Origin of the sequence: Bradyrhizobium sp. 138, from assembly GCF_023074075.1 — a bacterium.
In the GTDB taxonomy this organism is placed as follows: domain Bacteria; phylum Pseudomonadota; class Alphaproteobacteria; order Rhizobiales; family Xanthobacteraceae; genus Bradyrhizobium.
This window is the reverse complement of the sequence record NZ_JADPKT010000055.1, coordinates 1-56,341: the sequence shown is the minus strand read 5'-3', so window position 1 is coordinate 56,341 and position 56,341 is coordinate 1. Positions and strand designations below refer to the sequence as shown.

The window sequence follows — 56,341 nt, the reverse complement described above, 5'->3', positions numbered from 1 at the left end:
TCGAGCGCGCCGGGCTGGGCGCTGTAGTGGGTCTGCCGTCCTTTATGGCGGTCGCGCACAAGGCCGGCCTGCTTCAGCGCGCCGAGATGCTTCGAGACCGCCGGTTGTGAAACGCCGGATAGCGCCGTCAGTGCCCCGACCGTTTGCTCGCCCTCGCGGCACAGCCGCTCGAAGATCGCCCGCCTTGTCGGGTCGGCGAGCGTCCTGAACAGAAGGTCGGGGGCAGGGGACATGGAGATCCATAACCGAGAAGTTATGGATTAACTCATAACCGTGGGGTTATGGGTGAGTCAAGTGCGATTGGAAGGCGTGGCAGTCCTACGGCCGCAAATACAAATACCCCTGCGATTGCAGCTCGGCCAAACGCACCACGCCGCCTTTCTCCGCGCTGACAAAACCCGGCAGCAGATCCGTCAGCGTGATGTTCTGCGCCTTCATCGTGTTGCCGCAGGCGGCGAGCTCCACGCCGTCCTTGGAGAACTCGCCGACGCGCTTGCTGACGTCGGGATTGGCCTGCGCCCCGTGAAACGCCTTCAGCGCGGGACCATGGATCACCAGCGCGATCGTGACATGCTCGGGGCCGCCGACGCCGTCGATGTGGTTCTGGATGTTGCCGAGCACGAAATTGACCTTCTCGGCGTCGCTGAGGTGATAGACGACCTTCAGCCTGTTGCCCGTGCCCGCTTCGGTGGCGGCTTGTGCACGCGAGGCGCCAAACGCTGCGCCCAAAGCCGAAACGGCGCTCCACAAGATGTTCCGGCGATTCATGGCGACCTCCTCGGCTGATCTCCGTTCGCCGGACACATATCATTTGTGACGGAGCGCCGCGAGTTCCTTGCGGTCGGTCACCAGCGAAGCGCAATCGCTATTGTCGGTACGGTCGAGGCGGAAAATCCTGTCGTCGGCGCCGGCCACCAGCGATTGCTCGGCATCGTCGTCCGGCTTGTTGTTCTGCCAGACCCTGACACGTTCGAGCCGTACGATCGCCGATCTGTCGTCCTTGGAGAGCGCGATGCCGATGCCCCCGCCCTCGCAGTCGACGCCGCAGCCGAGGCGTACCTCGTTGCCACTCTTGGTGAATACGGCGTGGTTGCACGAGCCGCTGGAGTCGAAATCGCCGGAGCGATGGCGGTAGCGGAAGCCGAGACGGAAGGAGTTGTGCAGTTCCTTGTCCTCCTTGTCGACTTCCGCGGAGATCAGCAGCTTCATCGCAGCGACCTTCTGCTTCGGGTGCCGAGCCAGATGATCGGCATCGTAGCGGCGGACGAAGCAGGCATAGGCCTTGCTGCCGGGCGGGCCCGCATACATGCGCGCATTGAAGGTCTCGGCTTCGGCCTTGCCGGCCTCGCGAATGTCGTCGCCTTCCTCGGCCAGGGCGACGCTGGTCAGCGCCGTCAAGGTGAGAGCAGCAAAGGTGGAGCGCTTCATGATGGCCTCGAGGGCGCGTGACAACTCATTGCAGCAGGACAGAGCCGCTGTCTGTTAGACGCAAGCGAGGTGTTCCGCGTTCAACCTTCGCCGGAGCGGGCCATCGCGCGGCGGCCGCGGTGCTTTTACGGCGGGACTTTAGTCGTGAATGGGATCAAGAAGGTTCAATTGGCGTGGCGCCTCGATCCTTTTGGAACTCGACGACTTCGATTGCCGCGACATTGTCTCGGTTCGTCAATGTGGTAGCCTTCACAGACGACCGCCTTTGGCAGTCGTAAGCTGGGGTTGCCTTGCAAGTTTGTGGAGTCCCCCCGCATGGGCGAAATTCGCAACTTCAGATCCGGAAATCACGATGAGCCGCCGCCGCACGGCGGAATGCCTCGGCGTCTCGCAGCGATCATCGTCGGTGACATCGTCTCCTACAGTCGGTTGATGCAGGCCGACGAGGAAGGCACGCATGCTCGCGTCAAGCGGATCGAGCGGGATCTCATCCAGCCCAGCATCGTCGAGCACCATGGAAGCCTGGTTAAGACCACCGGTGATGGTTTCATTGCCATCTTCGACAGTCCCGTCGAGGCCGTTCGATGCAGTATCGTCATCCAGCAGAACCTCATCGGCCGCAACGCTTCGCTTCCGAAGCATTCGCGGCTCGAATACCGGATCGGCGTCAATCTCGGCGACGTGATCGTGGAGCCGGACGATGTGTATGGCGACGGCGTCAACATCGCCACACGCATTGAGGGCATTGCCGAGCCCGGTCAGGTCTATATCTCGGGTGCGATCTACGAGCAGATCAAGCACAAGGTGGTGTGCGGGTATGAGTCGCTTGGGGACCGCAAAGTCAAGAACATCACCGATCCCGTGCGCGTCTATCGCGTGCTGCCGGACGCGGATGCCGTGGGCAAGACCAGAAGCCGGCGCGAGACCGCGCTGATCTTTCTGCTGGCCATCACAGTGATGATGCTGGCCGCAGGCGTGCTCTGGTATCTGCTGGCGCAGCCCGGCAGGATTGGAGAGCAGGCAGCCGTGCCAACCGCTTCTCCGGTAGCTTCTCCTGCAGTTTCTCCTGCCGCTTCACCGAGTCCGCAGCCGCTGCCAAGCGAGGCGGCGACGCAGACGCCGCAACCGTCTCCGTCATTGGCTTCGGCGCCTACGTCGCCGTCGCCGTCGCCCAGCCCATCGGCGGCGCCGCCTCGCGAACCCGAGATGATCGCCATTCGCGGCGGCAGTTTCGCGATGGGAAGCAATGATGATCCGACCGAGCGACCTGTTCACCAGGTCACGATCAAGCCGTTCTCGATCGGCAAATATCCGGTCACCGTGCGGGAATGGAACGAATGCGCCGCGGCAAAGGCGTGCGGATTCACGGCCACCGGCAAGGACGATGCCCCGGTCAGCAATGTGAGCTGGGCCGACGCGCAGCAATATGCCGTCTGGCTCGCGCAGGCGACGAAGAAGCCCTACCGGCTTCCGAGCGAAGCCGAATGGGAATATGCGGCGCGCGGCGGCACGCAGAGCAAATACTGGTGGGGCGACAAGCTCCAACCGGGCATGGCCGGCTGCAAGGATTGCGGTGAACTCGCGGCCGAGCAGCCGGCCAAGGTCGGCAGCTTCAAGCCTAATCCATTCGGGCTCTATGACATGGGCGGCGGCATCGACCAGTGGGTCGAGGACTGCTGGCACAGGACCTATCAGGGCGCGCCGAGCGACGGCTCGGCGTGGAGCGGCAGCGACTGCTCCTCGCACGTCCTCCGCTCGGGCTCCTGGAAAAACGATTCAAGATATGTGCGGCCGTCCAATCGCGATGGCTACGACACCAATGTCCGCTATCCCACGCATGGCTTCCGTGTCGCGCTCAGTCCGTAAGTGCTGGAGTCAATTTGATGAAGATCATTTCCTGTGTCGCGGTGGCGACCGCGATTGCTTTGCTCCCGGGCACGGCCTGCTCGCAAGGCAAGACCGCGCCCAAGGACGCCAAGCTCTATTTCATCACGCCGTATGACGGCCAGAAAGTTCGCGGTGGATTCTGGGTCCGGTTCGGCCTGCGCAACATGGGCGTGACCCATGCCGGCGACGACTATCAGAACGCCGGTCATCACCATCTCTTGGTCGACGTCAACGAGCCGATCGATTCCAAGGAGCCGATCCCGCAGGACAAGTCGCACCTGCATTTCGGGGCGGGGCAGACCGAAACCATGCTCGAGCTTGCGCCGGGAACGCACACGCTCCAGTTGGTCCTGGGCGATGCGAAGCATTATCCGTTCGAGCCGCCTGTCGTGTCGGAGAAGATCACGATACGCGTCAGGCCGCCGGCTTCGGCGCGGAGCAGATGATCACCGCAGGCTGGCGTTGATCTTGTCCAGCACCGCCGAGCCCGGGCACAGCGTGTCCGCCTCCAGAGAGTTGAGCGGCGTCTCGACCGTGTTGAGATGCTCGTGCAGATCTTCCGCGTCGGGATCGACGTACAGAAGACCGGTCACGATCTGCCCCTTGGCGGCGTGCCGCGCGAGGAAGGTTTGGGCCCCCAACCGGTCGTGCGGATCGTAGTCGGCGTCGATCTTGCGCAGCGCGATCTTGCTGCCGTCGTGCTGCTCGACCATTTGCACCGTGCCGGGCGCGTAATCGACCGCGATCGGGTCGCGGCCGACCAGCACGTCGAGCCGGTTCACGGCGTCGTTGTGCTCGCGGACATAATCGAAGCTCTTGGTCGAGCCGGCGTGGTTGTTGAAGGCGATGCAAGGACTGATGACGTCGATGAAGGACGCGCCCTTGTGCCGGATCGCGGCCGCGATCAGCGGCACGAGCTGGGTCTTGTCGCCGGAGAACGAGCGCGCGACGAAGGTGGCGCCGAGTTGCAGCGCGATCGCGACGAGGTCGATGGCGTTGTCGGTGTTGGTGACGCCCTTCTTGCTCTTCGAGCCGCGGTCGGCGGTCGCGGAGAACTGGCCCTTGGTCAGGCCGTAGACGCCGTTGTTCTCGACGATATAGGTCATATTGACGCCGCGCCGGATCGAATGCGCGAACTGGCCGAAGCCGATCGAGGCGGAATCGCCGTCGCCGGAAACGCCGAGATAGATCAAATCGCGGTTGGCGAGGTTGGCGCCCGTGAGCACGCTGGGCATGCGGCCGTGCACGGAATTGAAGCCGTGCGAATTGCCGAGGAAATAGTCCGGCGTCTTCGAGGAGCAGCCGATGCCGGAGATCTTTGCCACCCGGTGCGGCTCGATCGACAGCTCGTAGCAGGCTTCGATGATCGAGGCCGTGATCGAATCGTGACCGCAACCGGCGCACAGCGTCGAGATCTTGCCCTCGTAGTCGCGATGGGTGTAGCCGAGCTCGTTCTTCTTCAGGCTCGGATGATGGAATTTCGGTTTTGCGATGTAAGTCATGACACGGCCTTGCGGAGCGGGGTCACCTTGAGATGATCCTGGTGGTCGCCAATGGCTTTCGCGATGAAACGGGCGGTGATCGGCGAGCCGTCATAGTGCACGATCGGCACGAGCCGCACCGGGTCGATGCCGTTCTCATTGACGATGAGCTGGCGGAGCTGGCTGTCGCGGTTCTGCTCGACCACGTAGACGAAGTCGTGCTCGGCGAGGAAGCTCGCCACGCTGGAATGGAACGGGAAGGCGCGGATGCGCAGGCGGTCGAGCTGATGCCCGCGCGCTTCCAACAGGCCGATCGCCTCGTCCATCGCTGGCGAGGTCGAGCCAAAATAGATCACGCCGTATTTGGTCGGCCGTTCCGCATTGGCCTGCAGCGGCCGCGGCACCAGATCCTGTGCGGTCTCGAACTTGCGCATCAGGCGCTGCATGTTGTCGGCGTAGACGGAGCCTTCCTCGGAGTAGCGGGCATAGCGATCGCGCGAGGTGCCACGGGTAAAATAGGAGCCCTTGGTCGGGTGCGTGCCGGGATAGGTGCGGTAGGGAATGCCGTCGCCGTCGACGTCGAGATAGCGGCCGAAGTCGCGTCCCTCTTCCAGCATCTCCGCGGTCATCACCTTGCCGCGGTCATATTGCTTGGCATCGTCCCACTTCAGCGGACGGCAGAGCCGGTGGTTCATGCCGATGTCGAGATCGAGCATCAGGAAGATCGTGGTCTGCAGCCGCTCGGCGAGATCGAAGGCGGCGGCCGCGAACTCGAAGGCCTCGGCGGGATCTTCGGGGAACAGCAGCACATGCTTGGTGTCGCCGTGCGAGGCATAGGCGCAGGCGATGATGTCGCATTGCTGGGTGCGGGTCGGCATGCCCGTCGAGGGACCGGCGCGCTGGATGTTCATGATCACGGCCGGGATCTCGGCAAAGTAGGAGAGGCCGATGAACTCGGTCATCAAGGAAATGCCGGGGCCGGAGGTCGCGGTGAAGGCGCGGGCACCGTTCCAGGACGCGCCGATCACGATGCCGATCGAGGCAAGCTCGTCCTCGCCTTGCACGATGGCGTATTTGGCTTTGCCCGTCTCCGGATCGTGCCGGTATTTCTTGCAATGGGCTGTAAAGGCCTCCGCCACCGACGAGGACGGCGTGATCGGATACCAGGCGCAGACGGTGGCGCCGCCGTAGACGGCGCCGAGCGCGGCGGCGCTGTTGCCTTCGATGAAGATGCGGTCGCCGACCTTGTCAGACTTCTTCACCCGCAGCCCGATCGGGCACTTCAGGTTTTGCAGCGCCCAATCGCGGCCGAGATGCAGCGCATGGACGTTGGAGGACAAGAGCTTCTCCTTGCCCTTGTACTGCTCGCCGATCAGCTGCTCGATCAGTTTCGGGTCCATGTCGAGCAGCGCCGAGAGCGCGCCGAGATAGATGATGTTCTTGAACAGCTGGCGCTGGCGCGGATCGGTGTAGGTCGAATTGGTGATGGCGGTGAGCGGCACCCCGATCACGGTGATGTCGTCGCGGAATTTGGTCGACGGCATCGGCTTGGTCGAATCGTAGAACAGATAGCCGCCCGGCTCGATGCCGGCGACGTCCTTGTCCCAGGTCTGCGGGTTCATGGCGACCATCATGTCGACGCCGCCGCGGGCGCCGAGATGACCGTCTTCGGTGACCCGCACCTCGTACCAGGTCGGCAGGCCCTGGATGTTGGAGGGGAAGATGTTGCGCGGCGACACCGGAACGCCGTGGCGCAGGATCGCGCGGGCGAACATCTCGTTGGCGCTGGCCGAGCCCGAGCCGTTGACGTTGGCGAAGCGGACGACGAAGTCGTTTACGCTGCTGATCGGCTTTTTGTCGGGCATGTCGAACCTGCGTGGGTCATCTCGATGAAATATTTCTGCATGTCCCAGGCGCCGGTGGGACAGCGCTCGGCGCAGAGCCCGCAATGCAGGCAGACGTCCTCGTCCTTCACCATGACGCGACCGGTCTTGAGATCGGCGGAGACGTAGAGATCCTGGTCCGGATGCGCCGAGGGCGCCTTCAGGCGCTGGCGCAAATCGCTTTCCTCACCGTTGCCGGTGAAGGTGATGCAATCCATCGGGCAGATGTCGGCGCAGGCATCGCATTCGATGCAGAGCGAGGTCGAGAACACCGTCTGTACGTCGCAGTTCAGGCAGCGCTCGGCTTCGCCGAGGGCCAGCTTGACGTCGTAGCCGAGCTCGACCTCGGCGCGGATGTCCTTCAGCGCAATCACCTTGTCGCGATGCGGCACCTTGTAACGCTTGTCGATGGAGATGTCGTTGTCATAGCTCCATTCGTGGATGCCCATCTTTTGCGATGAGACCTGCACCTCCGGCAGCGGGCGCTCGGTGATGTCCTCGCCCGACAGCATCTTGTGAATCGACAGCGCGGCGTCATGGCCGTGCGCGACCGCCCAGATGATGTTCTTCGGGCCGAACGCGGCGTCGCCGCCGAAAAACACCTTCGGATTGGTCGAGACGAATGTCTTGGGATCGACCTTGGGCATGTGCCATTTGTCGAACTCGATGCCGCAATCCTGCTCGATCCAGGGGAAGGCGTTCTCCTGGCCGACCGCGACCAGCACGTCGTCGCAGGGAATGGTCTGATCGGGATCGCCCGAAGGCACCAGATTGCGGCGGCCTTTGGCGTCGTATTCGGCTTTGACGTGCTGGAAGGTGACGCCGATCAGCTTGCCGGCGACATGCTTGAATGCCACCGGGACCATGTAGTTGAGGATCGGGATGTCCTCGTGGATCGCGTCTTCCTTCTCCCAGGGCGAGGCCTTCATCTCGTCGAAGCCGGAACGTACGATCACGGTGACTTTCTCGCCGCCGAGCCGGCGCGCGGTGCGGCAGCAATCCATCGCGGTGTTGCCGCCGCCGAGCACGATGACGCGCTTGCCGATTTTGTCGATATGGCCGAACGAGACCGAGGCCAGCCACTCGATGCCGATATGGATATTGGCGGCGGCTTCCTTGCGGCCGGGAATGTCGAGCTCGCGGCCGCGCGGGGCGCCGGAGCCGACGAAGATCGCGTCGTATTTCTCCGCGAGCAGCGCCTTCATGCTCTCGATGCGGTGACCGCCTTTGAAGTCGACGCCGAGGCCCAGGATGTAACCGGTCTCCTCGTCGATCACGGAATTGGGCAGGCGGAATTTCGGGATCTGCGTGCGCATCATCCCGCCGGCTTCAGGATCGGCGTCGAACACGGTGCAGTGATAGCCGAGTGGCGCGAGATCGCGCGCCACCGTCAGCGAGGCCGGGCCGCCGCCGACGAAGGCGACGCGCTTGCCGTTCTTCGCCGCGGGGCGCGGCAGGCGTTGCTTGATGTCGTCCTTGAAATCGGCGGCAACGCGCTTGAGGCGGCAGATCGCGACCGGTGTTTCCTCGACGCGTCCGCGGCGGCACGCCGGCTCGCATGGACGATCGCAGGTGCGTCCCAGGATGCCGGGAAACACGTTCGATTTCCAATTGATCATGTAGGCGTCGCTATAGCGGCCTTGGGCGATCAGTCGGATGTATTCGGGAACCGGGGTGTGCGCAGGACAGGCCCATTGGCAATCGACCACTTTGTGAAAGTAGTCGGGGGCCGCAATATCGGTCGGTTTCATTCCTACCCTGTCCGCGCAGGCTCAAAGACCCGGCGGCCTCTTTTGAGCTTGGCGAACGCTTAACGCGCGGCGATCTGGTTTCTGAATGACGTCATTGGGTTAGCTTATTAGAACCGTTCCGAAGTACAACGGCAAATTTGCGCGCTTCCCCTCTTTCATAGGAGCTGCGCGCGCACAGCATTAACGCCGACGCGTGCGGTGCAGCATGTTGCGGTGCATGTGAGCGTGTCAGCCGTGCGCGATATCGCTCTTCGCGAGATCCCACATCAGGCAGTAGGTGCCGACGGAGACGGGAAGCGGAAAGGGCGCCGCCGCGGGACCCGTGAAGCGCTCGGCGATGACGCCCGAGACCGCGCCGACCTGGGTGCCATCGATCAGCACGAACCAGTCGCGCGCGCCTTCATTGCGCACCGCCGGAATGCCGGCCGTTGCGCCCGACAATTCCGGTTCGCTTTCGAGCAGATGCATCGAGATGATGCCGTCGCGCTTGTCCGGCGTTAGTCTGTCTTGCAGCGCATCACGCCAGGACGCCGCATTGTCGGGCGTCGGCCGCAGCCGCACCACGCCGAGCGCAGCGCCCCGACCGGTGCCGTTGCTGATGGTGATGCGCGCGACGACGCGCAGCATGTCCTTGAAGCGCGCCATGCTCTGTCGTGACCAGTCGGTTTGATTGGCCAGCCGCGCCCGGTAGGCAGGACTGTCGAGCACCTCTAACGTCGCGGTCGAGTACAGCGAGAGGTATTTGGGATTGGCGGCGTGCGCGACGTAGCGCCGCGCCTCCAGGAATCCGTCGATCGCAACCCGCTCTTCCAGATGCTCGCGATCGTACCAGCGGTTGAAATCGGCCTCGTCGGCTGCGTCGATATTCATCGACGTCAGCAGCATGCCTTTCCCGGCGAGCGGCATTGTTCTTGTCCTCTCATCGCGCGGTCTTCGATGCGAGGTCCGCGATCGACTTCATCACCGCGTCCCTCACGCCGGCATCATAGAGCGAATGTCCGGCGCCTTCCACGATGCGAAGCTCGGAACCCGGCCATACTTTGGTTAGGGCTTGCGATGTCTCGGGAGGACACAACAGATCGTAGCGGCCCTGCACGATGATGCCGGAAATGCCGGCGAGCCGGGCTGCGTTCCGCAACAACTGGTCTTGGATCATGAAGGAGTTGTTGATGAAATAATGCGCCTCCATGAACGGCGTCGCCGGCAGCGTGCGCCAGACGTTCAGTGACGCGAGGTCCAGCCGCGTCTTGGCCGCCTTGTGCTCGGACAAGACGCGCTCGGTGTCGTGCCAGGCGCGTACTGCAGGTCCGTGCACGGCAGGATCGGCATCGAGGATGCGGCGCCAATAGGCCTCCACCGGTCGCGCGCGCTCGTCCAGCGGCAGCACGCTGAGGAAATCCTCGTACAGCGCGGGATAGAATTGCGACAGGCGCGCCGTGAACGCCGTCTCGACCTCCGTCCGCGTGCCGAGAAACGTCGCGCGCAATGCAATGCCGGACACCCGCTCGGGATGCGCCTCTGCATACGCCAGCGCCAGCGTCGCGCCCCAGGAGCCGCCGACCACCATCCAGCGGCCAAAGCCGAACTTCTCGCGAATTGTCTCCATGTCCGCGATCAGATGCGCCGTGGTGTTGTGCTCGCGCGATCCCTTGGGACGGCTGCGGCCGCAGCCGCGCTGGTCGAACAGCACCGCGTGCATCCGCTCGGGATCGAAAAGCCGGCGATGATCGGGCTGGCAGCCGCTGCCGGGGCCGCCGTGCAGATAGATCGCGGGGATGCCGTCGCTGCGGCCGACGCTCTCGACATAGAGCTCATGGCCGTCGCCGACGTCGAGCATGTCGGAGGTCAGCGGCGCAAAGGGATCGGCACGCCTCGTCGCTTCTTTGGCGGCTGTGCCTGCGTCGGCGTCAGGTCCCATTCTCGGATTCCAGGGTGCCGCCGGCGAAATTGCGATAGAGGAAGCGGCTGGTTTCGCCCTCGGCCTCGGCTTCCGCCTGCTTGAAGATGGTCTCGTGCACCGGCGACAGCGCGCAGGCCGGGTCGGTGTTGGCGGCGTCCCCGGTCAGCGCGAAGGCCTGGCAACGGCAGCCGCCGAAATCGATCTCGCGGAATTCGCAAGACTTGCACGGCTCCTTCATCCAGCCGGTGCCGCGATAGCGGTTGAAGGCCTCGGAGTTCTGCCAGATCCAGGCGATCGAATGGTTGGAGCGCACCGACTCGAACTCGAGCCCGGTGATGCTCTCGGCGGCGTGGCAGGGCAGCACCTTGCCCGCGGGCGAGATGTTGAAGAACTGGCGGCCCCAGCCGCCCATGCATTTCTTCGGCCGCAACGCGTAGTAGTCGGGAACGACGTAATCGATCGCAAGCGTGCCCTTGAGCCGCTCGCGAGCCTCCTCGACAATTTCAGTGCACTCATCGAGCTGCGCCACCGTCGGCATCAGCGCGGCGCGGTTCTTCAGTGCCCAGCCGTAATATTGGACATTGGCGACCTCGAGCCGGTCGGCATCGAGATCGACTGACATCTGGATGATATCACGAAGCTGGTGCAGGTTCTGCCGATGCATCACCGCATTCACGGTGAGCGGCAGGTCGAGCTCGCGCGTCCATTTCGCCACTTCAAGCTTTTTGCGATGGCCGTTCCTGTAGCCGGCGACGCGATCGGCGAGGCCTTCCTCGACGCCCTGGAAGCTGATCTGCACATGGCAGAGCCCGGCATCCGCCAGCTCGCCGAGCTTCTCGCGCGTCAGCAGCACCGCCGAGGTGATCAGGTTGGTATAGAGCCCGACGTCGCTGGCATGCTTGACCAGCTCGACGAGGTCCTTGCGCGCCGTCGGCTCGCCGCCGGAGAAATGCACCTGCAGCACGCCGATCTCGGCAAGCTCGCTCAGCACCTTCTTCCATTCATCCGTCGTCAGCTCCTTGCCCGAGCGGTCGAGCTCGACCGGGTTGGAGCAATAGGGGCATTGCAGCGGGCAGCGATGGGTGATCTCGAGCAGCACCGCGAGCGGAATGCCGAACGTCTCCGCCGTCGAGCGCTGCTTCTCCAGCACCGCGAGGCTGTCGCTGGGTGGGATGGTCACGTCGCTCATGACGTCTTCTCCCTGCTCTCGGTGAGAAAGCCCTTGTCGGCGAGATCCTGCAGCATGACGATGACGTCGGCCAGGATCGCCTCGCGGGGAGCTGCGTATTTCGCAGCTAACAGATCGGACACGTCGCCGACACTGCGCTTGCCGTCGCAGAGTTGCAAGACCTCGACCGCGATCTCATCCGGCGCCAGCACCCGTTCCGGCGCCAGGATCACCCAGACCTGTCGCGTCTCGTCATATTTCAGCTTGGCATGCCGCGGCAGCACCGGGCGGCTTGCCTCGCTGACGCTGATATTGCGCGGCCCGGCCATCCCGTGACTCCCTAGGCCGCTTTGGGCACGAACGCGCCCGGCGGAATGTGGCCCTCGACATAGGCGTGCTGGAGCGCATCGAGCTGCACCCACAACACGTTGGTCTTGAAGATCAGCGCGTTGCAGACCTGCGCGCGCTGCTCCGGCGTCGTGGCGTGCGCCTTGACATAGTCGAGCGCAAAGCCGGCATCGCGCGGCGCCTGGGCCAGGCGACGCTTGAAGTAGCTCATGATGTCGGGGTTGACGAAATCGTAATGCTCCAGCATGCCGGAGATGCGCTCTTCGTGCAGGTTCGGCGCGAACAATTCGGTGAGTGAGGAGGCGATCGCCTCCAGCGGGCTCTTTTCGCGGCAATAGTGCACATAAGCCTCCACCGCGAAGCGCGTCGCCGGCAAAATGCCTTCGGTCGATTCCACATAGGTCGTGTCGAGGCCGAGGCCTTCGGTCAGCTTCAGCCAGCGCTCGATGCCGCCTTCGCTTCCGACATCGCCGTCGTGGTCTTCGATGCGGTGGCGCCATTCCAGCCGCGTGGCGCGGTCGCGGAAGCGCGAGATCACGACCGCGTCCTTGATCGGGATCGTGCTCTGGTAATAGTAGCGGTTCAGCGCCCAGGCTTGGACCTGGCCCTTGTTGAGTTTGCCGCCGTGCAGCAGCTTATGGAAAGGATGCAGGCTGTGATAGCGCGTCGCCCCGATATGGCGCAGCGTCGCCTCGAGCTCCTCGGCGGAATTGAGTCTGAGGTCCTTGCCGATCGAGAGCGCAGTCATTCCCGTCATTGACGCCGCATTCACAGCACGATCTCCGTTCCGTCAGCCGGTATCTGCCAGCCTGCCGCCTCCGCGGCCTTGCGCTCGCTTGAGCCGGGCAGCAACGCCGGATTCGAGTTATTGATATGCAGAAATACCTTCCTGTCGAGTGTGAGGTCGGCCAGCCTTGCGATGGCGCCATCCTCGCCGGACATCGCGATATGGCCCATGCTCTTGCCGGTCTTGTGGCCGAGCCCGGCCCGGATCATCTCATCGTCCTGCCAGACCGTGCCGTCGAAGAACACGAGCGAAGCGCCGTCGATCTCGGTCTTGAGCGCGTCGGTGATTTCGGCGCAGGCGGCGATGAAGTAAAAGCACTTACCGGTCGCCTTGTCGGTGATCTTCAGCCCCAGCGTATCGCCGTCGCCGCTCTCGCCGCCGGGATGCGCCTTGCCTTCCAGATACCAGGCCGATTTGCCTGAGACCGCGAAGGGCAGCACCTCCAGGCCCGAGCGCGCGCCGTCGGTGAGGCGCGGCTCGAATGGCTCGCCGATAGCCATCGGCTGGCGCCGGACGTGCTTCTCGTTCAGCACGTTGAAGATGCTGTTGCTGGCAAGGATCGCCAGCACTTTCTCATGCGCATAGATCGCGAACGGCGAGCTCTCGCGCATCGACAGCAGGCCCGCCACCGCATCCACTTCGCTGTTGGTCAAGATCACGCCCGCAATCGGCGTATGGCGCAGCGCCCCGGCCTTGGGGTGCAGTTGCGGCGTGGCATTCAATTGCTGGCGCAGATCGGGGGAGGCGTTGATCAGGAACCAATGCTCGCCGTCGCCGCTGAAGGCGACCGAGGCCTGGGTTCTCTGAAGCTCTGGGCCGTTTTCACGGGCCGCCCGGCAGCCCTCGCAGCCGCAATTCCATTGCGGCACTCCGCCGCCGGCTGCGGCGCCCAGGACGACGACGCGAAGCATGATCCGTCTCCTGGAGGCAACGTCGCCAGGTGGATCTCAGGTCGACACAGTTCTTGTCTTCCGGAAACCGATCGTGACCGAAAGAACGTGCGCCGAAAGATCCACCTGCGCAGAACGCAAACGTACCAACCGCTTACTTGCGGGTGGCGCTCACATACATGTTGATCTCCATGCCGCAGGGCACTTCGACGATCTTCGGGGCTTTCCAAGCCATTTTGGCACTCCATTTTCGCGAATTCGGACGTGTTCGCCCAGCCGCTAAGTTAGTGCGCGCCGAAAACTTCGCCAGTGAAATTTTCCCGAGAAAGACCATGTTGCGCCGCGAAAAATACCTTTTGGAACGTCACTTTTGGTGCGCTGCCTTGCGTCCGGCGCATTCGGTCGCGAACCCTGTCCTGATAAAGCAGTTGTGAGTGCGGTGCAGCTTTCAATTCGGTACAGGCGACCCAAACTGGATCCTTCGTGATGCCCAAATATTTCTTCAACACCCGTATCGGCGACGAACTGATCGTGGATCCCGAAGGCGAGGACCTGCGCAACCCCGACCGCGCCTGGGAGGTCGCCCGCCAGATGATCCTCGAGGTGGTGAAGTCCGAGGGCACCCAGCGGGCCCTGCTGGACGCCGTGATCGAGGTCACCGACGTCGAAGGCGAGATCGTGCTGGAGTTTCCCTTCACCGAGGCGCTGCTGGATATTCCCGTCCCGTCGGCGACGAGGCATTAGGGGCAAGCCAAACCCCGCGCCCGGTGCCCGCCTCTCCCTACGGGAGAGGTGAACGACCCCCTTCGCCCCTGCGAAATCCGCATGGCTTTGCCGCCTTCCCGGCGCTAAAAGACGCCGGTTACACGGAGCAAGCCATGCAAGATCTCTGGCGCCTGTCGGCCGCCGACCTCGCCACCCTCGTCAAGTCCAGAAAGGTCTCCGCCCGGGAGGCCGCCAAGGCCGGTCTCGCCCGGCTCGATGCCGTCAATCCCCAGCTCAACGCGGTGATCGACCACCGCCCGGAGGATGTCCTCAGGCAGGCCGATGCCGTCGATGCCGCCATCGCGCGAGGCGAGGATCCCGGGGTCCTCGCCGGCGTGCCCGTCACCATCAAGGCCAATGTCGACCAGGAGGGCTTTGCCACCACCAATGGCCTGAAGCTCCAGCGCGACGTCATCGCGCGCGAGGACAATCCGGTCGTCGCCAATTTCCGCAAAGCCGGCGCAATTCTGCTCGGCCGCACCAATTGTCCGGCCTTCTCCTATCGCTGGTTCACCACCAATCTGATCCATGGCGACACCAAGAACCCGCGCGACGCCTCACTGACGCCGGGTGGTTCCTCTGGCGGCGCCGGCTCGGCAGTCGCGGCTGGCATCGGCCACATCGCCCACGGCACCGACATCGCCGGCTCGATCCGCTATCCCGCCTATGCCTGCGGCGTGCACGGCCTGCGTCCGACCCTCGGCCGCATTCCCGCCTTCAACCCCGCGCTGCCGGAGCGCCCGATCGGACCGCAGATCATGGCGGTGTCGGGCCCGCTGGCGCGCACGGTCAACGACATCAGGATCTCGCTCGAAGCGATGTCGGCCCGCGACATCCGAGACCCCTGGTTCGTGCCGGTGCCGCTGCAAGGCCCCGCGCGGGACAAGCGCGCCGCGCTCTGCCTCAATCCGGGCGGCCTTGCCACCACGCCGGACGTGAAAGCGGCGGTGAGCGATGCCGGCAAGCGGCTGGAGCGGGCCGGTTGGACCGTCGATATCATCGAAGACACGCCGCCGATGCGCGAAGCGGTGGAGTGGCAGATCAAGCTCTGGCTTGGCGACGGCTATGAGGCGCAGCTGGAGATGGCCGAGCGCGAGGGCGATCCCGGCGCGCTGGCGTGCCTGCGCGGCAACCGCGCCAGGGTCACGCCCATGGACCAGGCGAACTACGCGAAGGCGCTGACCCGACGCGCCACGTTGACGCGCGAGTGGATGGAGTTCTTCGAAAAATATGCCGTGCTGCTGACGCCGGTCTCCGGCGAACTGCCGTTTCCCGATCATCTCGACCGCAAGGACGACGACTCCTTCAAGCGGGTCTGGGAAGCGCAGCTTCCGCAGATCGCGATTCCCTTCATGGGTTTGCCCGGCCTCGTGGTGTCCACCGGTCTGGTCGGCAAGGCCCCGGTCGGCGTGCACGTCGTCTCCGGCCGCTATCGCGAGGATCTCTGTCTCCTCGCCGGCGAAGCGATCGAGGCCGGCGGCGTGCCGCCGTCGCCAATCGATCCCGTGGGTTAGCGATGTCCGTGATCTACGACTTCAAGGCCAACTCGCTTGCCGGCGAGGAGGTCGCTCTGAAACGTTTCGAAGGGCAGGTGCTGCTGATCGTCAACACCGCGAGCAAATGCGGCTTCACGCCGCAATATCGCGGCCTTGAGGATCTCTATCGCGATCTGTCGCCGCGCGGCTTCTCGGTGCTCGGCTTTCCCTGCAACCAGTTCGGCGCGCAGGAGCCGGGGCAGGCGAGCGAGATCCGGGAGTTCTGCTCGGCCAACTACGACGTCACCTTCCCCCTGTTCGAGAAGATCGACGTCAACGGCGCCAATGCGCATCCTCTGTATGAGTACCTGAAACGCCAGCAATCCGGACTCCTGGGCGCCTCCATCAAATGGAATTTCACCAAATTCCTGGTGGACCGTGAGGGCCGCGTGGTCGCGCGCTACGCGCCGACTGCGCGGCCCGAAGGATTGCGCAATCAAATCGAAACACTGTTGTGAGCGAGACAATCATGAGCGACGAATTTCCCGACCGCCTGTCGGTCGATCCGAACAGCCCCTATTACAACGCGGACATCCTGTCGCGCGACGTCGGCATCCGCTTCAAGGGCGTCGAGAAAACCAATGTCGAGGAATACTGCATCAGCGAAGGCTGGGTCCGCGTCACCGCCGGGAACGCCAAGGACCGCCACGGCAATCCGCTGACCATCAAGGTGCACGGCCCGGTCGAACCGTATTTCAGGGATAAGAAGTAGACGCGGCTCGCGTACGCTCTCTCCACGTCATTGCGAGGAGCCCTTGCGACGAAGCAATCCAGACTGTCTCCGCGGATGCATTCCTGGATTTCTTCGCTTCGCTCGCAATGACGAGCATAACCATCAGAGGCCTAGCCATGTCCGTCCGCATCGTCGACGTCCGCGAGATCACAAAACCGATCTCCTCGCCGATCCGCAACGCCTATATCGACTTCACCAAGATGACGACTAGCCTCGTCGCCGTCGTCACCGATGTGGTGCGCGACGGCAGGCGCGTCGTCGGCTACGGCTTCAATTCCAACGGCCGCTACGGGCAGGGCGGCCTGATCCGCGAGCGCTTTGCCGCGCGCATCACGGAAGCCGATCCGAAGTCGTTGCTGAACGCTTCCGGCGACAATCTCGATCCCGACAAGGTCTGGGCCGCGATGATGACCAACGAGAAGCCGGGCGGCCATGGCGAGCGCTCGGTCGCGGTCGGCACCATCGACATGGCGGTGTGGGATGCGGTGGCCAAGATCGCGGGCAAGCCGCTGTTCCGCCTGCTGGCCGAACGCCACGGCGTCACCGCCAATCCGCGCGTCTTCGTCTACGCCGCCGGCGGCTATTACTATCCCGGCAAGGATCTCTCGATGCTGCGTGGTGAGATGCGCGGCTATCTCGATCGCGGCTACAACGTCGTGAAGATGAAGATCGGCGGCGCTGATATCGAGGAGGATCGCACCCGCATCGAGGCGGTGCTGAAGGAGATCGGCAAGGACGCGCAGCTCGCGGTCGATGCCAATGGCCGCTTCAATCTGGAGACCGGCATCGCCTACGCAAAAATGCTGCGTGACTATCCCTTGTTCTGGTACGAGGAAGCCGGCGATCCCCTCGACTACGCGCTGCAGGCCGCGCTCGCCGAATTCTATCCAGGCCCGATGGCGACGGGCGAAAACCTCTTCAGCCACCAGGACGCCCGCAATCTGATCCGCTACGGCGGCATGCGCCCCGATCGCGATTGGTTGCAGTTCGACTGCGCGCTGTCCTACGGTCTGTGCGAATACCAGCGCACGCTGGAGGTTTTGAAGACCCACGGCTGGTCCCCCAGCCGCTGCATCCCCCATGGGGGCCACCAGATGTCGCTCAACATCGCGGCCGGCTTAGGGCTGGGCGGCAACGAGAGCTATCCCGACCTGTTCCAGCCCTATGGCGGCTTCCCGGACGGCGTGCGCGTCGAGGGCGGCCACATCACCATGCCGGATCTCCCGGGCATCGGATTCGAGGGCAAGTCGGATCTCTACAAGGAGATGAAGGCGCTGGCGGAGTAGGCCGGTCTGTCGCCACATATTCCGTCATTGCGAGCGCAGCGAAGCATCCAGAATCTTTCCGCGGAGTCTGGATTGCTTCGTCGCAAGGGCTCCTCGCGATGACGACGTTGCGCAGCAACTGCCCTCTACGACAACCGCATATCCAATAACCGTCGCCCTTCGCCCTTCAGCAGCTTCTTCACCGCGCTGGACGCCACGACCTCGCCGTCATTGGCGTAGGCCTCGTGGTTCTTCTCGATGTCGTCGAGGCGGTAGAGGTAATTGACCATCACGCCGGCCGATTCCCGCAACCCCTTCGGCGAGAGATCGCCGAGCCAGTTGATGCGCTCCAGCCTTGCGCCGTTGCCGAGATGGAAGCGGGCGACGGAATCGATCAGCTTGCCCTTCGGCGTGCGCGCCTTGAGGAAATAGTGCGCAGCGAGCGGCTCCAGCACGCTGCGGAGCAGGGCCGTCGCCTCGGGGCTCTCGAACCATTTGGCATCGTCGAGGCGCTTCAGCGTCTCGCGGTCCTCGTCGGGCAGCGGCAAATCCTTGTCCTGCTTCACCCAGGCCATGAAGCCCGGCACCGGCGACAGCGTCACGAAGGTGTCGAGCTTCGGCGTCTCGCGGCGCAGCTCTTCGACCACCTGCTTGATCAGGAAGCTGCCGAAGGAGATGCCCCCTAAGCCGCGCTGGGTGTTGGAGATCGAATAGAACACGGCGGTGCGCGCGCGCTCGATCGACAGATGCTGGCGGTCGACCGCCAGCAGCGGCGCAATCGCGCCGGGGATGGTCTCGGTCAGCGCCACCTCGACGAAGATCAAGGGCTCGTCGACCATCGCGGGATGGAAGAAGGCGTAGCAGCGGCGGTCGACCGGATCGATGCGGCGGCGCAGATCGTCCCAGTCGCTGATCTCGTGCACGGCCTCGTAACGGATGATCTTTTCGAGGATGTTGGCCGGGGTCGACCAGTCGATCCTGCGCAGCACGAGAAACCCCCTGTTGAACCACGAAGAGAGAAGATGCGAGACGTCGCGATCGAGCGCGGCGAGATCGGTGTGTCCGTTCATCATGCCGAGCAGGTCGGCGCGCATGTTGACGAGATCCCCGGTGCCGCCCGGCGCGCGGTTGAGCCGACGGATCAACTCCTGCCGCCGCGGCTCCGAAGCGAAGTGCAGCGAGCTTGCGTCCTCGTCGCTCGGCGCGGCGCGCCATGTCTCGATCGCCTTGGACAAGCGCTCCCGATCGGGGCCGAAATCGCGCACCAGTCCGTCGAAGAAGGCGCGGCGGCCCGCCGCATCCAGCTCCCGGTAGATGTCGAGCACCTCACGTGCCATGGCGGTGCCGGAGGCTTCGCCCCGGCCCGACAGCAGCGCGTCGCAGAGCTCGAGCAACCCATCGGCATCCCGTCTGGTGTCAGCAGAGTCTCCCCGACGAAGCAGCGTGCGGCCGCGCTCGGAGATGGTGGCGAGCAGGTCGGAGAAGAAGGCGTTGGCCATCAGGGCTTTCGTATCAGGTTTGTGGGTTGCGGGAAGCTTACACGGGATTTGGGCGGAAGCCGATCACAATCAAGCAGGCGAATGCGGCAACTTTAGCTGGGGCGTGCGTTTGGAGAATGGCGGCATGCCGTTGAATGCGAACGATGTCACGGTCACCGGTGCCGTAGGGTGGGCAAAGCGAAGCGTGCCCACGTCTGTCGCTATTGCCGAGAGAGATGGTGGGCACGGCGCAAGGGCGCCTTTGCCCACCCTACGAGTTCTCGTGGTGTGCTGGCAGCCTACTTCCCCACAAACTCCGTCGGCGTCCGCCCGGTCACCTGCCGGAACGCCGCCGAGAACGCCGGCACGCTGGCATAGCCGAGCTGGGTTGCGAGCTGCTTCACCGAGACGCTGGCATCCGTCGACAGCCGCTGGATCGCAGCGGCAATGCGGGCGCGCTGGCACCAGCTCTTGAAGCTCAGCTGCGTCTCCGTGGAGAACAGCCGTGACAGCGTGCGCGCGGAGGTTCCGACCTCGCGCGCCAGCGTGTCGATGTCGTGCAGCCCGGTGGGGTCGTCGAGCACGATCATCGCGGCGCGCCGGCAGCGCGGCTCGCGCGGCAACGGCACGAAGGTCGCGGAATCCTCGGTCTGGTGCAATTCGAGCATGACGAGCCGAACCAAGAGCTCGGTGCGTTCCTCCGTATTGCGCGCGTCGAACAGCGCGAGGATCGCCTGATTGAGCAGCGGCGAGACCCGCACCACGAATTCCTTGGTCAGTCCCTCATGGCGTTGCTCGCGTTTCAGCCAAGCCACGTCGAAATACAGCGTCCGCATCTCGATGTCGGCGAGCAAGTCGATGGCGTGCTCGAGCCCGGCCGGGACCCACACGGCCCGGTCCGGCGGCACCAGCCAGCGTCCTCCCGGCGTCGTCACCTGCATCGTGCCCTTCGCGGCATAGATCAGCTGCGCCTCGCGGTGCAAATGCGGATCGATTCGCAAACCCTTGGGATAGTCGCGCGCGACCAGGTGCACGCCGGCGGGCGAGCGGTGGTTGCTCCGGACCTCCCGGAGGATTGGCGTTTCCAAGACAGTCATTGGCAGCATCCCGTCATGGGGAGGACATATAACTCATTTCGAAGCAGGAGAGGATTCGGGAAATGAACAGCCCCAGCCGGGTGATCAGTTTCGTCAACGCAGGCCATTTCATCGACCATTATTCGATGCTGATCTTCGCGGCGGCCGTGATCATCATGGGGCCGGCGCTCGGCATGGCCTATTCGGAACTTTTACCTTACGCGACACCGGGTTTCGTTGCCTTCGGCGCCGGCTCGCTGCTCACCGGCTGGCTGGGGGACCGCTGGAGCCGCCGCCATATGATGCTGATCTTCTTCGTCGGCATCGGCCTGTCCATGGTCGCGGTCGGCCTCGTGCAGACCCCGGCGCAGCTCGGTGCCGCGCTGCTGGCGATCGGCATCTTCGCCTCGATCTACCATCCCGTCGGCACCGCCATGATCGTGTCCTATGCCGACAGGCTCGGCCGCGAGATGGGGATCAACGGCGTGTGGGGCAATCTCGGCGTCGCCTCCTCGGCGCTGGTCACCGGCGTGATCGGCCAATATCTCGGCTGGCGCCTTGCCTTCATCGTTCCCGGCGTGGTCACGATCCTGATCGGCATCGCCTTTGCGATGATGGTCGTGCACGAGGACCGCAAAGGCTCGAAGCAGGCTGTGGCGCAGGCGCGAGTGGCAAAACAGGACATGTGGCGCGTGGTGCTGTCGTTGCTGATCGTGGTGATCGCGATCTCGACCACGTTCAACGCCGTCACCGTGGCGTTGCCAAAGCTGTTCGCGGAGCGGCTGGCGGATCTCACCAAGAGCCCGGCGCTGCTTGGCGTCATCGCCGCCGGCGTCTACGTGTTCGGTGCGATGACGCAATACACGATCGGCCGGCTGCTCGACCGCTATTCGCTGAAGACGGTGGCGCTGCCGTTGTCCTTCATGCTGGCGCCGTTCCTGTATCTGGCCGCGACCCTGAACAATCTGCCGCTGATCCTGGTCTCGATCGGCATCGTCATGGGCGCGTTCGGGCAGGTCACGGTCAACGACGCCATGGTCGGCAAATACACCAGCGAGGAATGGCGCTCGCGCGCCTACGCCGTGCGCTATTTCATTGGCTTTACCGCGGCCGGCGCCTCGGTCGGCCTGGTCGCCTGGCTCTACGAGCAGGGTGGCTTCGTCACCATGCTGCACGCCTTCGCCGCGCTCTGCCTGCTAGCCATCGCCGCCGCACTCATCCTGCCGCGCGAGATCCGGACGCCGCAGGCGGTGTGAGCCCGCGTGTCCCGGACAAGCGCAGCGAAGCGGAGCGCAGAGCCGGGACCTAGAAGCTGCGAGTCCCCGTGCCGCGTGGGCCCGGCTCTGCAGCGCACCGCCGACCGGACGATGCTTCGCACCGCCGGATAGCGCTGCGCTGCGTCCGGGCACGAGCGGCGCGGCAGCCGGCCTCACATGTCTGGAACCCGCTCCACCTCCCGCGGGTTCTATCCCCATGGCCCCGACACCGGGACGAAGGGGGAAAGTCTTCTGCATGCCATGGAGCCTGCTCCGATCGGTCGGCCTTGTCCCCGCGGCGCTTGTCCTCACCACCATTGCGGCGAGTGCCGAAGCGGGCAAAGCGGCCGGCCCGTCCGAATTCCTGCTGGTGGCGCAGCTTGTCTTGTTGATCGCGGTCGGCCGCGGTCTCGGCGAGATCATGCAGCGGATCGGCCAGCCCTCGGTGATGGGCGAATTGCTCGCCGGCATCATTCTCGGCCCGTCGCTGTTCGGCTGGATCTGGCCGGAAGCGCAAGCCGCGATCTTCCCGCGGACACCCGAGCAGAAGGCGATGATCGACGGCATCGCGCAAGTGGGCATCCTGCTGTTGCTGCTGCTCACCGGCATGGAGACTGACCTCAAGCTGGTCAGGAAGGTCGGCAGGGCCGCGATCGCGATCTCGATCGCCGGCATCCTCGTGCCTTTCGCCTGCGGCTTCGCGCTCGGCGAGTTCCTGCCGGATGCGCTGCTGCCCAATCCGCAACAGCGCCTGGTGGCGTCGCTGTTCATGGGCACGGCGCTGTCGATCTCCTCGGTGAAGATCGTCGCGGTGGTCGTGCGCGAGATGAATTTCATGCGGCGCAACGTCGGGCAGATCATCGTCGCGACCGCCGTCATCGACGACACCATCGGCTGGATCATCATCGCCGTCATCTTCAGCCTGGCCTCGCACGGCACGCTGGATGTCGCTTCGGTGGCGAAGGCCGTGCTGGGGACGCTCGCCTTCCTCGCAGTCAGCTTCACCATCGGCCGCCGCCTTGTGTTCCTGCTGATCCGCTGGGCCAACGACAATCTCGTCAGCGCGGCGGCGGTCATCACCGTGATCCTGCTGTTGATGAGCGTCATGGCGATGATCACGCACATGATCGGCGTACACACCGTGCTCGGGGCCTTCGTCGCCGGCATCCTGGTCGGGGAATCCCCGATCCTGACGCGGCAGATCGACGAGCGTCTGCGCGGGTTGATCTCCAGCTTCTTCATGCCGGTATTCTTCGGCCTGGCAGGCCTTGCCGCCGATCTCTCGGTGCTGCGCGATCCCAACCTCCTGATGCTCACCGGCCTCCTGGTCGCGATCGCAAGCGTCGGCAAGTTCGGCGGCGCCTTCGTCGGCGGCACATTGGGCGGCCTGAACACTCGGGAGTCGCTGGCGCTCGCGAGCGGCATGAATGCCCGCGGCTCGACCGAGGTGATCATCGCAACCATCGGACTTTCGATCGGCGTGCTAAGCCAGAACCTGTTCACGATGATCGTGACCATGGCGATCGTGACCACGATGGCGATGCCGCCGATGCTGCGCGCGGCGCTGGCCAGGCTGCCGATGAACGAGGAGGAGAAGGAACGCCTGGAGCAGGAGGAATTCGACAAGCGCGGCTTCCTCGCCAATCTCGAGCGCCCGTTGTTGGCTGTGGATGAGAGCGTCAACGCCACCTTTGCCGCTCACATCGCTGGCCTCCTCGTCGGCATGCGCGGCCTGCCGATCACCGTGCTCCATATCGGCGAGCAGCCTGAGGAGCAGGAGAAGGGCCGCGACGTGGCGGAGAGCCACGAAGCCGTGGTGAAGAAGGCGGCCGAGGCGGTGGCCGCGAGCAGCGAGGCAGCCGCCGGCGGCGTCGATGTCGTCACCCGCGCGCGCCGTGCGGAACTCGGCGAGACCATCACTGAGGAGGCGCGCAAGGGTTTTGACCTTCTCGTCGTCGGCCTCGGCAAGGTCGCTGCGACCAAGGATCGCTTCGACCGCAAGATCGAGGACATCGCAGCGACGTTCGAAGGACCGCTCGCGATCGTCGCGGCCAAGGGCAAGCACCTGAAGCAACCGATGCCCGAAGGGCTCAACATCCTCGTTCCCGTTTCCGGCAGCGCCGTCTCCAAGCGCGGCGCCGAGGTTGCGGTCGCGTTGGCGCAAGGAGGATCAGGCTCGCTCCGGGTGATCTATGTCGCGACGACGCGCGACAAGGGCGCGCAGCGCGGGGCCTCCCGTGGCCTCAGCCAGGAGGCGGGCATTCTCAAGGACGTCAGCGATCTCGCCGCCCGCTACGATGTCGACATCACCACCACGCTGCGGGTGAACCGGGCGCCGGAGGCCGCGATCCTGCGCGAGATCGACACCACCGATGTCGATCTCGTCGTCATGGGCGTCGACCGTATCCAGGCCGATCATCTGTCCTTCGGCGGCGTCGCCGACGCCGTGCTCAGGCAGTCGAAGGTCTCGGTGCTGCTGGTGTCGAGCGGCGAGGCGCAGCGGGCGCCGGCCGAGAAGGCCTAGAGCTTCGCCTCCGCCACCTTCTCCACCTTGGGCGCCTTCTTGCTCGCCCGCCAGTTCTCGAACCGCTGCACCACCACGAAGAAGGCCGGCACGAACAGCACCGCGAGACAGGTCGAGGCCAGCATGCCCGAGAAGACCGTGATGCCGATCGACTTGCGGGCGCTGGCGCCGGCGCCGGTGGCGAGCACCAGGGGCACCACGCCGAGGATAAAGGCGAACGAGGTCATCAGGATCGGCCGGAAACGGGCGCGCGCGGCCTCGATCGCGGATTCCAGCACCGGCTTGCCGTCGCGGCCGTGCAGCTCGAGCCCGACCTCGACGATCAGGATCGCGTTCTTGGCCGACAGCGCGATCAGGAGGATCAGGCCGATCTGGCAATAGAGATTGTTGTCGATCTTGAGGGCAGAGAGGATCAGCATCGGCCCGAGCAGCGACAGCGGCACCGCGAGGATCACCGAGATCGGCGCGTACCAGCTCTCATACTGGCCGGCGAGCACGAGATAGACCAGCAGCATGGCGAGGCCGAACACCCAGTAGATCTGGTTCGAGACCGCCTTCTCCTGATACGACATCGCGGTCCATTCGTAGCCGGTGCCCGGCGGCAGCGTCTTGTCGGCGATCTCCTCCATCAGCTTCAGCGACTGGCCGGATGAGTAGCCCTGCGCCGGCAGGCCGATCACGGTCGAGGAGGGATAGAGATTGTAGAGGCTGATCAGCGACGGGCCGGTGGCGGGCGTGATCTTGGCGATGGTGCCGATGGGGATCATGTCGCCGTTGGAGTTGCGCACCTGCATGTTGGCGATGTCGCGCTCGGTGACGCGGAAGGCGGGATCCGCTTGCGTATAGACCTGGAACACGCGGCCGAACTTGTTGAACTGATTGACGTAGGACGAGCCGAGATAGGTCGACAGCGCCGAGAACACCTGATCGGTGGTCACGTGCAGCGTCTGGGTCTTGATGCGGTCGATCTCGATATTGAACTGCGGCACCGAGGAGCGGAACGAGGACTGCACGCGCTGCAGCGCGCTCTGGCTCTGGGCGTTATTGACCATCGCGCCGGTGATCGCCTGCAGCTTGGCGAAATCGCTGTTGCCGTCACGCAGCTCGACCTGCATCGAGAAGCCGGCGGCGTTGCCGATGCCCTGGATCGGGGGCGGCGGCAGCACCAGCGTGCGTGCCTCCATGATGCTCGCGAGCTTGTCGTTGAGGCCATAGACCAGCGACCGCAGATCCTCGCCCGGCCCCTTGCGCGCCCCCCAGTCCTTCAGGATGATGTAGGCGACGCCGGCATTGGCGAGGCTGGCGCTGTTGTCGAGCGCGGAGATGCCGGCGATGGTGATGACCTGCGCCACGCCCGGCGTGTCCTTGATGATCTCGCTCGCCCTGTCGAGCACGGCTTGCGTCCGCTCCAGCGCGGCGCCGTCCGGCAGCTGCACGGCGGCGATCAGATAGCCCTGGTCCTCGATCGGCAGGAAGCCGGTCGGCACCCGCGATAGGCCGTAGCCGCTGGCGCCGATCACCAGCAGCGCGAACGCGACCGAGATGGCGGCGTGCTTGACCAGGAACGTGATCAGCCTTGTGTAGCCGCGCTCGACACGGTCATAGACCGCGTTGAAACCGCGATAGAAGAAATTGCGCTGCTCCGGCGGCACCGCCGGGCGCAGCCACAGCGCGCATTGCGTCGGTTTCAATGTCGCCGCGTTGATGGCGGACAGCAGCGCGGTCGCCGCGATCACCAGCGCGAATTGCGAATAGATGCGCCCGGTCAGGCCGGCGAGGAACGAGGCCGGCAGGAACACCGAGATCAGCACCAGCGTGATGCCGACGATCGGCGCGAACAGCTGGTCCATCGCCCTGATCGCGGCGTCGTGGCCATTCATGCCCTGCTCGATGTTGTGCGCAGCGCCCTCCACCACGACGATGGCATCGTCGACCACGATGCCGATCGCGAGCACGATCGCGAACAGCGTCGACATGTTGATGGTGAAGCCAAGCACCGCCATCGCGGCGAACGCGCCGATGATGGTGACAGGCACGGTGGTTGCCGGCACCAGCATCGCGCGCCAGTCCTGCAGGAAGACCAGGATCACGACCAGCACCAGCAGGCCGGCCTCGATCAGGGTCATGTAGACCTCGTGCACCGAGGCTTCCACGAACTTGGTGGTATCGAACGGCGTGTCGTATTTGATGCCTTCCGGAAACCGCTTGGCGAGCTCCGCCATCTTCTTCTCGACGGCCTGCTCGACCTGCAGCGCGTTGGCGCCGGGCGACTGGAACACGCCGATGCCGACCGCCGGTTGCTTGTTGAGCGAGAAGATCTGGCTATAGGTTTGCGCGCCCAATTCGACCCAGCCGACGTCGCGCACCCGCGTGACGTCGCCGCTAGTGCCCGACTTGACGATGATGTTCTCGAACTGGCTGGTGTCGTCGAGCCGTCCGTTGACGTTGAGTGTGTATTGGAACGCCTGTCCGGGCGGTGTCGGCGGCGCGCCGACCTGGCCGGCGGAGACCTGCTGGCTCTGCTGCTGGATCGCCTGGATCACGTCCTGCGGCACCAGCCCGCGCACTTGCAGCTTGTTCGGATCGAGCCAGACCCGCATCGAATATTGGCCGGCGCCGAACACGGTGACGTTGCCGACGCCGGGCAGGCGCGAGAGCTCGTCACGGATGTTGATGGTGGCGTAGTTGCTCAAATAGAGGCTGTCGTGTCTCGAATCCGGCGAGGTCAGCGTCACGAACAGCAGGATCGAGGTCGATCGCTTCTGCACGGTGACGCCCTGGTTCTGCACGGCGCTCGGCAGTTGCGACAGCGCGCTGGAGACGCGGTTCTGCACCAGCACCTGCGCGAAGTTGAGATCGGTGCCGATCTTGAAGGTCACCGTCAGCGTGTAGGTGCCGTCCGAGCCGCTATAGGACTGCATGTAGAGCATGTCCTCCACGCCGTTGACCTGCTGCTCGATCGGCAGCGCCACGGTGTCGATCACGGTCTTGGCGCTGGCGCCGGGATAACGCGTCGTGACCTGCACGGTCGGCGGCACCACGTCGGGATATTGCGCGACGGCGAGATTGAACAGCGCGACGCCGCCGATCAGGATCATCAACAGCGCAATGACGTTCGAGAGGACGGGCCGCTCGATGAAGAACTTTGAGATCATGGCGGCGGCTCCTACTTGGCAGACGCCTGCGGCTGCTCGATCTTCGTTGCCTGCGGATCGATCTTCTGGCCCGGGATCACCCGCAGCAGCCCCGCGATGACGACGCGGTCCTCCGGCTTGAGGCCGCTTTCGATGACGCGCAGCCCGTTTTCGACCGGGCCGATCTGCACCTTGCGCTGCTCGACCACGTTGTCGCCGTTGACCACCAGCAGATAGCGGCCGCCCTGGTCGCTGCCGAGCGCGGTATCAGGGACGAGCAGGGCGGTCTTCTCCTGGTCAAAGGGCACGCGGACCCGGACGAAATAACCGGGCAGCAGCACCCGCTTGTCGTTGGGGACAAGGCCGCGCACGGCGAGAGTGCCCGTCGATTGATTGAGGGTCGGCGCAACGTAGTCGAGATGGCCCTCATGCGGGTAGCCGGTCTCGGTCTGGAGCCCGATCTGGATCGGAAACTCTTTGAGGTTGGCGGGCGTCAATCCTCGGCGGGCCGCTTCGGCGCGGATGCGCAGCACGTCCTGTTCGTTGACGGTGAAGTTCACATAGATCGGGTCCATCGCGACGATGGTGGCGAGCTGGGTCGGAGAGGAGACGCCGACGAGTTCGCCGACCGAGACCATGTGGGCGCTGACGATGCCGTCGAACGGCGCCGTCACCTTGGTGTAGCCGTAGTTCACCTCGGCGAGCCTGGTGTTGGCCTGCGCCTGCTGCAGATTGGCCTGGGCGTTGTCACGCGCCGAGGTGGAATTATCGAGCGTGGCTTGCGAGACCGCCTGGCGCTGCACCAGCTCGGCCTGCCGCTTGTAATCTGCTTCCGTCTGCCGCACCGAGGCCTGTGCGCCGACCTCGGCCGCCTGTGCCTGTTCGAGCTTGAGCTTGTAGGTCTCCGGCTCGATCGTGAACAGCTGGGTGCCCTGCTTGACGAAGGTGCCGTCCTGATAGTCGATCGATTGCAGAAAACCCTGCACCCGCGCCACGAGATCGACGCTCTTGATCGGCGCGGTGTTGCCGGTGGCCTCGATGTAGCGCGTCACCGGACGCTGCACCGGCGTTGCCACGTCCACCTTGGGGGGCGGCGGTGCCACGAACGTGTTCTTGTCTTCGCAGCCGGTGAGCACGGCCACGGACGCCGCAGCGGACAGGACCCGCCCGAAATGCCTCCACGCTCCATTGCGTCGTGCGGAAGAGACGGGATTCGCTGAGGTCATTCGGTAGCCCCCGATTGCTGTCTGTCGGTGCGGCAGGCTAACAATAAACGACTGGCCGTGGAACACCATAGCCATGGCGGTCACCGGCCTTGCACGGCTGCGAGCGATGTGGCCTTTGACGAGTTTGTCACGACAAACCGCTTTTCACCGAGGGCATGATCGACCAGAATTGTGTCAAAGGCCGTGCGATCCAAGCAGGGCGCCGAAGAAGAAAAGGTGAGGAGATCATGACATGCCAACGCCATCTCGGTCGGCCCTTGCCGGCCTCGCTCTCGCAGCGATGGTTGCCATGCCCGCGCTAGCAGATGGCTTGAAGGACGAGATCGCACCGACCGGCAAGCTGCGGGTCGCGATCGCCATCAGCCCCGCAGGCGGCGCGTTCTGGTCGACCAAGACCGAAGCCGGCTATACCGGCGTTCCCATCGATCTCGGCAAGGCGATGGCCGCCCAGCTCGGCGTATCGGTCGAATATGTCGTGCACCAGAATTCCGGACAGATCACCGATGCCGCCGGCAAGGGCACCTGGGACGTCACCTGGTTGCCCAAAGATCCCGAACGCGAGACCAAGATGCTGTTCGGCCCGATCTACGAGGTCGCGGACGCCACCTACATCGTCAAGCCGGGGTCGATCGTCGCCAATTTTGCGACGCTCGACCAACCAGGCATCAAGGTCGCGGCCGTCAACGCCACGACGACGATGCGCGGCGCGATCGCGCATCTGAAGCATGCGAAGGTCACGGGCTATCAGACCTATGACGAGATCTTCGGCCTGCTTAGGAGCGGTGAGATCGATGCCTTCGCGCTGTCGCGCGATCAGCTCAACAAGATGGCCCAGAAGATTCCGGGCACGCGCGTGCTGGACGAGACATTCAAGAAAACAGTGACGGCCGTCGCCGTGCCACTCGGCCACAGCCAAGCGTTGGCCTTCGTCACCAAATTCATGACCGCGGCCGTGACGAACGGTACGCTGCGCAAGGCCTACGACAATAACGGGCTGAAGGACGCGCCGATTCGCACTGAATAGGTGCGTTCTTCGCCGGACACATTGGATCTCAACTGGGCGCACATGCTTGGACGTTGGATTGCAGCTTCGATCATACTGCTGGTCTTGATAGTGCAGAGCGCTCACGCCCAGCCGCTGACGGTCGATCCTGAAACCATCGTCCCCTTGCCGTCGCGGTTCGAGATGGAGCCGCCGGCAGCCGACGTGCCGCCGGAGATTGCCCGCTTCCAGGGCGCATGGATCGGGACCTGGCAAGACGACCGGGCCATCCTCGTGGTCGAGCGCGTCCAGGCCAATGGGCATGCAGACCTCGTCTTTGCCCGGTCGGACTCGGCCTTCAATGGCATGAATCGCGAATGGTGGCGGGACCAGGCGACGGTCGTCGATGGCGTGCTGACCATGACGGGGTTTCGTGTCTTTCGTTATGCCTTCGATGGCCCGGACCGCTTGTACATGACGGCGACGCTCAAGAATGGCATCGTCACATCAGGAGCGCTGGTCCGTGCCGATCCCGCGCGTCTCGCTGCGGGCAAGCGGCCGAACGACTGGCCGTGGCCCGGAGAGCGCGTCCGGATTCCGCACCTCACGGTTCGAACGCCCGATGGCACACGGCCGATCACGCTCGAGGGCACGTTCTATCCGCCGTCAGGGCAGGGGCCTGCACCGCTCGCGATCTTCACCCATGGATCCGACATCGGCCGCAATCAGCTCAGGTCCTGGTCGTTCTCGACCGAGGCGCATTGGCTGCACGACAATGGATTTGCGGTGCTGGCGCTGATGCGCCGCGGACGTGGCAGCTCCGAGGGGATCAACGGTGAGGAGACCTTCGGGCGTGAGCACGACGGCAGCCTGATCGACGTCTCGGCCGGGGTCGCCGAGGCCGTTGAAGACCTCGGATCCGCGATCGCCTTTGGCCGCACGCTGCCCGGGGTCAGGCCGGGCAAGGTGCTGCTCGCGGGCCAGTCGCGCGGCGGCTTTCTCGCCATGCACTATGCCGGCCTAAAGCCCGGCGAGGTGACGGGCGTGGTGAATTTCAGTGGCGGCTGGTATCCTTACGGACCGGTGACCACGCCCTATTATGCGAACGCCGGCCGCGGTGCAGGTGCCGACGTCCCTCAGCTCTGGCTCTATGCCGATACCGACCGCCTCTACAAGGAGCAGCTCATCCGCGAATATCACGAGGCGTTCGCAGCCGCCGGCGGCAGCGTGCGCTTCGAGCTGCTTCACAACGTGCCGGGTGATGGCCACCTGCTGCGGCTTCATCCCGAGCGGTGGCGCGCGATCGCCGACGAATTCCTCGCCTCACTCGGTCGGCAGCGCTAATCGCGACAGCTTGCAAAGATCGTGTTACACCATCTCTGCAATTCGCGCCCGACCGGAAAGCGGCGAAGGATTGCTGGAGCCATTCCATGAATCGCGCGTTTCGCCTGATCGTGCAGCTCGGAATTCTGTCGCTCGCGACCTGGAACATCGCCTTTGGCGAAGACGCTTCGATTGTCTCCATCACCACGCCGCGTGGCGTCCAGCAATCCTTCATCCTGATCAAGCCGGAACACGCAATCGCATCCGTCATCCTGTTTGCTGGCGGAGGCGGTAATCTGCGCTTGAGCAGGACGCCGCCTCCACAGGTGGGGCCATACGCTTTCGTGGCCGGAAATTTCCTGGTGCGCAGCCGCGAGAAATTCGCTGCGCACGATTTCATGGTGGCCGTGATTGACGCGCCGTCCGATCAACAGAGAGGCATGAGCGGATCCTTTCGCCTCAGCACAGAGCACGCAATCGATATCGGGGCCATCGCCGATTATTTGAAGCGCCAGGCCGATGTGCCGGTGTGGCTCGTCGGCACCAGCGCAGGCAGCTGGTCGGCAGCGCGCGGCGCCATCGCCGCCGGCCGCGACGGCATCGCAGCCGGTTCGATCGACGGTCTCGTGCTGACGTCGACCGTTACGCGGATTGCGCCGGGCTCGTCCTTGGCAAGACGCTTTCCGGAGTTCGCCAGGGATTACCCGGATGGCGTCATCAGCATGGCGTTACCCGAGATCAAGCTGCCCACGCTGATTGTGTCGCACGAGGAAGATGCCTGCGAGTTCACGCCTGCCGCTGACGCGCCGGCGCTCGCAAAGCGTCTGACTGGCGCAGCCCGGGTGGCGACCGTCTTGCTCAGCGGCGGTGACCCACCGATATCCGACCCGTGCGAAGCTTATGCGGCGCATGGCTATTATGGCATCGAGGAACAGGCGGTCGACAGGATTGCAGAATTCATCACGGCTAACAGCAAACGCGGGCCATGATGATCTCTGGGCTTCCCGACGACTTGCCCTAAGTCCTTTTGGCGGCATGCCACGCCGCAAGCACGTCCTGCTCTTCATCGGCGGTAAGCCCGACGACCGGTCCGTTGCTGGCGCGAAGCCAATGCAGCGTATCGCGCGCAGTTTCTCCCGGTGGTCGCGAGTACAGGCCAGCCGCGCGGGCCGGCGAAGTGTCGCGCGTCATAAAGCCGGCGAAGTGGGGCAGGGGCAGCCACAGCGGCAATGACCGCGGACCCGCCCAGCGCCGCACGTCGTGCGCTTCCAGAAAGGCGCGATCGACCCAGGTGAATGCGCAGGACGGGTCCAACGCGGCTGCGCATTCCGCCAGGAATTCGCCGCGCGTGCGTATTGGTCCGATTCCGTCATAGACGCCGGTGAGGCGAGCCTCTGCGGCATGCACGATCCATTGCGCGAGGTCGCGCACGTCGATGAACTGGACGGCATCATCCGGCGATCCCGGCGCCAGCACTTCGCCGCCGCGCGCGAGCCGCGCCGGCCAATAGGCGAAGCGCCCGGTCGGGTCCTCCGGCCCGGCGATGAGGCCGGCTCGGCAGATGAAGGCATCGTCGCCGACCGCCTGTTCGCAAGCGACCTTGGCGGCGCCATAGATCGCATCGGTGCTGTGCTCGATCTCCACTGAGACGGGCTCACGCAGCGGTGCCGTGTCGGCGCGTTGTCCCGGTATGCGGTTGTCCGCGTACACGCTGATAGTCGATACGAAGGTCCAATGCACGCCCGGCCGCTTCAGCGCCGCGACGGCGCGGCGGACTTGACCGGGCTGACGCGAGACGTCAATCACGGCGTCGAACATCTCGCCGGTCAATGGCGCAAGTCCGTCAGCAACGTCGCGATCGATCCGAATGAGGCGGGCGCCGTGGGCGATCGGCCCTGCGAGACCGCGGGCGGCGCAGGTCACCTCATGGCCGGCAGCGCAAGCACGGCTCGCGATCGCACGTCCGAGAAACTGGCTGCCGCCGAGGATGAGGATGCGCATGCAATGGTCCGTGCTGCCGGTGAGATCGAGAGCCTACAACGTCCGGTAGCAGTTGCAACCGCCGTCTCAGCGGCCCTTGATCTCCACGTACTTCGCCATCGCGCGCTCGAATTTGCGGTTGAACAGCCACATCGCCGCAAGGATCTCGCGGAAGCTTGCGGACGTACGCGCCCGGTCGGCCTGTCCGAACGCGAAGATGCTGTTGTTGCGCAGGTGCTTCATGATCGTGGGGCTGGAGACCCTGTAGTTCAGGAGATCGCCGGATTTGAGCGCGGCGCGCGTCGGGGTGGGCACGATCTGGATCAGCTCGAACAGCTTCATCTGGTCGATCGGGTCGGGCAGCGTCTTCACGATGGCGGGGATCTCACGGAACACATCCGCATGCGCATTCATCAGGCCGTTGCGGACGTTGGTCCAGTGGTTGAAGCGGTGGTCGGTGCCGCGGGCGCGCGCCTCTTCCTTGTCATCGCGCGCGGTCAGCGCCGGGTCGATCGCCGCGATCTCGCTTTTGATCGCCTGCCATTTCCTGTGGCCGTTGCGATCCTCGGACGGGCCGGTCTGGAAGCTGCCCATATACGTATTCGAGCGTCCGTTGCGAACGTTCTGCTTGCCGTTGGTCTCGGCATAGAACAGGCCGAGGCTAATGCGGCCGGCGGCGGCAGCCTGCTCAGGTGCGAGACCCTTTGCGCGCGCGATCACCGTGGCGAGATCGACGACGTCCTTGAACGGCGTCGCCGAGTTCTGCGCATTGGCGGGCGGCGCTTCCATCACGTCGAAGAGTTCAGAATATTCGTCGATCAGCGGCTCGATCTCGGCGTCGAAATAGGCCGGCGGAATCTCGAACTTGTTGGGCCTGCCGATCCGCGACGGCATGGCGTCGGTGAGATCCTTGTACGAACTGATCACGGCGACGCGCGCCAGATAAAGCGGCTGTCCTGGCAGGTTCGGCAGCGGCTCCTTGGCATCGATCTGGCGGCGCCGCTCGGCTAAGACCGACTTGAACTCGGCGAGCGCCTTGTCATAGGCAGCAACCGCCTCCGTTTGCCGGGGCGTGAGCGCGCGCTGTTGTCCGGCGGCGGGTGCTGCAACGAGGAAAGCAACAGCTGCAAAGATGGCAAGACGTCTGGATCCCATGGCCGTTTCCCATCGATTCGCTGGCCAGGAAGATCGTAAGCATCAGATGCAGCGGCTGGCGAGATGCAAATCCCGCTCAGCCCGAATTCTTATGCCGCCCGGTAGTCCGGCGCCGTCGCCAGGAACTTCGCATAGGCATCCGCATCCGGCGGTTGGAAGCGCCCGGCAAGGCCACCGCGCTTCTGGTTCTTCGCGCCGATGTCGGCCATCAGCTCGTCGAAATGGCGGTAGTGATAGGGCGCGACGCAGAGGCCGCCATAGACGCCCGCGGCCGGCCGTTCGACGCGCTTGAAGTGAAGCATCATCTCGATGTTGTCGCGCATGGCCTGCGCCGTCGGCTGGTTGGCGAGCTGGCCGTCGGCATAGCGCACCAGCCAGTTGGCGGCGAGGTCGGCACAGAGCACGGTGCAGAACGACGAGTTGAAACCGACGAATCCCAGCTCGGGCAGGTCGGGATTGGCGATCAGGCGATAGAGCCGGTACTGCCCGTCGGCATCGACGAGTTTCTGCCTGTAGGCCTCGGGCAGGAACGGCACGCCGAGCTTGTAGCCGATCGCGAGCACCGCGACGTCGGCGCCGACGCGTTCGCCGCCGCTCATCACGATGCTGTCGCCGTCATAATGGTCGAACGTGCCGAACACCGCCTTGATACGGCCGTCGGCGACCATCGGATAGAAGCCCGGTGTTGCGATCGGCACCGAGCAGTTGACGCCGTCCTCGATCCGCTCCTTCGGCACCATCTTGCAGCGGCCGAGCTTGAACTGCGCCTTCAAGAGGCTCTCCAGCCCGCGCCAGTTCGCCCAGACCAGCGGCGCGGCGATGCGATGCGCGAGCCGCGTCATCGCGCCGATGCCCCAGCCCGGAAACATCTCCTCCTGCGCGCGGATGTAGAGGATGCGCTTGAAGTTCACGAGTCCGCCGATGAAATAGGGAATGCGCCACACCGGCTCGCGCATCACGATGGTGACCTCGCGCGCACCCGACTTCACCGCGTTCACTGCGATGTCGGTCGCCGATTTCGAGCCGCCGAGCACGACGACGCGGCGTCCTTTCGCGCGCGCCGGATCGCCGTATGCCGACGAATGCAGGATCTGGCCGCCCCGTGCGAGGAAGCCGTCCTCGCCGGGGCAATGCAGCTCGCGCGGCTCGTTGAACTGGCCGGTGCAGACCGCGACGAAATCGAAATCCTCGTTTGTTGTCACGCCGTCCTTGCCGCTGAGCGCGAGCGTCCAGCCCGGCTTGCCGTTGGCCCGCCGCGCCATGCCGGCAACTTCGGTGCCGAGGCGCAGCATGCGATCGAGGCCAAAGCTCCTGGCATAATCGGCGAGATAGGCGTGGACCTGCGGCCCGCTCGGCCATTCCGGATAGGCGTCCGGCATGGCGCGGTCGGTATAGCGGTAGAGCTCCTTCGGGCTCTGGGTCTGCACGTCAGGATAGGACCGCGCCGGCTCCCAGACGCCGCCGAGATCGCCGCTGCGCTCGACGATGCTGACGCGGTGGCCGCGGGTAGAGAACGCCTTGGCGGCAGCAAGGCCGGAGACGCCGGCGCCGATCACGCAGACATGTTTTGGGCTGACCATGGGATGGCTCGATGTGTTTCGCGCAAGCAGCCACGTTCGGCCGCAAGGCGCGGCCGGCGAGCCAGCAAGCAGATGAAAGTTGACGAGGAGGCGAAGGCTAGTCGTTGGCCTCGGGCGGCAGGAAATCGACCTCATGCAGCGCCGAGATGCGCACGACTTCGGCAGGGTCGGTCAGATTGTGGAGCTGGTTAAACAGCGCCTCCAGCTTCTGCATTGGCGAGACCCAGAACAGGGCGCGGCACGGCTTGTCGGACTTGTTGAAATAGCCATGCGGGATGCCGCGCGGCATGCGCACGAGATCGCCGGCATGGGCCTTGACCCATTTTCCGTCGAGCTTGAGGTCGAGCGTGCCCTCCTGCACCAGGATGAACTCGTCCTGGGTCGGATGGATGTGCACCGGCACGAACTGGCCGGGGTCGCTGTTGGTCTCGAACGCGAAGATGGACTCGGTGACGGCCTTGGGAAAATAGACTTGGCCCAGAATGTTCCAGCTCTTGCCGCCGTAGCCTGTGCCAGCGGCGGTAATGCCCTTTTCGAGTGCAGTCATGACGCGCTCCCATTGGATTCCGGCGGGGATGGAGCTTCGGTCAACAATGGGCCGCCTGTCTATCCGCTAAACGAATCCGCAAGCGGCTGTTGCCGTGCAGCATGACGATTTTGCCGACGCCGGCCTTTTCGCATCCGGGGAACTATTATAGGCTTAAAGCAATTCCGTGACGCGAAGCGTGGTCGACCATGTCCGCAGCCGTGCTGGAAATGAATGCAAGGGCGTCCGCAGCCGAACGGCTCGCGGATTTCGCCCGCGTCACCACCGACGATGTCGACCAAGCGGCCGAAGAGATCGGGCGCATCTTCTGTCCGCACGACCTCGAGCCGGCACAGCCGCGCGCCGCCGGCTTCTCGGCCCGGCACAATTGCGCCGATTTCGACGGCTTTTCCATCAACTATGTCGCCTATGGCGGAACGGTCGGCATCGATCCCGGCTGCCTCGAGCGTTTCTTCCTGGTGCAAATCCCGCTCACCGGTACAGCCCACATCCGCGCCGGCGTCACCGAGCTCGAGGCCGCGCCGGAGCGGACGGCGTCGCTGCTGTCGCCGACCATTCCGACCCGGATGATGTGGCGCGACTGTGCGCAGGCGATCCTGCTGGTCGACCGCCGCATGGTCGAGCAGCGCGCCGCGGCGTTGTCGGGCAGGGCATCGGGCACCGTCGAGTTCGATCCGGTGATCGACTTGGACGCGCCGTCGGGGCGCGCTCTGCGAACCAGCCTGGCCGAGCTGATGATGCTCGCCGAGCGCCTCGGTGCCTCCGGAAGGCTGTCAGCGGTCGCGATGGCCGATTGGCGCGAGCTGCTGCTCGATCATCTGCTCAACGGCCAGCGCCACGGCCTGTCGGACGCGATCGCGACATTCTCCGGCCGGGCCGAGCGGCTGCCGCGCGCGCTCCGCGCCGCGCGCGACCATCTTGCGGACAATGCCGGCGAGCCGCTCGACCTTGCGCAGCTCGCTTGCGCCGCCGGCATCGGCATCCGCGCGCTGCAGCTCGGCTTCCGCCGTCACTTCGGCCTCTCGATCTCGCAGATGCTGCTCGACATGCGCTTGGCTGCTTTCCATACCCGCCTCGCGCAGGCGACGCCCGATGCCTCCATCACCGAGATCGCCTTCGATCTCGGCTTCACCCATCTCGGCCGCATGGCCGGCGCCTACCGCGAAAAATTCGGCGAGACGCCGTCAGCCACGCTGCGGCGAAGGATGAGCTAGGGCGGAAGACCTACTTCCGCGACCGCGTACCCCTGTCTTCCGCCGCCTGCCTGCGCAGAAAGCCCTCGACGTCGGCCTGCACCGAGTAGGGCGTCGGGATCGCGTCGCCGGCGGAATCGACGGCGGTGTCGAGGCAGCGGCGCAGCATGCGGGCTAGCTCGGCTTTGCGATAAGGCTTTCTCAACAGCGGCGCGCCCATCGTGGCGCGTCCCTGCGTGTGCAGCGAGTCGTAGGCGTAGCCCGACGTGAACAAGACCCGCAACGAGGGCCGCGCCGTCACCATCTGCTCGGCGAGCTCGCGTCCGTTCTGAGTTTCATGGTCGCACACCAAAGACGCCCGAAGCGGACCGCATCGGCCGCCCGGTTCAGCGGCTGCTTCTTGTGAGCTACAGATTCCGCGCGGCGGCGTCGCGGGCAATTTGCGGTGGTACCAGGCGGCGGGCGAGCTCAACCTGCGGGCGAATCGGTCTGGCGCAGCGTCAGCGTCGATCGTCGGGACGTCCTTCGGACTGCTTGGTGCCGCGGCGCGGAGTGAAAAGGTCGCGCATACTGGCCATGCGATTGACAGCATTGTTCAGCCATGTTCGTTCGAGCTGAAATCCAGGAGTGCCCCATGTCCCCGCCGCTCAACCGCATAGCCAGCGACCAAACCCTGCCGGCGCAGGTAGACGTCGTCGTCATCGGCGGTGGCGTGATCGGCGTGTCCGCGGCCTATCATCTCGCCAAGAAGGGCCATTCGGTCGCCCTCGTCGAGAAAGGCCATGTCGGCGGCGAACAGTCGAGCCGCAATTGGGGCTGGTGCCGCCAGCAGGGCCGCGCGCGCGAGGAGATTCCACTCGCCCGCGAGGCGCTGCTTCTGTGGGAGGACATGCAGAACGATGCCGGCGTCGATGCCGGTTTCCGTCGCACCGGCGTGTTGTTCCTGACCAAGAGCAAGGACGAGCTCGCAAGTTGGGAGCGCTGGGCCGCGGTCGCACGCGAGATGCAGGTCCACTCCACCGTGCTGACGCCGGCCGAGGTCGCCGAGCGCATGCCGGGCAATACCGACCAATGGGTCGGCGGACTGCACACGCGGAGCGACGGCCGCGCCGAACCGTCGATGGCTGTGCCCGCGCTCGCCGCTGCCGCGCGAAAACATGGCGTCACCATTCATCAGGGCTGCGCCGCGCGCGGGCTGGAGACGCAAGGCGGCCGCGTCAGCGCTGTCGTCACCGAGAAGGGCACCATTCGCACGCAATCCGTACTGCTGGCGGGTGGCGCATGGTCGTCGCTGTTCTGCCGCCGTCACGGCATCGAGCTGCCGATCGGCCTCGTCAACGCCACCGCGTGCCGGACCACGCCGGGACCGGAGATCACCTCCGGCGCGCTCGGCACCGATTTCTACTGCATCCGCCGCCGCCTCGACGGCGGCTTTACGCTGGCGCTGCGCAATCGTGGCACGGTCGAATTGTCGCCTGATCTGTTTCGATATGCGCGCACCTTCTGGCCGACCTATCAGCACCGCAAGAACGGCCTGAAACTGTCGTTCGGCAAGTCCTTCTTCGACCAGATCATGCGCGGCACCAGCTGGAGCTTTGACAGGCCGTCGCCATTCGAGACCGAACGCGTGCGCGATCCCGAGCCCGACATGTCGCTGGTCAATGCCGCACTGGCGTCGCTGATCAAGTCCAACCCGGAACTAAAGGGCATCGCAATCGCGGAGGCCTGGGGCGGCACCATCGATTGCACGCCCGACACGATTCCGGTGATCTCGCCAGTCGATGCGCTGCCGGGCTTCTTCCTCGCGACCGGCTTCTCCGGCCATGGCTTTGGCATCGGCCCCGCGGCCGGCAAGCTCGCCGCCGACATCGTGACCGGCGCGACGCCGCTGGTCGATCCCGCCGCCTACAGCCACAAGCGCATGATCGACGGCCGGCGCCTCGCGCCGGTCAGCCCGTTCTGAGGGCGCCATGACGGTTCTCTACAAGGCCAACATGGTCCGCGGCGCCGAGTGGGCGCGCTTGTTCGCGGAGCGTGCGCCCGAATTGCCGTTCAGGCTCTGGCCAGACATCGGGGATCCCGCCGATGTCCGCTATCTCGTGGCATGGGTGCCGCCCGACGATATCGCGACGACGTTTCCGAATCTCGAACTGGTGTTCTCGGTCGGCGCGGGCGTCGATCAGTTCGATACCACGAAGGTTCCGACGCACATTCCGCTGGTCCGCATGCTGGAGCCCGGCATTGCCGAGATCATGGTCGAATATGTCACCATGGCCGTGCTGGCCCTGCATCGTGACCTCCTCGATTTCATCAATCAGCAGAAGGAGCAGGTCTGGCGCGAGATCCGGATCACGCCCGCCAGGCGCCGGCGCGTCGGCGTGATGGGGCTGGGCCAACTTGGCCAGGCCGTGCTCGAACGCCTCGGGGCGTTCGGCTTTCCGCTCTCGGGGTGGAATCGCTCGCCGCGCGAGATCGAAGGCGTCACCTCCTACACGGGCGCGGAAGCGCTGCCCGAATTCCTTGCGCAGGCTGACATTCTCGTCTGCCTGTTGCCTCTCACCGACGAGACGCGCGGCATCCTGAACGCGGACCTGTTCGCGCGTTTGCCGCGCGGGGCGGGGCTCGTCAACGTGGGCCGCGGCCCGCATCTCATTGAGGCTGATTTCCTTGCGGCGCTCGACAGCGGCGCGCTGTCGGGTGCGGTGCTCGACGTCTCCGATCCCGAGCCGCTGCCGGCGGGCCATCCGTTCTGGAGCCACCCGCGTATTTTGCTGACGCCGCATAATGCCAGCATGACGACGCCCGACACCGCCGTCGATTTCGTGCTCGACGTCATCGACCGTCACCGCCGCGGCGAGGACCTGCCGGGTCTCGTCGATCGCAGCCGCGGTTACTGAGGGCGAGACGGCGGAGCACCTCCATGCAGGCGGCGAGCCCGTTGCAAGGCATGTGACATAGCAGCCGGCGCCTCAAGCTGCATGAAGTTCGAGCAGGACGGTGGTCGCCTCGCGCGCCCGTCGTGCGATGTCGGCGGCGCTCGGCCGATCCATGGTCTGGAGCATGAGGCCCATCATCAGGTCTCCCCATAGCAGGCCCAGGAATGTACCGGTCATCGCTTCCGGCTCGCCGGTCAGCAGGCGCGCCGAGACGGCACTTGCCATGATGGTCCGCAATGCTTCGCGAATGGGCTTGCGCGCCGCCGATTCCAGGGTTTGCCCAACCTTGGGCGCGTTGACGGTTTCGGCTATCGCCAGCCGGAATACCGCGACGACCACCGGGTCGGTCGTTTCCGTCAAGAGCTTCGTTCCAAAAGCGGTCAGCACATCGGCGAGCGTCTTGCCGTCGCGCAGCGCAGGCAGATCGAGCGGCACCTGGAGCCGACCGGCGCGCTCGGAAATGCATGCGACCAGCATCGCCTCCTTGTTGCCGAACAGGGTGTAGAGGTCTCGCTTCGAAACGCGGGCGCGGGTCGCAATCTCGAGCGTACTGGTCTGCGCGTAACCGTCCTCCACGAAGGCCGAAAGGGCCGCGCGAAGGATTCGCTTTCGGATCTCGGTCGCTTCCGCCTCATTATCCAACGGCTTGCTCTTCGCGCTCATCGACACATTTTTCCACTTGACTTGGTACCATATGGTACCATATTCGGTCCGCAAGGTACCGGACAGTACCAAGGTGACCCGCAACGGTAAAGGATCATTGTGATGACGAAGACAGTTCTCGTGACCTCGGCAGCCGGCGGAACGCAGGGACGGACAGGCAGACACGTTGCGGAGATGCTGCTCGAACGTGGCGTCGGCGTGCGTGCCTTTGTGCGCCAGCTCGACGAACGATCCGATCGCCTGCAGTCGCTCGGCGCCGAAATCCACGTCGGCGATTTCCTCGATCCGAGATCCGTCGATGCGGCCGTGCAGGGCGTAGCGTCGATCTACTTTGCCTATCCTGTCCAGGACGGACTGGCGGATGCGACCGCGGCAATGGCGCTCGCAGCGCGCAGGCACGGCGTCTCCCGCCTCGTCAACCTCGTCATGTATCAGTCCTCGCTTGATGCGCCGACTCCGCGGATGCGGCAGAACTATCTGTCCGAACAGGTGTTCGAGTGGGCCGGCGTCGGCCCCGCCCATATCCGCGCCACGGTCTTCTATGAAAACGTCGCGCGTCTCGTCGCGGCGAACCTGCCTGCGAAGGGAGCCATCCGGTTTCCGCTCGGCAATCAGAATACGCTCCTCCCGCTGATCGCGGCCGAGGATGTCTCGCGGATTGCCGTCGGCCTGCTGACGGCGCCTGCGGTGGCGGCCGGAGCCGCCTATCCCGTGATCGGAAGCGTGATCTCCGTCCGCGATGTCGTCGAGACGTTCGCGCGCGTTCTCGACAGGGACACTCACTACGAGGAGATCACCGACGAGCAGTGGAAAAGCGAGGCTCTGGGGCGAGGCTGGAACGCGCATGCGGTCGAGCATCTCTCCTCGCTCTGGCGCTCGCTGCGGGCTGCCAGCGCCACGGCGGAGGCGGCACGCTTCAGTGCGACGGACACTATCGAGAAGATTGGCGGCGCCAAGCCGAAGACGTTCGAGCAATTCGTTCGCGAGCGAGGTGCCGAACTGGTGCCGTCGCCGTCGGCCGCGGGCGCAACGGCCTGACCGGAGGGCAGAGCTCATGAACAGACGTCAGCTGCTGACGGAGCAACGGCGGCGCTCGCAGTGCGGGCGATGCCCGGAATTCTCTCGTCGAACGCATTCGCCGCAACTTCGATCCGCGGATGGAGCGACAGGGAACAGCGGTATGTGAACCGCTTCATACTCCCTCACTCTCTTTCTGAACTACCACTCTCGCAAGAAATTGCCGCACCCGGACCTGATTGACGAACGCGGGTGAGATGCAATGCCTGCGCAGCCGTGTGCTCGCAGCTTTGGATTGGCTCCTCGTCTTGCTCACGAGCAAGCCAGCCCGTCACTCAGCACAGACTCTCAGAAATTGGAATCAAGGGCATCGAGAAACGCGTCCTGGCAGCTTCCATTCGGGGTCGGCCGGTAAGCTGCTAATTGCTCAGAAGGAGCCCCCAATGAAGATAAGCAGCGCATTTTCCCTCACAAGGCACGTCGGCAGTCTTCGGATCGCCCGTTCCAGTCTGATCAAGTCGGCCCATATCCTTGAAAGAATTGGGCTGGCAGCCGTTGGAGCCTCTTGCGGCCTCTATGTAGGTGCGACCCTGTTGCGTCAGAAAGGCGGACTGTTTGAAAGCGGCTGGATCGTGCTGATAACGATGCTCTACGGAGCTCTCAGTTATTATGTCGGAATTGACTTGTCCGGCAATGTCGCACGGAAGCCGACATCGAGCATCTCGGAAGAATGGAACGGTTCCGAGCCGGCCGAGATCATGAGTGCAGCCGGAACGTTCGGCGCGGCGATCGCCGCAACTCTGTCCGTCAGCATCCTTGTCCTTGATCAAAATCTATCTAACGGCCTGATAGGCTTCGTTGCCGGCTGTTGGGTGGTTGGTTCTTCCCTTCAGGTTGCGGCGGGTACGATGGCTCGCAACTACGAAGCGCCGATCAATGAGCAATGAAGGGCGAGCGCTCACGGAAAACGTGTGCTTGACATCGTACGTGAGCACAAGTGTTGGTTCGGCTTCAGATCTGGAATGCGCCGTGACGACTCATCGCAACCTCTGCTGTCCAACGCTGCGCGCCAGCGATGTTTGGTAGCGCAGCCGTTCGCATCGAGCAGTGTCCCGATCGGAACCATACCGGTACTGAGTAACCTAAGTTCTCGCACGACAAACAAGACGTGCCATCATGGTCGCGTTGGGATATCGTCCCCGCGCGGCCGTGGTCCAAAATTCTGCTAACTGCCAGCCACAAGATCGGTGGAGCCATGCAGATTGCGGAGTGGCTCGAGAAGCTGGGGCTTGGGCAATACGCGGAGCGTTTTGCCCAGAATGGGATCGACGTGGGTGTCCTCCCCGAACTGATGGAGGAGGACTTTGACAAGCTCGGAGTCCTGCTCGGTCATCGCCGCAAGATGCTGCGTGCCATTGCCGAACTCGATCCAGCCGCGTTGATCGCCTCGCCGGCTCCTCTTCACGACGCCGAGCGCCGCCACCTCACCGTTATGTTTTGCGATCTGGTTGGATCGACTGCGCTCTCGGCGCGTCTCGATCCCGAGGATCTGTGGGAAGTGATCCGGGCCTACCGCGCCGCATGCGCGCGAGTCATTGCCGCTTATGACGGCAGGATAGCCAGGTTCGTCGGTGACGGAATCCTCGTCTACTTCGGTTATCCGCGCGCCCACGAAGATGATGCGGAGCGCGCAGTGCGGGCGGGCCTCGACATCATCGCTGCGATTCGCCAGCTCAAGACAGGCGCCGGCGAACGGGTTGGACTTCGGATCGCAATTGCGACCGGACTAGTGGTGGTCGGCGACCTCATCAGCGGAGATGCATCAGAGGAACACGCAACCATCGGCGATACGCCAAATCTCGCTGCCCGGCTGCAGAGCCTGGCTGAGCCGGGGGCGGTCGTTGTTGCTTCATCGACGCGCCGGCTGCTTGGCGATCTCTTCACCTTCCGCAATCTCGGCCGCCGCGAGGTCAAGGGGATAAGCGACCCCATCGCAGTCTGGGCGGTGGACGGAGCGACCGCATCGGAGAGCCGCTTCGAGGCGGTCCGCGCCGCGCGCTCGATCGGCTTTGTCGGCCGCAAGGACGAGATCGAATTCATTCTCTCGCGCCAGCGCGAGGCATGGCGGGGCTTGGGCCAGATCGTATTGATTTCCGGCGAAGCGGGCATCGGCAAGTCGCGCATTGTGGCAACACTGTCTGAAAGCCCCTCGCTGGGGACGCACCGTCGGGTGCGATACCAGTGTTCGCCTTACCATACCAACAGCGCACTTCATCCCTTTGTCGCGCAACTCGAGCGCGCAGCTGGAATTCGCTCGCACGACACGCCGGAACAAAAGCTCGACAAGCTCGAGGCCATGCTGGCGCTGGGAACCCAGCAGGTTGCCCGAGCCACCCCGCTGATTGCGGGCCTGCTTTCGATTCCGTCCGGCGACCATTGCCCGCCCCTCGGCTTGAGCCCGGCGCAGCAGCGGCGACAGACATTTGCCGCGCTTCTCGATCAGCTCGAGGGATTGGCGCGCGATCAGCCTCTGCTGATCATCTGCGAGGATCTGCATTGGGCCGATGCCACGACACTCGAACTGTTCGATCTCGCGGTCGATCGGATCAGGGCCCTGCCGATACTCGTGCTCATGACATCCCGGCCGGAGTTCGAGCCCTCCTGGTCGGGCCTTGCCAACGTCGGTCTGTTGCGCCTCGACCGGCTCGATCGGCAGGACACGCGCGCGCTGGTGGAACAGGTGGTCGTCGGTCGCCAGCTGCCACGCGAGATGATGAAGCAGATCATCGACAAGACCGATGGCATCCCGCTGTTCGTCGAGGAGTTGACCAAGATGGTGCTGGAGTCCGGCCTGCTTGTCGAAGATGCCGGGCACTACCGCCTGAATAGTCCGCTGCCGCCGCTTGCCATTCCCGCGACGCTGCAGGATTCGCTGATGGCGCGGCTCGACCGGCTCGCTCCGGTCAAGGAGGTGGCGCAGATAGGCGCCGCCATCGGCCGCGACTTCTCGTATGCGCTGCTGAAATACGTGGCGGGACGCGATGATCTGACCCTGAGCGCTGCGCTGGCACAACTTGAAGAGGCCGAACTGTTGTTGCGTCGTGGGGCGCCGCCCGAAGCAAATTATAGTTTCAAGCACGCCCTCGTTCAGGAAGCGGCCTACGAAAGCCTGCTCAAGAGCAAACGGCAGGTGCTTCACACGCGAATTGGCGATGTCCTGCGCGAGAAGTTTCCAGTCCTCGCCGAGACCGAGCCGGAAGTCCTTGCGCACCACTTCACTGAAGCGGGGCTGAGCGAGGTCGCCCTCGAATGGTGGCGCAAGGCGGGGCAGCAGGCGCTGAAACGCTCGGCCTATTCCGAGGCGATCGCGCATCTCGGCAAGGCCATTGCGATCGCCGATCAGTTGCCTGACGAGCCCCGCCGGATGATGAGCAGGCTGCATCTTCAAATCGCATATGGCCGTGCACTCAGGGGCAGCCTCGGGCACAGCGCTCCGGAAACGGTCGCGGCATGGACGCGCGCGCGCCTGTTCGCAGGCGACATCGATGATCCCGTTGAACTTGCGCCGGTGCATTCGGGGCTCTTCAATGCTTGCCTGACGCACGGCGAACTCGCTCCGATGCGGGAGCTGGCGGACGCCATCAGGAGCGCCGCTGACCGGCGACCGGAATCGCCGGTGGCCGCCGTCGTTGCCCATTGGACGGGCGGCGTCACCTGCTGGTTCGCGGGCGATTACTTGAATGCGAGAACGCATCTCGAGCAGGCGCTGGCGATCTATGATGCCGAGCCGGATCCCGCGACCTTCAGGGCTTCGGCGCTGGATCTGCCGTTCGTGATCATGAGATTTCTTGCCCTGGTGCTCTGGCCGCTCGGCAGCACCGCTCGCGCGCGCAAGCTCGCCGCGGAAGCGGTGGGTGCTCCGGGAGAAAAACGGGCGCTGTCCCAGGCCAATGCGCTGGTTCATCGCGCAGTGTTCGACGGGGTATGCGGGGGCATGTTGCAGCAAACGGAGACGATCCTGGCGCTCGGTCTCGCGCGCGACCATACGATGCCGCTGTACGTGGCTGCCGGCACCTACCTGAATGGCCTCGCCAAGTGGCGTGCCGGCGACCAAAGGGCCGGACTGGCGGACATGCGTCACGGCTGGACCTTGCTGCACGAGAACGATTGCTACCTCTGCGAACCGTTTTGGGGAATGCATGTCGCCGTGGCGAATGCAGAGGTGGGCCAAGTCGAGACCGGGCTGGACATCTTGAGCGAATTGATCGCCTGGACGGGACAATCCGGCCAGCATTGGCTTGATGCCGAGCTGCATCGTGTCCGCGGTAAACTCTTGTCGCGCCATGATCCTTCGGACGAATCGAGTGCCGAAGACGCCTTCAGGCGAGCGCTGGAAATCGCGGGACACCAGCAGGCCAGGACTTTCGAGCTCCGCAGCGCGCTTGAACTTGCACGGCTGCACAAGTCAAATGACCGAGCGGGTGCGATATCCGAGCTGCTCGCTCCCGTGCTCGCTGAATTCGTGGCGGAGCAAAACCTTCCGGAGTTCGTTGAAGCCAAAGAGCTGCTCACGCAATCGCATGAGGCACGTGACGCTTCCCCTGGCCGGACGTTTGGGGGCAGCGGATGACGGTCACGAATTGACGTGCACGAAATCCCGCAGCAGCGGGTAGATCTCGTTGTTCCAGCGCCTGCCTGAGAACACGCCGTAATGGCCGACGCCGGCCTGCATGTGGTGGACGCGCCGATAGGCGCGTACCCCGGTGCAGAGGTCTTGTGCCGCCAGCGTCTGGCCGATCGAGCAGATGTCGTCCTTCTCGCCCTCCACCGTCATCAGGCCCATGCGACTGACGGCCCTGGTGTTCACGGGACGGCCGCGATGCATCAATCTGCCTTGCGGCAGGAGGTGCTCCTGGAACACGTCGCGCACGGTCTCGATGTAGAACTCGGCCGGAAGGTCCATCACCGCGAAATATTCGTCGTAGAAGGTCTTGATGGTCGCGGCCTTGTCCTTCTCGCCCTTGGCGATGTGGTGGGCGAGGTCCATGTGCTGCTTGATGTGGCGCTCGAGATTCATCGAGACGAAGGCGGTGAGCTGCACGAAGCCGGGATAGACCTTGCGCAGCGCGCCGCGGCACTGCACCGGCACGTAGTTGATCAGGTTCTGCTCGAACCATTCGATCGGCTTGCTCTTGGCGAAGTCGTTGACCCTGGTCGGCTGGATCCGCGTGTCGATCGGCCCCGCCATCAGCGTCAGCGTCGCCGGGCGCGAGGGATGGTTGTCCTCGCACATGATCGCGGCCGCCGCGAGCGCGGAGACCGATGGCTGGCAGATCGCGACCATGTGCGGGCGCGGGCCGAGCTGCCCCAGGAAATCGATCAGATGCTCGGTGTAGTCGTCGAGCCCGAAGCGGCCCTCGCTGCGCGGAATGTCACGCGGATTGTGCCAGTCGGTGATGTAGACGTCGTGGTCCTGCAGCAGCGTCTGCACCGTGCCGCGCAAGAGCGTCGCGAAATGGCCGGACATCGGCGCCACCAGCAGCATGCGCGGCTGCTCCGACACACCGTCTTTCCTGAAGTGCAGCAGAGAGCCGAACGGCGTCGCGTAGGCGATCTCCTCGGTGACGGCGACTTCCCGATTTCCGACCATGACGCTGTCGATGCCGTAGGCGGGACGGTGATAGGTGAGGGTGGAGCGCGAGATCAGCTCCAGCGCCGCCGACAGCCGGCCGACGATCTGATCCGACAGGCCCTGCGGTACCAGATTGAGGAATTTGAGCGCGGACGAAGCGCCCGCGCGCCACGGCGCAGTCAGGTCCATGTGGTTCTGAAAGGCCTGATAATACATCGACATCATACTGATACGCCCACCCCTTCCGTGCGGCTATGCAATAACGACGCCAATCGGCGGCCGGCCCGGCCGCCAAAATTGGCACGTCGCTTGCTGTTCACGTCACAGCAAGCAGAGCGCACGGCCGCGTCCGCGGCCCGGCGGGCGGGATCAGGGAAGGGCCATATGGCAAAGGCGACACTGACCATCAGCAGCAAGAACTATTCGTCCTGGTCGCTGCGCGGCTGGCTGCTGGCGAAATTCTCCGGGCTCGATTTCGAGGAAATCGTCACCGCGCCGGACGATGCCTCGGCGCGCGCCGAAATCCTTTTGCTGTCGTCCTCGATCCTGGTGCCGTGCCTGCGGCATGAGGGCGCTGTGGTCTGGGATACGCTGGCGATCGGCGAATATCTCAATGAGGTGATGCCGTCAGCCGGCCTGCTGCCTGATGATCGCGTGCAGCGCGCCCATTGCCGCTCGATCTCGGGCGAAATCCATTCCGGCTTCACCACGTTGCGTGCCTCGCTGCCGGTGAATCTGAAGGGACGTTTCCCCGGCTTCAAGATCTGGTCGCGCGCGCAGGCCGACATCGACCGCGTCTGGTCGATCTGGCGCGACTGCCTGGCGACATCCGGCGGCCCGTTCCTGTTCGGCGCGCAGCGCACCATGGCGGATGCGATGTACGCGCCGGTGGTGACGCGCTTCGTCACCTATGACGTCAAGCTGGAGCCGCTGCTGAAGGCCTATGCCGACACCATCATGGCGATGCCCGAGATGGCCGAATGGATCGCGGCAGCAAAGGAGGAGCCGGCCGAGATCGAGGAGCTCGAGGTCGAATATTAAGCAGCCATGGCGCGGCTTTGCCTGTTTCGGGGGCGGGACCGGTCGCGGCTGCCTGCGAGAGCTATGCCCTTGTCGGGATTAACCTTTGGCGCCTGTGCGAGGTCGATGTCGCTCGCCGCGCCGCACAGATATTGTGCGCGCCCGCACAGCTGCACCCGAGATCTAGCCGTGAACAGCTGCGTACACGGCCTTTCCGCTGATTCGGACGTGATTCGTTCGGGCCGCGTTCCGTTGGTTAAGGCGGAGCGCGGCGCCGTTGCATTTTGGAACAGATGTCGGCTTCAGGCGGCCCCGCGCTGCCTCGCGCGCGGCAGGCGCCAGCCGATCACAGTGGCTTCGACCGCGATGCCGGCCTCGTGGTTCTGCCAGCGTCCCTCGACATAGCGGCAGGCGAACGGCAATTGGTATGTTCCGCTGTGGTCCTCGCACAGCACTTCGAGCGCCAGGCCCGGCGGTGGTTCTCCGGCGCCATCGAATTCTGCCAGTCGTCTATCGCGCGTTGCCATTCCAAAAATCTCCCCTAAACAAAGCCGCGGACAGAGCGCCCACTTCTTCCGCGTGCGGTTCACTGCTCCCCGTCCCGGGGGAACAGGCGCAAGCTCAACGCGAGAATGCGGTACCAGTGTGGTAGCCTTGGGTAGCTCTGCGCAAACAGTGCACATTGACGTGATCGATCGGGCGAGGAACTTTTCATGCTGCTTCGAAACGCCGGCATTTGTTTCGCGATATTGCTGCTCGCAACGCTGGCGAATGCGCCTGTGCACGCGCAGGACGTGCCGGGGATCGAGATCTGCACGGTCGAGAAGACCATGGAGCGGCGCACCAGCTGCCTGCAGAGCAATGTCGACTTCCTGCAGAAGACGATCACCAAGCTCAACCTCGATCACCAGCAGAAGCTGGATGCGGCGGGTCGCCAGATCGACGCGTTGAAGACGAGCCTTGCCGGCTTGCAGAAGACGCTTCTCGATCTCCAGGCCGTGCAAGCGAAGACGGCCGAGGATCTGAAGAAGAAGCAGGACGCGCCGCCGGCAAAGGACGCTGCGAAATAAGCCCGCCGGTCACCTCACGCGATATCGCTCCATCACGCCACGATCGGGCTCGTAGCCGAGCCCGGGTCCCGAGGGCACCGCGACATGGCCGGTGGCATCGCTATCCGCGCGGCCGCCCCACAGGCACGCTTCGCGCTTCAGGTAGAACATCTCGACGAGCCCGTCGTCGCGCGTCGCCAGGAGATGCAGTGTCGCGAGCAGGCCCGGACCGAAATACGGGGAGTGCGGCACGATCTTGACGCCGAGCTGATCGGCCAGCGCTGCGACCTTCACAAATTCCGTGATGCCGCCGACCTTGGTTACCGACGGCTGGGCGTGGCTCACCGCGCCCGCCTGCATCATCTGGCGAAATTGATATTCGGTGCAGGCATTCTCGCCGGCGGCGATGTCGAGCCCGCCTTTGCTGCGGACCTCGGCGAGCCCTGCAAAATCCTCCGGCGGCCACACCGGCTCCTCCAGAAACATCGGCCGCGCGTCCCGGCACGTCGTCGCGAACGCGATCGCCTGCTCGGCCGTGAGCGGGCAATTCATGTCGACCATCAGCGGAATGTCGGGGCCGATCGCCTCCCGCGCGGCGAATACCGCAGGCTGCGTGGTCTCGTGCAGCTTGATCGCGCCATAGCCGAGCTCGAGCGCCTTCCTGCATTCGGCCGCAATGTTCTCGGGCGAGCCGATCCGCAACAGGCTTGCGTAGGCTGGAATGGCTGTGCGCCGGGTCTCGCCGAGCAGGCGATGCACCGGCACGCCCTCGATCTTGGCAGCAAGGTCCCACAGCGCGATGTCGAGGCCGGAGATCGCGAACATGGTGATGCCGTAGCGGCCGAACAGATGCAAATTGCGCTGGATCTGCTCCATGACGGCGGGAATGCCGGCCGCATCGGGCACCTTCAGCCCGCGGGCCTGCGGCGCGATCATCTCCTCGACGGCACTGCGCGTGGTGCGCGGGCAGACATAGGCGAAGGCGTCGCCCCAGCCGGTCAGCCCGGCATCGGTCAAGACCTCGACCAGCACCATGTCGAGGGCCGTGATCGCGGACGCGCCCTGGCGGAAGCTCGCAACGCCGGCGTCGTAGGGGATGCGAATATGGTGCGCCCGCACATCGGTGATTTCCATGGCGCGGTTCCTCCCATGCTTTCTGAAGAGCGGTTTGATGCAGTGTAGTCACGGCCGCGAGGACGTTGCCAGTGCCCATTCCGGGACTATTCTCATAGGGGACAGCAACGCCGATCAAGCGAAGCGGGCGTGACCGGCGCACCATCGCGGCGCTTCGAACGAGGGCCCAGATCGCCATGAACCCCGCCCAGCGCGCGCTCTGGTATATCGAGAGCCATCTGGCCGAGCCGATGACGCTCGACGAGATCGCGGACATATCGGGCGTGTCGCGGTTCCACATCGTGCGCGCGTTTGCCGCGGCCACTGGCTTGCCGGTGATGCGCTACGTGCGGGCCCGGCGGCTGACGGAAGCTGCGCGCAGTCTTGCAAACGGTGCGCCCGACATCCTGTCGCTGGCGCTGGAGGCGGATTACGGCTCGCACGAAGCATTCACCCGCGCGTTCCGCGACCAGTTCGGCACCACGCCCGAAGCGGTGAGGGCGGCAACGTGCGTCAGCCACCTCAAGCTTCAGGAGCCGATCCTCATGGACTCCACCATGCTCGACCATCTTGCCCCGCCGCGGTTCGAGACCGCAAAGGCCTTCCTCATCGCCGGTCCCGGCGAGCGCATTGCCTGCGACAACGGTGCCATGATCCCCGGCCTGTGGCAGCGCTTCCATCAGGACGTCGCCGACATTCCTGCACGGGTCGGGAACGTCGCCTATGGTGTTTGCTGCAACGGCGATGATGCCGGCAATTTCGACTACATCGCCGGCGTCGAGGTCGCCGATTTCTCCGACCTGCCGCGCCGCTTCGGTCGCATCCGCATCCCCGAGCAGCGCTATGCCGTCTTCACCCACACCGATCACGTCGCCTCGATCCGCCGCACCGTCAACACGATCTGGAATCAGTGGCTGCCGGCCTCCGGCCTGAAGGCTGCGGACGCGCCGAACTTCGAGCGCTATGACGAAAAGTTCGATCCGGCGACCGAAAACGGCGGCTTCGAGATCTGGGTGCCGGTGAAGGAGTAGCGCAACGCTGGCATACCGTCCGCCTTGCTTGGCAAGCCCCGGCGACTTTGTCATAACCGCAGGCAAATCTTGCCTGCGGGGCCCGTGCCGGACATCCCGTGCAAGTCATAACAAGCAGCCGGGAGGGTCCCACAATGCCTGACGTCCGCGTTCTCGCCACCGACCTTGAATTTCCCGAAGGGCCGGTCGTGATGCCGGACGGCTCGGTGGTGCTGGTGGAAATCCGCGGCCAGCGCCTGACCCGCGTTTACCCCGACGGCCGCAAGGAGATCGTCGCGAAAATCCCGGGCGGCCCGAACGGCGCCGCGCTCGGCCCCGACGGCAAGATCTACGTCTGCAACAATGGCGGCTTCTCCTGGATCCCGACCCGCAACATGATCATGCCGGGTCCGCAGCCCCACGATTATCTCGGCGGCTCGATCCAGCGCGTCGACCTGCAATCCGGCAAGGTCGAGACCGTCGTAACCAAGTGCGGGGCGCACGATCTGCGCGGGCCGAACGATCTCGTCTTCGACAAGCAGGGCGGCCTCTGGTTCTCCGATCTCGGCAAGCGCCGCGCCCGCGAGATGGACGTCGGCGGCATGTACTATCTCAAGCCCGGCATGACCGAGCTGGTCGAGATCGTGCACGGCGTGCTGCCGGCCAACGGCATCGGGCTGTCGCCGGACGAGAGCACCGTCTACATCGCGGAGACACCGACCGGCCGGCTCTGGGCTTACGAGCTCTCCGCGCCCGGCACGCTCAAGCCGCGCGATCCGATCTATCGCGGCGAGCGCGGCAAGCCGATCTGCGGCCTCGGCGGCTACCAGATGTTCGACTCGCTCGCGGTCGAGGCCGGCGGCAATGTCTGCGTCGCCACCCTCGTTTCCGGCTGCATCTCGGTGATCGCGCCCGACGGTACCCTGGTCGAGCAGGTCCCGACCGGCGACCGCGTCACCACCAACATCGCCTTCGGCGGCCCCGAGCTGAAGACGGCCTACATCACACTATCGGGCAAGGGCGAGCTGGTCGCCATGGACTGGCCGCGCGGTGGATTGCCGTTGAACTTTTTGAACAAGTGAGCCAAGCCGTCATTGTGCGGGAGGCGAGGCAACTCCCAGACCCTCACCCTGAGGAGCGCGCCCTTCGCGCGCGTCTCGAACGGCGAGGCCGCCAGCCGGGCCTTCATCCTTCGAGACGCGTGAAGACGCGCTCCTCAGGATGAGGATATGGCAGTCTGGATTGCTTCGCTTCGCTCGCAATGACAACGGAGAGAGACTTCAATGCCCTGGCCTGATCCCATCACCCTGCGTGGACAGCACGCTCGTCTCGAGCCGCTGTCGCATGATCATCGCGCGGGGCTGGTCGAGGCCGTCAAGGACGGCGAGCTGTCAAAGCTCTGGTACACGGCGATCCCGCTGCCGGAGAACATGGGCAAGGAGATCGACCGCCGCTTGGGCCTGCAGGCCGCGGGCTCGATGCTGCCGTTCACCGTGTTCGACGCCGGCGGCAACATCGTCGGCATGACGACCTACATGAACATCGATGCCGCCAACCGCCGCGTCGAGATCGGCTCGACCTGGTACGGTAAGAGCGCGCAGCGCGGCCCGCTCAACACGCAGTGCAAGCTCCTGCTGCTGCGGCACGCCTTCGAGACGCTAAACTGCATCGCGGTCGAATTCCGCACGCACTTCTTCAACCACCAGAGCCGCCGCGCCATCGAACGCCTGGGCGCCAAGCAGGACGGCATTTTGCGCAGCCACCAGATCGCGCCGAACGGCAGCTTGCGCGACACCGTGGTCTACAGCATCACCGCCGCCGAGTGGCCGACGGTGAAGACGCATCTCGAATATCAACTCAACGACAAGCCGCGCTAGAGGCGGCCGAGGCACCATGGATAGATTTGATTATGTGATCGTCGGCGCGGGCTCCGCCGGTTGCGTGCTCACCAGCCGGCTCAGCGAAGACCCCAACACCAGCGTCTGCGTGCTCGAGGCTGGCCCTTCCGACTGGCATCCCTACATCCATCTGCCGGCAGGGTTCATCAAGACCTTCCACATGAAGAGCATCAACTGGGCCTACCAGCAGGAGCCGGGGCCCTGGACCGGCGGGCGCAGCATCTACGCACCGCGCGGCAAGACGCTCGGCGGCTCGTCCTCGATCAACGGCCACATCTACAATCGCGGCCAGCGCATGGACTTCGACACCTGGGCGCAGATGGGCAATCGCGGCTGGGGCTATGCCGACGTGCTGCCGTACTTCCGCCGGCTGGAGAAACGCGTGGGCGAGGGCGAGGACACCTATCGCGGGCGCGAGGGCAGTCTCACCGTCACCACGATGGAGTGGCGCGATCCGCTTTGCGAAGCCTTCATGGAAGGCGCGGTCTCGCTCGGCATTCCCCGCAACCCCGATTACAACGGCAAGACCCAGGAAGGCGTCTCCTACTGCCAGCGCACCATCAACAACGGCTTGCGCGTCTCCGGCGCGACCGCGTTCCTCAAGCCCGCGATGAAGCGACCCAATGTGCATGTGCACACCCACGCGCATGCGACCGAGATCATCTTCGAGGGCAAGCGCGCCGTCGGCGTGCGCTACATGAAGGGCGGCCGCGGCGGCCATCCCGTCGAAGTGCGCGCCAACAAGGAAGTGATCCTCTCCGGCGGCACCTATAATTCGCCGCAGCTGTTGCAGCTCTCCGGCATCGGCTCGCCGGATCTGCTGCAGCAGCACGGCATCGCCGTGCGTCACGCGCTGCCGGTCGGCGAGGGCCTGCAGGACCATTACGCCCCGCGCACGGTGGCCCGGGTCAAGGACATCAAGACCATCAACGAGCTTCGCCGCGGCTTCTCGCTGTGGATCGAGGCGCTGAAATGGGCCACCGCGCGCCGCGGTCTGCTCTCGCTGTCGCCGACCATGGTCTATTGCTTCTGGCACTCCGGCGAGAGCGCCGAGAGCTCCGACCTGCAGCTCACCTTCACGCCGGCGAGCTACAAGGAAGGCGTGCAGGGCCAGCTCGAGGACGAGCCCGGCATGACGGTAGCGTCCTGGCAGCAGCGCCCCGAGAGCCGCGGCTATGTCCGCATCCGCTCTTCTGATCCGTTCGCGCCGCCGATCATCCAGACCAACTACCTCGACGCCGAGCTCGACCGCCGCGTCATCGTCGGCGGCATGAAGCTCGCGCGCCGCTTGCTGAAATCTGCACCGCTGTCGCCCTATTACGCCTACGAGGATTTCCCCGGCCCCAACGTCAATACCGACGACGAATTCTTGCAGGCCGCCACCGAGCGCGGCACCACCACCTTCCACCCCGGCTGCACCTGCCGCATGGGCCCGGCGGACAGCACCTGGGCAGTGGTCGACGACCACCTCCGCGTCCACGGCCTCGAAGGTCTGCGCGTGATCGACGCCTCCGTGATGCCGCGCATGATCTCGGCAAACCTCAACGCCTCCACCATGATGATCGCCGACCGCGCCTCGGATCTCATCCGCGGCAAGCAGCCGATGGAAGCCGCAAGGATTCCGGACACGGCGGTGGCGTGAGGGCTTCGCCTCTCCCCGCTTGCGGGGAGAGGCCGGATCGCATCGAAGATGCGACCCGGGTGAGGGGGGACTCTCCGCGAGTCAGATTTTACTTGTTCATGGGACCAGCCAATGATCTTCGCCGCGATCGTCGAGCAACTGGAAGCCGAGTGGAATGCGGATGGCTTCTTCGATCGCGTCCGCAATGGCAATTACGATGCCGTTCGAGGACAAGCGGTGCTTGCGGTTTTGCGCGCGATCGAGATCGGCGATGAAGATCTGGTACCAAAGCGTTTGGTGTCCTTGCTCTGGTATTTGCCTTCCTTCCTGTCTTGGCAGACCGAGCGGATAGCCGAGAAAGGCGGAGATCATGCCGCCTACGAGCGGTTTGTGACCGAGGTCGAAAGTGCTTTGGAGGACGTCCTCGGTGTACCGTGAGACGATCTGGGTAGGGGTGGGGTTAGCTAGCAGGCGGCGCAAAGCGCAGTATCGTAGGGTGGGCAAAGCGGAGCGTGCCCACGCTTCTGTTGCAGTATTGTAGAGGTGGTGGGCACGGCGCAAATGCGCCTTTGCCCACCCTACGAAGCTTGCTGTTTCGCTTCCCGTCAATCCCTCTCCGCAAAAATATTCCACTTTACCGAAATTCGGAATTGCGGCATAGATCGACACAGCCCGGCCCGACGAAGAGGGGCGGTTCGCGAGTCGTTCGAAACGCGGGCCGGGTTGCGGTGGACGCGGCAGCGTCGGCACGAGATGGGGCGGGCAGGGCAGGTAGTCCCTGTGAGCCTGACACCCGCGTGCGGACGAGCGGCGCTGTTCAGTTCGTCTCGCCATGTTCTTCCGGCAACGTCGACAAGGCCGGGAGATAATGTGGTGACCAGCGAACGCGCGTACGGCAAAACCGTGTGGTCCTGGCCGTCGTTGCCACGGTCAAGCCGGATCGAAGATGCGCGCGAGCCCAACCGGGTGGACGGCATCGTCAATTCGAACGGCGAGGGAGGCCAGAAGGAAAGTTCGGCTCCCGGGAGAGCACGGCATAAGCCGTCCGACCATCGCGCAGGGAAGGCCGAGTGATCGGCACCACCTGTATGCTGCTGTGCGGTTCTT

At 64.6% G+C, this 56,341-nt stretch carries 50 protein-coding genes and 1 pseudogene (1 of these 51 cut by a window edge); 25 read left to right on the top strand and 26 right to left on the bottom strand.

Features of this window, described 5'->3' with window-relative positions:
* The 3 genes from IVA79_RS19270 to IVA79_RS19260 form a co-directional block, all read right to left on the bottom strand.
* On the bottom strand, window positions 1-233 hold the 5' portion of the coding sequence (locus tag IVA79_RS19270; protein ID WP_247555523.1) for a metalloregulator ArsR/SmtB family transcription factor. Its footprint begins 91 nt before the window's first position; the window shows 233 of its 324 coding nt (coding positions 1-233); its start codon is at window positions 231-233; its stop codon lies off the left edge, out of view.
* 85 nt (window positions 234-318) lie between these two features.
* Window positions 319-768 carry a DsrE family protein gene (locus tag IVA79_RS19265; RefSeq protein ID WP_247555522.1) on the bottom strand — a complete coding sequence of 150 codons (450 nt, stop codon included), beginning with the start codon at window positions 766-768 and terminating at the stop codon, window positions 319-321.
* A gap of 39 nt (window positions 769-807) precedes the next feature.
* Complete coding sequence (locus IVA79_RS19260; RefSeq protein ID WP_247555519.1) at window positions 808-1,428, bottom strand: hypothetical protein; 621 nt, start codon at window positions 1,426-1,428, stop codon at window positions 808-810.
* Window positions 1,429-1,743: 315 nt separating this feature from the next.
* Between IVA79_RS19260 and IVA79_RS19255 the strand changes: the two genes are divergently transcribed.
* Complete coding sequence (locus tag IVA79_RS19255; RefSeq protein WP_247555517.1) at window positions 1,744-3,294, top strand: SUMF1/EgtB/PvdO family nonheme iron enzyme; 1,551 nt, start codon at window positions 1,744-1,746, stop codon at window positions 3,292-3,294.
* Window positions 3,295-3,311: 17 nt separating this feature from the next.
* Window positions 3,312-3,761 carry a DUF4399 domain-containing protein gene (locus IVA79_RS19250; RefSeq protein WP_247555515.1) on the top strand — a complete coding sequence of 150 codons (450 nt, stop codon included), beginning with the start codon at window positions 3,312-3,314 and terminating at the stop codon, window positions 3,759-3,761.
* Here the strand turns inward: IVA79_RS19250 and IVA79_RS19245 are convergent, their stop codons facing one another.
* The 10 genes from IVA79_RS19245 to pqqA form a co-directional block, all read right to left on the bottom strand.
* A complete protein-coding gene (locus IVA79_RS19245) occupies window positions 3,762-4,817 on the bottom strand; it encodes a 2-oxoacid:ferredoxin oxidoreductase subunit beta (protein WP_247555513.1) in 1,056 nt (351 codons plus the stop codon). It abuts the gene before it with no gap.
* Window positions 4,814-6,661: a 2-oxoacid:acceptor oxidoreductase subunit alpha gene (locus IVA79_RS19240; protein WP_164936348.1), complete on the bottom strand. Its 1,848-nt coding sequence runs from the start codon at window positions 6,659-6,661 to the stop codon at window positions 4,814-4,816. Before IVA79_RS19240 ends, IVA79_RS19245 begins: the two co-directional genes overlap by 4 nt.
* Window positions 6,631-8,430 (bottom strand): FAD-dependent oxidoreductase, encoded by a 1,800-nt coding sequence (locus IVA79_RS19235; RefSeq protein ID WP_247555510.1) that lies wholly within the window; start codon window positions 8,428-8,430, stop codon window positions 6,631-6,633. Before IVA79_RS19235 ends, IVA79_RS19240 begins: the two co-directional genes overlap by 31 nt.
* Before the next feature lie 228 nt (window positions 8,431-8,658).
* Window positions 8,659-9,336 carry a DUF4286 family protein gene (locus IVA79_RS19230; RefSeq protein WP_247555507.1) on the bottom strand — a complete coding sequence of 226 codons (678 nt, stop codon included), beginning with the start codon at window positions 9,334-9,336 and terminating at the stop codon, window positions 8,659-8,661.
* A gap of 13 nt (window positions 9,337-9,349) precedes the next feature.
* Window positions 9,350-10,348, bottom strand: a complete 999-nt coding sequence (gene pip, locus IVA79_RS19225) for a prolyl aminopeptidase (protein ID WP_247555505.1) — start codon at window positions 10,346-10,348, stop codon at window positions 9,350-9,352.
* Window positions 10,338-11,519: a pyrroloquinoline quinone biosynthesis protein PqqE gene (pqqE, locus tag IVA79_RS19220; RefSeq protein ID WP_247555503.1), complete on the bottom strand. Its 1,182-nt coding sequence runs from the start codon at window positions 11,517-11,519 to the stop codon at window positions 10,338-10,340. Before pqqE ends, pip begins: the two co-directional genes overlap by 11 nt.
* Window positions 11,516-11,827: a pyrroloquinoline quinone biosynthesis peptide chaperone PqqD gene (gene pqqD / locus IVA79_RS19215; RefSeq protein ID WP_247555501.1), complete on the bottom strand. Its 312-nt coding sequence runs from the start codon at window positions 11,825-11,827 to the stop codon at window positions 11,516-11,518. The genes pqqE and pqqD overlap by 4 nt, the downstream gene beginning before the upstream one ends.
* 11 nt (window positions 11,828-11,838) lie before the next feature.
* Window positions 11,839-12,618 (bottom strand): pyrroloquinoline-quinone synthase PqqC, encoded by a 780-nt coding sequence (gene pqqC / locus IVA79_RS19210; protein WP_247555499.1) that lies wholly within the window; start codon window positions 12,616-12,618, stop codon window positions 11,839-11,841.
* A complete protein-coding gene (gene pqqB, locus IVA79_RS19205) occupies window positions 12,615-13,544 on the bottom strand; it encodes a pyrroloquinoline quinone biosynthesis protein PqqB (RefSeq protein WP_247555496.1) in 930 nt (309 codons plus the stop codon). Before pqqB ends, pqqC begins: the two co-directional genes overlap by 4 nt.
* Before the next feature lie 133 nt (window positions 13,545-13,677).
* The gene (gene pqqA, locus IVA79_RS19200) at window positions 13,678-13,758 is read right to left on the bottom strand and encodes a pyrroloquinoline quinone precursor peptide PqqA (RefSeq protein WP_007595659.1); all 81 of its coding nucleotides are present in this window, start codon (window positions 13,756-13,758) and stop codon (window positions 13,678-13,680) included.
* 251 nt (window positions 13,759-14,009) lie between these two features.
* Between pqqA and IVA79_RS19195 the strand changes: the two genes are divergently transcribed.
* From IVA79_RS19195 to tarD, 5 genes are all read left to right on the top strand, one after another.
* On the top strand, window positions 14,010-14,267 hold the full coding sequence (locus tag IVA79_RS19195) for a hypothetical protein (RefSeq protein WP_247555494.1): 258 nt from the start codon (window positions 14,010-14,012) through the stop codon (window positions 14,265-14,267).
* A 134-nt stretch (window positions 14,268-14,401) separates the two neighbouring features.
* The gene (locus IVA79_RS19190; RefSeq protein WP_247555492.1) at window positions 14,402-15,802 is read left to right on the top strand and encodes an amidase family protein; all 1,401 of its coding nucleotides are present in this window, start codon (window positions 14,402-14,404) and stop codon (window positions 15,800-15,802) included.
* 2 nt (window positions 15,803-15,804) lie between these two features.
* Entirely contained in the window at window positions 15,805-16,281 is a 477-nt protein-coding gene (locus IVA79_RS19185) for a glutathione peroxidase (protein ID WP_247555490.1), read from the top strand.
* Between the two features lie 11 nt (window positions 16,282-16,292).
* Entirely contained in the window at window positions 16,293-16,535 is a 243-nt protein-coding gene (locus IVA79_RS19180) for a DUF3297 family protein (protein WP_041748727.1), read from the top strand.
* A gap of 137 nt (window positions 16,536-16,672) precedes the next feature.
* Entirely contained in the window at window positions 16,673-17,842 is a 1,170-nt protein-coding gene (gene tarD / locus IVA79_RS19175; RefSeq protein WP_247555488.1) for a mandelate racemase/muconate lactonizing enzyme family protein, read from the top strand.
* Window positions 17,843-17,967: 125 nt separating this feature from the next.
* Here the strand turns inward: tarD and IVA79_RS19170 are convergent, their stop codons facing one another.
* The gene (locus tag IVA79_RS19170; protein ID WP_247555485.1) at window positions 17,968-19,320 is read right to left on the bottom strand and encodes a malonyl-CoA decarboxylase; all 1,353 of its coding nucleotides are present in this window, start codon (window positions 19,318-19,320) and stop codon (window positions 17,968-17,970) included.
* A 278-nt stretch (window positions 19,321-19,598) separates the two neighbouring features.
* Window positions 19,599-20,396, bottom strand: coding sequence for a helix-turn-helix transcriptional regulator (locus IVA79_RS19165; protein WP_247555482.1), 798 nt, complete (start codon window positions 20,394-20,396; stop codon window positions 19,599-19,601).
* Between the two features lie 62 nt (window positions 20,397-20,458).
* Between IVA79_RS19165 and IVA79_RS19160 the strand changes: the two genes are divergently transcribed.
* Both IVA79_RS19160 and IVA79_RS19155 read left to right on the top strand, forming a co-directional pair.
* Window positions 20,459-21,631, top strand: a complete 1,173-nt coding sequence (locus tag IVA79_RS19160; protein ID WP_247555479.1) for an MFS transporter — start codon at window positions 20,459-20,461, stop codon at window positions 21,629-21,631.
* A gap of 256 nt (window positions 21,632-21,887) precedes the next feature.
* Window positions 21,888-24,155, top strand: a complete 2,268-nt coding sequence (locus IVA79_RS19155; protein WP_247555476.1) for a cation:proton antiporter — start codon at window positions 21,888-21,890, stop codon at window positions 24,153-24,155.
* Here IVA79_RS19155 and IVA79_RS19150 read toward each other — a convergent pair.
* Both IVA79_RS19150 and IVA79_RS19145 read right to left on the bottom strand, forming a co-directional pair.
* Window positions 24,152-27,310, bottom strand: a complete 3,159-nt coding sequence (locus IVA79_RS19150) for a multidrug efflux RND transporter permease subunit (RefSeq protein ID WP_247555473.1) — start codon at window positions 27,308-27,310, stop codon at window positions 24,152-24,154. The two genes, IVA79_RS19155 and IVA79_RS19150, sit on opposite strands and share 4 nt — an antisense overlap.
* 11 nt (window positions 27,311-27,321) lie before the next feature.
* Window positions 27,322-28,515 carry an efflux RND transporter periplasmic adaptor subunit gene (locus tag IVA79_RS19145; protein ID WP_247555470.1) on the bottom strand — a complete coding sequence of 398 codons (1,194 nt, stop codon included), beginning with the start codon at window positions 28,513-28,515 and terminating at the stop codon, window positions 27,322-27,324.
* Between the two features lie 232 nt (window positions 28,516-28,747).
* On the opposite strand from IVA79_RS19145, the gene IVA79_RS19140 reads away from it, so the two are divergent.
* The 3 genes from IVA79_RS19140 (at window position 28,748) to IVA79_RS19130 (ending at window position 31,809) form a co-directional block, all read left to right on the top strand.
* Window positions 28,748-29,539, top strand: a complete 792-nt coding sequence (locus IVA79_RS19140) for a transporter substrate-binding domain-containing protein (RefSeq protein ID WP_247555468.1) — start codon at window positions 28,748-28,750, stop codon at window positions 29,537-29,539.
* Window positions 29,540-29,629: 90 nt separating this feature from the next.
* Window positions 29,630-30,841: an alpha/beta hydrolase gene (locus IVA79_RS19135; protein WP_247555465.1), complete on the top strand. Its 1,212-nt coding sequence runs from the start codon at window positions 29,630-29,632 to the stop codon at window positions 30,839-30,841.
* The gene (locus IVA79_RS19130; protein ID WP_247555462.1) at window positions 30,790-31,809 is read left to right on the top strand and encodes a hypothetical protein; all 1,020 of its coding nucleotides are present in this window, start codon (window positions 30,790-30,792) and stop codon (window positions 31,807-31,809) included. The genes IVA79_RS19135 and IVA79_RS19130 overlap by 52 nt, the downstream gene beginning before the upstream one ends.
* A 28-nt stretch (window positions 31,810-31,837) precedes the next feature.
* Here the strand turns inward: IVA79_RS19130 and IVA79_RS19125 are convergent, their stop codons facing one another.
* The 4 genes from IVA79_RS19125 to IVA79_RS19110 all read right to left on the bottom strand — a co-directional run bounded on the left by IVA79_RS19125 (window position 31,838) and on the right by IVA79_RS19110 (window position 36,082).
* A complete protein-coding gene (locus tag IVA79_RS19125; RefSeq protein WP_247555459.1) occupies window positions 31,838-32,821 on the bottom strand; it encodes an NAD-dependent epimerase/dehydratase family protein in 984 nt (327 codons plus the stop codon).
* A gap of 66 nt (window positions 32,822-32,887) precedes the next feature.
* Window positions 32,888-33,955: a hypothetical protein gene (locus IVA79_RS19120; RefSeq protein ID WP_247555456.1), complete on the bottom strand. Its 1,068-nt coding sequence runs from the start codon at window positions 33,953-33,955 to the stop codon at window positions 32,888-32,890.
* Window positions 33,956-34,044: 89 nt separating this feature from the next.
* A complete protein-coding gene (locus tag IVA79_RS19115; protein WP_247555454.1) occupies window positions 34,045-35,535 on the bottom strand; it encodes an NAD(P)/FAD-dependent oxidoreductase in 1,491 nt (496 codons plus the stop codon).
* A gap of 97 nt (window positions 35,536-35,632) precedes the next feature.
* Window positions 35,633-36,082, bottom strand: coding sequence for a cupin domain-containing protein (locus tag IVA79_RS19110; RefSeq protein ID WP_247555450.1), 450 nt, complete (start codon window positions 36,080-36,082; stop codon window positions 35,633-35,635).
* Between the two features lie 188 nt (window positions 36,083-36,270).
* Between IVA79_RS19110 and IVA79_RS19105 the strand changes: the two genes are divergently transcribed.
* Window positions 36,271-37,296: an AraC family transcriptional regulator gene (locus tag IVA79_RS19105; protein ID WP_247555448.1), complete on the top strand. Its 1,026-nt coding sequence runs from the start codon at window positions 36,271-36,273 to the stop codon at window positions 37,294-37,296.
* A 10-nt stretch (window positions 37,297-37,306) separates the two neighbouring features.
* On the opposite strand, the pseudogene IVA79_RS19100 reads toward IVA79_RS19105, so the two are convergent.
* Window positions 37,307-37,603 (bottom strand): annotated as a pseudogene (locus tag IVA79_RS19100) (hybrid sensor histidine kinase/response regulator); the annotation flags it as partial.
* A 306-nt stretch (window positions 37,604-37,909) separates the two neighbouring features.
* Between IVA79_RS19100 and IVA79_RS19095 the strand changes: the two are divergent.
* Together IVA79_RS19095 and IVA79_RS19090 are read left to right on the top strand one after the other, a co-directional pair.
* Window positions 37,910-39,238: an FAD-binding oxidoreductase gene (locus IVA79_RS19095; RefSeq protein WP_247555445.1), complete on the top strand. Its 1,329-nt coding sequence runs from the start codon at window positions 37,910-37,912 to the stop codon at window positions 39,236-39,238.
* 7 nt (window positions 39,239-39,245) lie between these two features.
* The gene (locus tag IVA79_RS19090) at window positions 39,246-40,172 is read left to right on the top strand and encodes a glyoxylate/hydroxypyruvate reductase A (protein WP_247555444.1); all 927 of its coding nucleotides are present in this window, start codon (window positions 39,246-39,248) and stop codon (window positions 40,170-40,172) included.
* A 72-nt stretch (window positions 40,173-40,244) separates the two neighbouring features.
* Here IVA79_RS19090 and IVA79_RS19085 read toward each other — a convergent pair whose 3' ends face one another.
* Entirely contained in the window at window positions 40,245-40,874 is a 630-nt protein-coding gene (locus IVA79_RS19085) for a TetR/AcrR family transcriptional regulator (RefSeq protein WP_247555442.1), read from the bottom strand.
* 102 nt (window positions 40,875-40,976) lie between these two features.
* Here IVA79_RS19085 and IVA79_RS19080 point away from each other — a divergent pair, with 102 nt between their 5' ends.
* The 3 genes from IVA79_RS19080 (at window position 40,977) to IVA79_RS19070 (ending at window position 46,521) form a co-directional block, all read left to right on the top strand.
* Window positions 40,977-41,912 carry an NAD(P)H-binding protein gene (locus IVA79_RS19080; RefSeq protein WP_247555440.1) on the top strand — a complete coding sequence of 312 codons (936 nt, stop codon included), beginning with the start codon at window positions 40,977-40,979 and terminating at the stop codon, window positions 41,910-41,912.
* A 422-nt stretch (window positions 41,913-42,334) separates the two neighbouring features.
* Window positions 42,335-42,838: a hypothetical protein gene (locus IVA79_RS19075; protein ID WP_247555438.1), complete on the top strand. Its 504-nt coding sequence runs from the start codon at window positions 42,335-42,337 to the stop codon at window positions 42,836-42,838.
* A gap of 308 nt (window positions 42,839-43,146) precedes the next feature.
* Complete coding sequence (locus IVA79_RS19070; protein WP_247555437.1) at window positions 43,147-46,521, top strand: adenylate/guanylate cyclase domain-containing protein; 3,375 nt, start codon at window positions 43,147-43,149, stop codon at window positions 46,519-46,521.
* Window positions 46,522-46,524: 3 nt separating this feature from the next.
* Here the strand turns inward: IVA79_RS19070 and phaZ are convergent, their stop codons facing one another.
* Complete coding sequence (phaZ, locus tag IVA79_RS19065) at window positions 46,525-47,748, bottom strand: polyhydroxyalkanoate depolymerase (RefSeq protein WP_247555435.1); 1,224 nt, start codon at window positions 47,746-47,748, stop codon at window positions 46,525-46,527.
* Between the two features lie 159 nt (window positions 47,749-47,907).
* On the opposite strand from phaZ, the gene IVA79_RS19060 reads away from it, so the two are divergent.
* A complete protein-coding gene (locus tag IVA79_RS19060; RefSeq protein WP_247555433.1) occupies window positions 47,908-48,564 on the top strand; it encodes a glutathione S-transferase family protein in 657 nt (218 codons plus the stop codon).
* A gap of 281 nt (window positions 48,565-48,845) precedes the next feature.
* Here IVA79_RS19060 and IVA79_RS19055 read toward each other — a convergent pair whose 3' ends face one another.
* Window positions 48,846-49,070 (bottom strand): hypothetical protein, encoded by a 225-nt coding sequence (locus IVA79_RS19055; protein ID WP_247555431.1) that lies wholly within the window; start codon window positions 49,068-49,070, stop codon window positions 48,846-48,848.
* Between the two features lie 186 nt (window positions 49,071-49,256).
* Between IVA79_RS19055 and IVA79_RS19050 the strand changes: the two genes are divergently transcribed.
* Window positions 49,257-49,613 (top strand): hypothetical protein, encoded by a 357-nt coding sequence (locus IVA79_RS19050; protein ID WP_247555429.1) that lies wholly within the window; start codon window positions 49,257-49,259, stop codon window positions 49,611-49,613.
* Window positions 49,614-49,622: 9 nt separating this feature from the next.
* On the opposite strand, the gene IVA79_RS19045 is transcribed toward IVA79_RS19050, so the two are convergent.
* Window positions 49,623-50,726, bottom strand: a complete 1,104-nt coding sequence (locus IVA79_RS19045) for a mandelate racemase/muconate lactonizing enzyme family protein (protein ID WP_247555426.1) — start codon at window positions 50,724-50,726, stop codon at window positions 49,623-49,625.
* Between the two features lie 176 nt (window positions 50,727-50,902).
* Here IVA79_RS19045 and IVA79_RS19040 point away from each other — a divergent pair, with 176 nt between their 5' ends.
* The 5 genes from IVA79_RS19040 to IVA79_RS19020 all read left to right on the top strand — a co-directional run bounded on the left by IVA79_RS19040 (window position 50,903) and on the right by IVA79_RS19020 (window position 55,672).
* Window positions 50,903-51,736, top strand: coding sequence for an AraC family transcriptional regulator (locus tag IVA79_RS19040; RefSeq protein WP_247555423.1), 834 nt, complete (start codon window positions 50,903-50,905; stop codon window positions 51,734-51,736).
* Window positions 51,737-51,870: 134 nt separating this feature from the next.
* Window positions 51,871-52,797: an SMP-30/gluconolactonase/LRE family protein gene (locus IVA79_RS19035; protein WP_247555420.1), complete on the top strand. Its 927-nt coding sequence runs from the start codon at window positions 51,871-51,873 to the stop codon at window positions 52,795-52,797.
* 201 nt (window positions 52,798-52,998) lie between these two features.
* Window positions 52,999-53,592, top strand: a complete 594-nt coding sequence (locus tag IVA79_RS19030) for a GNAT family protein (RefSeq protein WP_247555419.1) — start codon at window positions 52,999-53,001, stop codon at window positions 53,590-53,592.
* Between the two features lie 16 nt (window positions 53,593-53,608).
* Window positions 53,609-55,255 (top strand): GMC family oxidoreductase N-terminal domain-containing protein, encoded by a 1,647-nt coding sequence (locus tag IVA79_RS19025; protein ID WP_247555417.1) that lies wholly within the window; start codon window positions 53,609-53,611, stop codon window positions 55,253-55,255.
* 111 nt (window positions 55,256-55,366) lie between these two features.
* Complete coding sequence (locus tag IVA79_RS19020) at window positions 55,367-55,672, top strand: hypothetical protein (protein WP_247555415.1); 306 nt, start codon at window positions 55,367-55,369, stop codon at window positions 55,670-55,672.
* Window positions 55,673-56,341: the final 669 nt, after the last annotated feature.

Bases quoted from the DNA above. Each gene is read 5' to 3' on its own strand.
- IVA79_RS19030 (WP_247555419.1), top strand. From the start codon at position 52,999: ATGCCCTGGCCTGATCCCATCACCCTGCGTGGACAGCACGCTCGTCTC.
- IVA79_RS19090 (WP_247555444.1), top strand. From the start codon at position 39,246: ATGACGGTTCTCTACAAGGCCAACATGGTCCGCGGCGCCGAGTGGGCG.
- IVA79_RS19240 (WP_164936348.1), bottom strand. From the start codon at position 6,661: ATGCCCGACAAAAAGCCGATCAGCAGCGTAAACGACTTCGTCGTCCGC.
- IVA79_RS19050 (WP_247555429.1), top strand. From the start codon at position 49,257: ATGCTGCTTCGAAACGCCGGCATTTGTTTCGCGATATTGCTGCTCGCA.
- IVA79_RS19260 (WP_247555519.1), bottom strand. From the start codon at position 1,428: ATGAAGCGCTCCACCTTTGCTGCTCTCACCTTGACGGCGCTGACCAGC.
- IVA79_RS19115 (WP_247555454.1), bottom strand. From the start codon at position 35,535: ATGGTCAGCCCAAAACATGTCTGCGTGATCGGCGCCGGCGTCTCCGGC.
- IVA79_RS19185 (WP_247555490.1), top strand. From the start codon at position 15,805: ATGTCCGTGATCTACGACTTCAAGGCCAACTCGCTTGCCGGCGAGGAG.
- IVA79_RS19070 (WP_247555437.1), top strand. From the start codon at position 43,147: ATGCAGATTGCGGAGTGGCTCGAGAAGCTGGGGCTTGGGCAATACGCG.
- pip (WP_247555505.1), bottom strand. From the start codon at position 10,348: ATGGGACCTGACGCCGACGCAGGCACAGCCGCCAAAGAAGCGACGAGG.
- IVA79_RS19170 (WP_247555485.1), bottom strand. From the start codon at position 19,320: ATGGCCAACGCCTTCTTCTCCGACCTGCTCGCCACCATCTCCGAGCGC.
- IVA79_RS19120 (WP_247555456.1), bottom strand. From the start codon at position 33,955: ATGGGATCCAGACGTCTTGCCATCTTTGCAGCTGTTGCTTTCCTCGTT.
- IVA79_RS19045 (WP_247555426.1), bottom strand. From the start codon at position 50,726: ATGGAAATCACCGATGTGCGGGCGCACCATATTCGCATCCCCTACGAC.
- IVA79_RS19235 (WP_247555510.1), bottom strand. From the start codon at position 8,430: ATGAAACCGACCGATATTGCGGCCCCCGACTACTTTCACAAAGTGGTC.
- IVA79_RS19085 (WP_247555442.1), bottom strand. From the start codon at position 40,874: ATGAGCGCGAAGAGCAAGCCGTTGGATAATGAGGCGGAAGCGACCGAG.
- IVA79_RS19055 (WP_247555431.1), bottom strand. From the start codon at position 49,070: ATGGCAACGCGCGATAGACGACTGGCAGAATTCGATGGCGCCGGAGAA.
- IVA79_RS19190 (WP_247555492.1), top strand. From the start codon at position 14,402: ATGCAAGATCTCTGGCGCCTGTCGGCCGCCGACCTCGCCACCCTCGTC.
- pqqD (WP_247555501.1), bottom strand. From the start codon at position 11,827: ATGGCCGGGCCGCGCAATATCAGCGTCAGCGAGGCAAGCCGCCCGGTG.
- pqqE (WP_247555503.1), bottom strand. From the start codon at position 11,519: ATGAGCGACGTGACCATCCCACCCAGCGACAGCCTCGCGGTGCTGGAG.
- IVA79_RS19025 (WP_247555417.1), top strand. From the start codon at position 53,609: ATGGATAGATTTGATTATGTGATCGTCGGCGCGGGCTCCGCCGGTTGC.
- IVA79_RS19245 (WP_247555513.1), bottom strand. From the start codon at position 4,817: ATGACTTACATCGCAAAACCGAAATTCCATCATCCGAGCCTGAAGAAG.
- IVA79_RS19195 (WP_247555494.1), top strand. From the start codon at position 14,010: ATGCCCAAATATTTCTTCAACACCCGTATCGGCGACGAACTGATCGTG.
- pqqB (WP_247555496.1), bottom strand. From the start codon at position 13,544: ATGCTTCGCGTCGTCGTCCTGGGCGCCGCAGCCGGCGGCGGAGTGCCG.
- IVA79_RS19125 (WP_247555459.1), bottom strand. From the start codon at position 32,821: ATGCGCATCCTCATCCTCGGCGGCAGCCAGTTTCTCGGACGTGCGATC.
- IVA79_RS19060 (WP_247555433.1), top strand. From the start codon at position 47,908: ATGGCAAAGGCGACACTGACCATCAGCAGCAAGAACTATTCGTCCTGG.
- IVA79_RS19145 (WP_247555470.1), bottom strand. From the start codon at position 28,515: ATGACCTCAGCGAATCCCGTCTCTTCCGCACGACGCAATGGAGCGTGG.
- IVA79_RS19230 (WP_247555507.1), bottom strand. From the start codon at position 9,336: ATGCCGCTCGCCGGGAAAGGCATGCTGCTGACGTCGATGAATATCGAC.
- IVA79_RS19160 (WP_247555479.1), top strand. From the start codon at position 20,459: ATGAACAGCCCCAGCCGGGTGATCAGTTTCGTCAACGCAGGCCATTTC.
- IVA79_RS19080 (WP_247555440.1), top strand. From the start codon at position 40,977: ATGACGAAGACAGTTCTCGTGACCTCGGCAGCCGGCGGAACGCAGGGA.
- IVA79_RS19255 (WP_247555517.1), top strand. From the start codon at position 1,744: ATGGGCGAAATTCGCAACTTCAGATCCGGAAATCACGATGAGCCGCCG.
- IVA79_RS19165 (WP_247555482.1), bottom strand. From the start codon at position 20,396: ATGACTGTCTTGGAAACGCCAATCCTCCGGGAGGTCCGGAGCAACCAC.
- IVA79_RS19105 (WP_247555448.1), top strand. From the start codon at position 36,271: ATGTCCGCAGCCGTGCTGGAAATGAATGCAAGGGCGTCCGCAGCCGAA.
- tarD (WP_247555488.1), top strand. From the start codon at position 16,673: ATGTCCGTCCGCATCGTCGACGTCCGCGAGATCACAAAACCGATCTCC.
- IVA79_RS19155 (WP_247555476.1), top strand. From the start codon at position 21,888: ATGCCATGGAGCCTGCTCCGATCGGTCGGCCTTGTCCCCGCGGCGCTT.
- IVA79_RS19265 (WP_247555522.1), bottom strand. From the start codon at position 768: ATGAATCGCCGGAACATCTTGTGGAGCGCCGTTTCGGCTTTGGGCGCA.
- IVA79_RS19140 (WP_247555468.1), top strand. From the start codon at position 28,748: ATGCCAACGCCATCTCGGTCGGCCCTTGCCGGCCTCGCTCTCGCAGCG.
- IVA79_RS19020 (WP_247555415.1), top strand. From the start codon at position 55,367: ATGATCTTCGCCGCGATCGTCGAGCAACTGGAAGCCGAGTGGAATGCG.
- IVA79_RS19095 (WP_247555445.1), top strand. From the start codon at position 37,910: ATGTCCCCGCCGCTCAACCGCATAGCCAGCGACCAAACCCTGCCGGCG.
- IVA79_RS19035 (WP_247555420.1), top strand. From the start codon at position 51,871: ATGCCTGACGTCCGCGTTCTCGCCACCGACCTTGAATTTCCCGAAGGG.
- IVA79_RS19040 (WP_247555423.1), top strand. From the start codon at position 50,903: ATGAACCCCGCCCAGCGCGCGCTCTGGTATATCGAGAGCCATCTGGCC.
- IVA79_RS19180 (WP_041748727.1), top strand. From the start codon at position 16,293: ATGAGCGACGAATTTCCCGACCGCCTGTCGGTCGATCCGAACAGCCCC.
- phaZ (WP_247555435.1), bottom strand. From the start codon at position 47,748: ATGATGTCGATGTATTATCAGGCCTTTCAGAACCACATGGACCTGACT.
- pqqA (WP_007595659.1), bottom strand. From the start codon at position 13,758: ATGGCTTGGAAAGCCCCGAAGATCGTCGAAGTGCCCTGCGGCATGGAG.
- IVA79_RS19075 (WP_247555438.1), top strand. From the start codon at position 42,335: ATGAAGATAAGCAGCGCATTTTCCCTCACAAGGCACGTCGGCAGTCTT.
- IVA79_RS19150 (WP_247555473.1), bottom strand. From the start codon at position 27,310: ATGATCTCAAAGTTCTTCATCGAGCGGCCCGTCCTCTCGAACGTCATT.
- IVA79_RS19110 (WP_247555450.1), bottom strand. From the start codon at position 36,082: ATGACTGCACTCGAAAAGGGCATTACCGCCGCTGGCACAGGCTACGGC.
- IVA79_RS19250 (WP_247555515.1), top strand. From the start codon at position 3,312: ATGAAGATCATTTCCTGTGTCGCGGTGGCGACCGCGATTGCTTTGCTC.